This window comes from Aeromonas sp. (genome assembly GCF_051657805.1).
GTDB lineage: Bacteria > Pseudomonadota > Gammaproteobacteria > Enterobacterales > Aeromonadaceae > Aeromonas.
Window position 1 is genome coordinate 113,405 of record NZ_JBOFLJ010000003.1, and the last position, 57,671, is coordinate 171,075.

The 57,671-nt window shown below is 63.3% G+C and carries 37 protein-coding genes, 1 tRNA gene and 1 pseudogene (2 of these 39 running past the window's edge); 26 read left to right on the top strand and 13 right to left on the bottom strand.

What is annotated here, in order from left to right; translation table 11 throughout:
* A protein-coding gene (gene dsbB / locus ACRCYW_RS00910) for a disulfide bond formation protein DsbB (protein WP_438548311.1) crosses the window boundary here: on the top strand, positions 1–466 show its 3' portion. 56 nt of this gene lie to the left of the window's left edge; the window shows 466 of its 522 coding nt (coding positions 57–522); its start codon lies beyond the left edge, outside the window; it ends in the stop codon at positions 464–466.
* Between the two features lie 257 nt (positions 467–723).
* Here dsbB and ACRCYW_RS00915 read toward each other — a convergent pair whose 3' ends face one another.
* From ACRCYW_RS00915 to uvrB, 3 genes are all read right to left on the bottom strand, one after another.
* On the bottom strand, positions 724–1,377 hold the full coding sequence (locus tag ACRCYW_RS00915; protein ID WP_438548312.1) for a DedA family protein: 654 nt from the start codon (positions 1,375–1,377) through the stop codon (positions 724–726).
* Between the two features lie 134 nt (positions 1,378–1,511).
* A complete protein-coding gene (locus ACRCYW_RS00920; RefSeq protein WP_438548313.1) occupies positions 1,512–1,769 on the bottom strand; it encodes a YkvA family protein in 258 nt (85 codons plus the stop codon).
* Entirely contained in the window at positions 1,766–3,778 is a 2,013-nt protein-coding gene (gene uvrB / locus ACRCYW_RS00925; protein ID WP_438548314.1) for an excinuclease ABC subunit UvrB, read from the bottom strand. The genes ACRCYW_RS00920 and uvrB overlap by 4 nt, the downstream gene beginning before the upstream one ends.
* Positions 3,779–3,910: 132 nt before the next feature.
* On the opposite strand from uvrB, the gene ACRCYW_RS00930 reads away from it, so the two are divergent.
* The 6 genes from ACRCYW_RS00930 to ACRCYW_RS00955 all read left to right on the top strand — a co-directional run bounded on the left by ACRCYW_RS00930 (position 3,911) and on the right by ACRCYW_RS00955 (position 11,410).
* Positions 3,911–3,986: transfer RNA gene (locus ACRCYW_RS00930), tRNA-Asn, on the top strand.
* A 774-nt stretch (positions 3,987–4,760) separates the two neighbouring features.
* Positions 4,761–6,446 (top strand): aspartate:alanine antiporter, encoded by a 1,686-nt coding sequence (locus tag ACRCYW_RS00935; protein ID WP_438548315.1) that lies wholly within the window; start codon positions 4,761–4,763, stop codon positions 6,444–6,446.
* A 180-nt stretch (positions 6,447–6,626) separates the two neighbouring features.
* Positions 6,627–8,168, top strand: coding sequence for a transglycosylase SLT domain-containing protein (locus ACRCYW_RS00940; RefSeq protein WP_438548316.1), 1,542 nt, complete (start codon positions 6,627–6,629; stop codon positions 8,166–8,168).
* A gap of 232 nt (positions 8,169–8,400) precedes the next feature.
* Positions 8,401–9,366 (top strand): tripartite tricarboxylate transporter substrate binding protein, encoded by a 966-nt coding sequence (locus tag ACRCYW_RS00945; protein WP_438548317.1) that lies wholly within the window; start codon positions 8,401–8,403, stop codon positions 9,364–9,366.
* 43 nt (positions 9,367–9,409) lie between these two features.
* Positions 9,410–9,871, top strand: a complete 462-nt coding sequence (locus tag ACRCYW_RS00950) for a tripartite tricarboxylate transporter TctB family protein (protein ID WP_438548318.1) — start codon at positions 9,410–9,412, stop codon at positions 9,869–9,871.
* A 9-nt stretch (positions 9,872–9,880) separates the two neighbouring features.
* Positions 9,881–11,410, top strand: a complete 1,530-nt coding sequence (locus ACRCYW_RS00955) for a tripartite tricarboxylate transporter permease (protein ID WP_438548319.1) — start codon at positions 9,881–9,883, stop codon at positions 11,408–11,410.
* Positions 11,411–11,539: 129 nt separating this feature from the next.
* Here the strand turns inward: ACRCYW_RS00955 and ACRCYW_RS00960 are convergent, their stop codons facing one another.
* From ACRCYW_RS00960 to ACRCYW_RS00975, 4 genes are all read right to left on the bottom strand, one after another.
* Entirely contained in the window at positions 11,540–12,205 is a 666-nt protein-coding gene (locus ACRCYW_RS00960; protein ID WP_438548320.1) for a response regulator, read from the bottom strand.
* On the bottom strand, positions 12,206–13,789 hold the full coding sequence (locus ACRCYW_RS00965) for an ATP-binding protein (protein WP_438548321.1): 1,584 nt from the start codon (positions 13,787–13,789) through the stop codon (positions 12,206–12,208).
* Positions 13,786–14,997, bottom strand: coding sequence for an ROK family protein (locus ACRCYW_RS00970; RefSeq protein WP_438548322.1), 1,212 nt, complete (start codon positions 14,995–14,997; stop codon positions 13,786–13,788). Before ACRCYW_RS00970 ends, ACRCYW_RS00965 begins: the two co-directional genes overlap by 4 nt.
* A gap of 104 nt (positions 14,998–15,101) precedes the next feature.
* Positions 15,102–16,769 (bottom strand): methyl-accepting chemotaxis protein, encoded by a 1,668-nt coding sequence (locus ACRCYW_RS00975; protein ID WP_438548323.1) that lies wholly within the window; start codon positions 16,767–16,769, stop codon positions 15,102–15,104.
* A 124-nt stretch (positions 16,770–16,893) separates the two neighbouring features.
* Between ACRCYW_RS00975 and ACRCYW_RS00980 the strand changes: the two genes are divergently transcribed.
* The 5 genes and pseudogenes from ACRCYW_RS00980 to glpC all read left to right on the top strand — a co-directional run bounded on the left by ACRCYW_RS00980 (position 16,894) and on the right by glpC (position 21,948).
* Positions 16,894–17,349 (top strand): YchJ family protein, encoded by a 456-nt coding sequence (locus ACRCYW_RS00980; RefSeq protein ID WP_438548324.1) that lies wholly within the window; start codon positions 16,894–16,896, stop codon positions 17,347–17,349.
* A gap of 276 nt (positions 17,350–17,625) precedes the next feature.
* A pseudogene (gene glpA / locus ACRCYW_RS00985) lies at positions 17,626–19,297 on the top strand (anaerobic glycerol-3-phosphate dehydrogenase subunit A); the annotation flags it as partial.
* Positions 19,290–20,555 carry a glycerol-3-phosphate dehydrogenase subunit GlpB gene (gene glpB / locus ACRCYW_RS00990; RefSeq protein ID WP_438548325.1) on the top strand — a complete coding sequence of 422 codons (1,266 nt, stop codon included), beginning with the start codon at positions 19,290–19,292 and terminating at the stop codon, positions 20,553–20,555. The pseudogene glpA and the gene glpB, both read left to right, overlap by 8 nt.
* Position 20,556: 1 nt before the next feature.
* Entirely contained in the window at positions 20,557–20,694 is a 138-nt protein-coding gene (locus tag ACRCYW_RS00995; RefSeq protein WP_438548326.1) for a hypothetical protein, read from the top strand.
* Positions 20,695–20,745: 51 nt separating this feature from the next.
* Positions 20,746–21,948, top strand: coding sequence for an anaerobic glycerol-3-phosphate dehydrogenase subunit GlpC (gene glpC, locus ACRCYW_RS01000; protein WP_438548327.1), 1,203 nt, complete (start codon positions 20,746–20,748; stop codon positions 21,946–21,948).
* Between the two features lie 236 nt (positions 21,949–22,184).
* Here the strand turns inward: glpC and ACRCYW_RS01005 are convergent, their stop codons facing one another.
* Positions 22,185–31,964 carry a retention module-containing protein gene (locus ACRCYW_RS01005; RefSeq protein ID WP_438548328.1) on the bottom strand — a complete coding sequence of 3,260 codons (9,780 nt, stop codon included), beginning with the start codon at positions 31,962–31,964 and terminating at the stop codon, positions 22,185–22,187.
* Positions 31,965–32,685: 721 nt separating this feature from the next.
* Here ACRCYW_RS01005 and nrfA point away from each other — a divergent pair.
* The 10 genes from nrfA to ACRCYW_RS01055 all read left to right on the top strand — a co-directional run bounded on the left by nrfA (position 32,686) and on the right by ACRCYW_RS01055 (position 43,690).
* Positions 32,686–34,128 carry an ammonia-forming nitrite reductase cytochrome c552 subunit gene (nrfA, locus tag ACRCYW_RS01010; RefSeq protein WP_438548329.1) on the top strand — a complete coding sequence of 481 codons (1,443 nt, stop codon included), beginning with the start codon at positions 32,686–32,688 and terminating at the stop codon, positions 34,126–34,128.
* 47 nt (positions 34,129–34,175) lie between these two features.
* The gene (nrfB, locus tag ACRCYW_RS01015; RefSeq protein WP_438548330.1) at positions 34,176–34,772 is read left to right on the top strand and encodes a cytochrome c nitrite reductase pentaheme subunit; all 597 of its coding nucleotides are present in this window, start codon (positions 34,176–34,178) and stop codon (positions 34,770–34,772) included.
* The gene (locus ACRCYW_RS01020; protein ID WP_438548331.1) at positions 34,769–35,443 is read left to right on the top strand and encodes a 4Fe-4S dicluster domain-containing protein; all 675 of its coding nucleotides are present in this window, start codon (positions 34,769–34,771) and stop codon (positions 35,441–35,443) included. The genes nrfB and ACRCYW_RS01020 overlap by 4 nt, the downstream gene beginning before the upstream one ends.
* On the top strand, positions 35,443–36,399 hold the full coding sequence (nrfD, locus tag ACRCYW_RS01025; protein ID WP_438548332.1) for a cytochrome c nitrite reductase subunit NrfD: 957 nt from the start codon (positions 35,443–35,445) through the stop codon (positions 36,397–36,399). The genes ACRCYW_RS01020 and nrfD overlap by 1 nt, the downstream gene beginning before the upstream one ends.
* 142 nt (positions 36,400–36,541) lie before the next feature.
* Entirely contained in the window at positions 36,542–38,497 is a 1,956-nt protein-coding gene (nrfE, locus tag ACRCYW_RS01030; RefSeq protein ID WP_438548333.1) for a heme lyase NrfEFG subunit NrfE, read from the top strand.
* Positions 38,494–39,042, top strand: a complete 549-nt coding sequence (locus ACRCYW_RS01035; protein ID WP_438548334.1) for a DsbE family thiol:disulfide interchange protein — start codon at positions 38,494–38,496, stop codon at positions 39,040–39,042. The genes nrfE and ACRCYW_RS01035 overlap by 4 nt, the downstream gene beginning before the upstream one ends.
* The gene (nrfF, locus tag ACRCYW_RS01040) at positions 39,039–40,232 is read left to right on the top strand and encodes a heme lyase NrfEFG subunit NrfF (RefSeq protein WP_438548335.1); all 1,194 of its coding nucleotides are present in this window, start codon (positions 39,039–39,041) and stop codon (positions 40,230–40,232) included. The genes ACRCYW_RS01035 and nrfF overlap by 4 nt, the downstream gene beginning before the upstream one ends.
* 121 nt (positions 40,233–40,353) lie before the next feature.
* The gene (locus tag ACRCYW_RS01045; RefSeq protein ID WP_438548336.1) at positions 40,354–40,815 is read left to right on the top strand and encodes an NUDIX hydrolase; all 462 of its coding nucleotides are present in this window, start codon (positions 40,354–40,356) and stop codon (positions 40,813–40,815) included.
* A 432-nt stretch (positions 40,816–41,247) separates the two neighbouring features.
* The gene (locus tag ACRCYW_RS01050) at positions 41,248–42,147 is read left to right on the top strand and encodes a serine hydrolase (RefSeq protein ID WP_438548337.1); all 900 of its coding nucleotides are present in this window, start codon (positions 41,248–41,250) and stop codon (positions 42,145–42,147) included.
* Between the two features lie 289 nt (positions 42,148–42,436).
* Positions 42,437–43,690, top strand: coding sequence for a D-amino acid dehydrogenase (locus ACRCYW_RS01055; RefSeq protein ID WP_438548338.1), 1,254 nt, complete (start codon positions 42,437–42,439; stop codon positions 43,688–43,690).
* A 116-nt stretch (positions 43,691–43,806) separates the two neighbouring features.
* Here the strand turns inward: ACRCYW_RS01055 and ACRCYW_RS01060 are convergent, their stop codons facing one another.
* On the bottom strand, positions 43,807–44,445 hold the full coding sequence (locus ACRCYW_RS01060; RefSeq protein WP_438548584.1) for a TetR/AcrR family transcriptional regulator: 639 nt from the start codon (positions 44,443–44,445) through the stop codon (positions 43,807–43,809).
* A gap of 210 nt (positions 44,446–44,655) precedes the next feature.
* Between ACRCYW_RS01060 and ACRCYW_RS01065 the strand changes: the two genes are divergently transcribed.
* Entirely contained in the window at positions 44,656–46,614 is a 1,959-nt protein-coding gene (locus ACRCYW_RS01065) for an amidohydrolase (protein ID WP_438548339.1), read from the top strand.
* 42 nt (positions 46,615–46,656) lie between these two features.
* Here the strand turns inward: ACRCYW_RS01065 and ACRCYW_RS01070 are convergent, their stop codons facing one another.
* Positions 46,657–47,781 (bottom strand): HPP family protein, encoded by a 1,125-nt coding sequence (locus ACRCYW_RS01070; RefSeq protein WP_438548340.1) that lies wholly within the window; start codon positions 47,779–47,781, stop codon positions 46,657–46,659.
* A 175-nt stretch (positions 47,782–47,956) separates the two neighbouring features.
* Here ACRCYW_RS01070 and ACRCYW_RS01075 point away from each other — a divergent pair, with 175 nt between their 5' ends.
* Complete coding sequence (locus ACRCYW_RS01075; protein ID WP_438548341.1) at positions 47,957–49,078, top strand: glycosyltransferase family 9 protein; 1,122 nt, start codon at positions 47,957–47,959, stop codon at positions 49,076–49,078.
* Positions 49,079–49,158: 80 nt separating this feature from the next.
* Here the strand turns inward: ACRCYW_RS01075 and metE are convergent, their stop codons facing one another.
* Entirely contained in the window at positions 49,159–51,423 is a 2,265-nt protein-coding gene (gene metE, locus ACRCYW_RS01080) for a 5-methyltetrahydropteroyltriglutamate--homocysteine S-methyltransferase (RefSeq protein ID WP_438548342.1), read from the bottom strand.
* Positions 51,424–51,638: 215 nt separating this feature from the next.
* Between metE and ACRCYW_RS01085 the strand changes: the two genes are divergently transcribed.
* Positions 51,639–52,571: a LysR substrate-binding domain-containing protein gene (locus ACRCYW_RS01085; protein ID WP_438548343.1), complete on the top strand. Its 933-nt coding sequence runs from the start codon at positions 51,639–51,641 to the stop codon at positions 52,569–52,571.
* 184 nt (positions 52,572–52,755) lie between these two features.
* Here the strand turns inward: ACRCYW_RS01085 and ACRCYW_RS01090 are convergent, their stop codons facing one another.
* Positions 52,756–53,544: a siderophore ferric iron reductase gene (locus ACRCYW_RS01090; RefSeq protein ID WP_438548585.1), complete on the bottom strand. Its 789-nt coding sequence runs from the start codon at positions 53,542–53,544 to the stop codon at positions 52,756–52,758.
* Between the two features lie 95 nt (positions 53,545–53,639).
* Positions 53,640–55,781, bottom strand: coding sequence for a TonB-dependent siderophore receptor (locus ACRCYW_RS01095; RefSeq protein WP_438548344.1), 2,142 nt, complete (start codon positions 55,779–55,781; stop codon positions 53,640–53,642).
* Positions 55,782–56,212: 431 nt separating this feature from the next.
* Between ACRCYW_RS01095 and ACRCYW_RS01100 the strand changes: the two genes are divergently transcribed.
* Positions 56,213–57,671: the 5' portion of a sensor domain-containing diguanylate cyclase gene (locus ACRCYW_RS01100; RefSeq protein WP_438548345.1), read on the top strand. 62 nt of this gene lie beyond the right edge of the window; 1,459 of the gene's 1,521 nt are visible here — the first part of the coding sequence; its start codon is at positions 56,213–56,215; its stop codon lies beyond the right edge, outside the window.

Below are 57,671 nucleotides of genomic sequence, written 5' to 3' on the forward strand. Positions count from 1 at the left end.
CGCCTCCGCCCTGTTCCTCGAGTTGTGCGCCCTCTTCTTCCAGCACGGGCTGGGGTTGCATCCCTGCGTCATGTGCATCTATGAGCGGATCGCTATCTTCGGCGTGCTCGCGGCCGGCCTGCTCGGCATGGTCTCCCCCCAGAAATGGTATCTGCGTTGGAGCGCCCTGCTGCTGTGGGGTTACAGCGCCTTCTGGGGCCTGCAACTGGCGCTCAAGCATGTGGACTACCAGCTGAACCCCTCCCCCTTCAACGTATGCGAAGGCTTCGTGGACTTCCCGAGCTGGGCACCGCTGGATCAGTGGATCCCCTGGTTGTTCTTCCCGGACGGGGACTGCAGCGAGATCACCTGGCAATTCCTCAGCTTCTCCATGCCCCAGTGGCTGATCGCCATCTTCGCCGCTTACCTGCTGGTGTTCGTGGTGGTGGCCGTCGGCAACCTGGTCAAGGGCCGTTGCTGCAACTGAGTCAGTCAGGCAATAAAGCACAAAGAGGGAGCCGTAGGCTCCCTCTTTGCATGAAGAGATCATGACCAGCCATGCCGATAACCCGTGAGGCATTCAATGGCGTGGGCCACCCTCTTCCTCGCCGTTCGTGATGGTACCCACCAGAAACCCCATCAAGCGTCACTACGGCCCTGATATGCGGCGATCCACAGCCAAAAGAAGAGGGAGCCAGCGGCTCCCTCTTCTTTTGATTTCACTATGTTGATCGCGCTATGCGTTCACGAGGCGCTCTTGCCCGCACCGCGTTTGGCTTTCACCATGCCGATGACCATGGGCAGCAGGGACACCCCTATGATGCCGAAGATCAGCAGGGTGAAGTTCTGGCGCACCACAGGCAGGTTGCCGAAGAAGTGGCCCGCATAGACGAAGGAGAGCACCCACAAGAGCCCCCCCACCAGGTTGAAGGCCAGGAAGCGCGGATAGGTCATGGCCCCCATCCCCGCCACGAAGGGGGCGAAGGTGCGCACTATGGGCAGGAAGCGGGTGATGATGATGGTCTTGCCCCCATGCTTGGCATAGAAGGCGTGGGTCTTCACCAGATAGTCGCGGCGGAAGATCTTCGAGTCCGGGTTCCGGAACAGCTGCTCCCCGAAGAAGTGGCCTATGGTGTAGTTCACCACGTTGCCGAGCACAGCGGCGACGATGAGCACGGCGGCCAGGGTGTGCACGTCAAGCGCACTGCCCACGGTGAGCGCACCGGCGGCAAACAGCAGGGAATCCCCGGGCAGGAAGGGAGTCACCACCAGGCCGGTTTCACAGAAGATGATGAGAAACAGGATGGCGTATACCCAGACACCATAGTTTTCAAACAGCTCTTTCAGATGCACGTCGACGTGCAGAATAAAGTCAATCGCAAACAGGATCAGATCCATTTTTTCTTACTCATGAAGTGAACGGCGTGGAGTCTACGCCAATGCCTTGAGCGCCACAATCCGCAACTGGGGGCACTCAACCATGGCATGGCGGGCTGATGGCGAGCCATCGCAAGGAGAAGGATACGAGGCGCTTACTCCAGGGCATCCAGCCCCTTCCTGACCTCGGTGGGCAGGCAGGATTCCCAGCCCCAGATCAGCACCAGCAGCAGGCTGATGTCATCGAGCCAGCCCAGCAGCGGCACCACATCCGGGATAAGATCCACCGGGCTGATGCCGTAGAGCAGGATGAGGATCACCAGCCCCTTGGCCCACCAGGGGGTGGCGGGATGGCGAAAGCCGAAGTAGAGGCGGCGCAGACGCCGCCAGATAAGCCAGCGCTTGCCGCTCAACTCTCGATCAACTCGCTGCGCAGCCGCTGGATCTGATCCCGCATGGCGGCCGCCTGCTCGAACTCCAGATCCCGGGCGTGCTGGAACATCTGCTCTTCCATCCGTTTGATCTCCTTGGCGATCTCGCTGGCGGAGCGGGCATGGTACTCCCCTTGCGGCTCGGCGGCCTTGCGAGCGCCCTTGGCCGGTTTGCCCGCCGAGCGGCTGCCCCCCATGTCCATCACATCCCCCACCGACTTGTTGAGGCCCTTGGGCGTAATGCCGTGTTCCAGGTTGTGGGCATGCTGCAGGGCGCGGCGTCGCTCCGTCTCCTCGATGGCCACCTTCATGGAGTTGGTGATGGTGTCTCCATAAAGGATGACCTTGCCATTGAGGTTACGGGCCGCCCGGCCAATGGTCTGGATGAGGGAGCGGGTGGAGCGCAGGAAGCCCTCTTTATCCGCATCCAGGATGGCCACGAGCGACACCTCCGGCATGTCGAGCCCTTCCCGCAGCAGGTTGATACCCACCAGCACGTCGAACTTGCCCAGACGCAGGTCGCGGATGATCTCCACCCGCTCGACGGTGTCGATGTCCGAGTGCAAATAGCGAACCCGCACGTCGTGATCCGCCAGGTATTCGGTCAAGTCCTCCGCCATCCGCTTGGTCAGGGTAGTCACCAGTACCCGCTCCTCCACCGCGACCCGCAGCCGGATCTCGGAGAGCAGGTCGTCCACCTGGGTGGTGACCGGGCGCACCTCGATCTCGGGATCCAGCAGGCCGGTCGGGCGCACCACCTGCTGCACCACATCCTCGCCGGATTTTTCCAGCTCGTAGGGGCCGGGGGTCGCCGAGACGAACACCGTCTGCGGCATCAAGGCCTCGAACTCGTCGAACTTGAGGGGCCGGTTGTCCAGCGCCGAGGGGAGCCGGAAGCCGTACTCCACCAGGGTTTCCTTGCGGGAGCGGTCGCCCTTGAACATGGCACCGATCTGGGGCACGGTCACGTGGGACTCGTCGATGATGAGCAGGCCATCCCCCGGCAGGTAGTCGAACAGGGTGGGCGGCGGCTCACCGGGGGCGCGCCCGGAGAGGTAGCGGCTGTAGTTCTCGATGCCTGAGCAGTAGCCGAGCTCCTGCATCATCTCGATGTCGAACTGGGTACGCTGGCTGATCCGCTGCTCTTCCACCAGCTTGTTCAGGCTCATCAGCTGCTCGCGGCGCCCCTTGAGCTCTTCCTTGATATGGTCGATGGCCCCCAATATGGTTTCACGCGGGGTGGCGTAGTGGGTCTTGGGATAGATGGTATAGCGCACCACAGTCTGCTCGATGGCACCGGTCAGGGGATCGAACTGGGAGAGGCGCTCCACCTCCTCGTCAAACAGCTCCACCCGCAGGGCCAGCTTGTCCGACTCGGCGGGATAGATGTCGATCACCTCCCCCCGCACCCTGAAGGTGCCGCGGCTGAACGCCACGTCGTTGCGGGTGTATTGCAGCTCGGCGAGACGGCGCAGGATGTCCCGCTGGTTGATGACGTCCCCGACTTTGAGGTGCAGCATCATGCTGAGGTAGGCTTGCGGGTCTCCCAGACCATAGATGGCCGAGACGGAGGCGACGATCACCACGTCCCGCCGCTCCAGCAGCGCCTTGGTGGCCGACAGCCGCATCTGCTCGATGTGATCGTTGATGGAGGCATCCTTCTCGATGAAGGTGTCCGTGGTCGGCACATAGGCTTCCGGCTGGTAGTAGTCGTAGTAGGAGACGAAGTACTCCACCGCGTTGTCGGGGAAGAACTCCTTCATCTCCCCGTAGAGCTGGGCGGCCAGGGTCTTGTTCGGCGCCAGTATCATGGTGGGCCGGTTGAGGGTGGCGATCACGTTGGCCATGGTGAAGGTCTTGCCCGAGCCCGTGACCCCGAGCAGGGTCTGGTGGGCGAGGCCGGACTCGATGCCATCGAGCAGGCGGGCGATCGCCGCGGGCTGATCCCCCGCCGGTTGAAACTGGCTGGCCAACTGAAATAACTTGCTCATCACGACTCCCGGCAAAAACAGCAAGAAAGAAGTGTACCCCGAGTTGGCGCATCTGGGTATCCACTCCGCCAGACCAGACGACTATTGACCCGGGCAAGCGAGCTCTGTATAGTGCGTCTCCTTGCCTGATGTTCCCCCGTAGTTCAGTCGGTAGAACGGCGGACTGTTAATCCGTATGTCACTGGTTCAAGTCCAGTCGGGGGAGCCACTCTCCTCACCATCTCGGTGCAAGTTATCCACTTTAGTGCTTTCCTCTGCCAATTTTAATGCACAAGCCGATCCCTTCGGCGATTCTTCCTTTCGAACCCCCTCTCCTCGTCGACAGCGTTTTCTCCTGTCGAGCATAACTATATGATTTTTATAGTAAGATTTTTCTGAAGGTATTTTTTGAACAGCCCTTGCACCCCAGCATTGGCGCGGCCTGCAGCCTGATCGCCAAGTTTCATGAACAGGGTTATCCACAGATTCTGTGGGTAAGTGACGCAAAGCCAATCAGCGCCTAGGTTGGCAGCAATTGTCTCCGGTCTGACGGATGGAAACGCCTCGCCCCCCATTTTCTCCTGTTTTTTCCCTCCCCCCTAAATGGGTTCCTGGGGATCAGAGCAACAGGCAGGTGCCCCATTTGTGTCGCCACGCCAGAGGCCATGGGTCACCCCTGCCCGTTGGGGTGCGGATGCACCGGGTACATGGTTTTCCCCAACCAGTCAAAAATGCTGAAAAGCGCCCCCAATCCTTCGCTTCACAGCAGGTAATAAATTGTCCACAGGAGGGAAACCTCCATGCCCCCTGACAGCACGAATCACCCATTGACAGCGAGATAGGCAGTGGGAAATATCACCATTGCCCCCCTTGTTCCCGGTCATCCCCCCTCCCGGGTCGGTCAGCCACCACTTAACTGGCTGCCAGACCGCTTTGACGCTTCTCTCTTGCCAAGGGATACGGCACAATATCGGCCCCACTTTTTTCCTCGGTTCTTCCGGGCATGACCATAGATTTCGTGACACTGCTGCATCAAAGCGACTCCCTGCTGCTGTTCGTGGTGCTGGCCTTCGGCCTGCTGCTGGGCAAGGTACGCATCGGTAATTTCCAGATTGGCAACACCATAGGCGTGCTGTTCACCGCCCTGTTGTTTGGCCAGATGGGCTTCCAGTTCTCCACCTCCACCGAAAATGTCGGCTTCATGCTGTTCATCTTCTGCGTAGGCATAGAGGCAGGCCCCCACTTCTTCAGCATCTTCCTGCGCGATGGCATCCACTACATCACCCTGACCCTGGTGATCCTGCTGAGCGCCCTGCTGCTCACCGTGGGGCTCGCCAAGTTCTTCAACCTGGGGCCCGGCATGGCGGCCGGGATCCTCGCTGGCTCCCTCACCTCGACCCCGGCGCTGGTGGGGGCACAGGACGCCCTGCGCAGCGGACTGCTCAATCTGCCCCATCAGACCGACATGCAGGCGGTGCTCGACAACATGGGCATCGGCTATGCCCTGACCTATCTGGTAGGCCTGGTGGGCCTGATGCTGGTGGTACGCTACCTGCCTGCCCTGGCCCGGCTCGACCTCAATACCGAAGCCCAGAAGATCGCCCGCGAGCGGGGGCTCTCCGACAGCGAGAACCGCAAGACCTATCTGCCCATCATCCGCGCCTACCGGGTCGGCCCCGAGCTCGCCGCCTGGATCGGCGGCCGCACCCTGCGGGAGACCGGTATCTACCCCCACACCGGTTGCTACGTCGAGCGCATTCGTCGCAACGGCATACTGGCGAGCCCGGATGGGGATGCAGTCATCCAGGAAGGGGACGAGATCGCCCTGGTGGGCTACCCGGAGAGCCACGAGAAACTCGACGTCAACTATCGCAACGGCAAGGAGGTGTTCGACCGCAACCTGCTGGACCTGCAGATCGTCACCGAAGAGATAGTGGTGAAGAACGATGCCGTGGTGGGCCGCCATCTGGTGGAGCTCAACCTCACCGAGAAGGGCTGCTTCCTGAACCGGGTGGTGCGCTCCCAGATAGAGATGCCGTTCGATCGCAACATCATGCTGCAAAAGGGCGACGTGCTGCAGATCAGCGGCGAGAAGCAGAGGGTCAAGCTGCTGGCCAACAAGATCGGTTTCATCAGTATCCACAGCCAGACCACGGATCTGGTGGCCTTCACCACCTTCTTCGTGCTGGGGCTGCTCATCGGCTCCGTCTCCCTGGTGTTCGGCCAGATAGAGTTCGGCCTCGGCAACGCCGTCGGTCTGCTGCTGGCGGGGATCCTGATGGGGTATCTCAGAGCCAACCACCCCACTGTGGGCTATGTGCCGCCCGGTGCCCTACGCCTTGCCAAGGATCTCGGTCTCGCCGTCTTCATGGTAAGCACGGGCCTCAAGGCCGGTGGCGGCATCCTGGATCACCTGAGCGAGGTGGGTATGGTGGTGCTCTTCTCCGGCATGCTGGTGACCACCTTGCCGGTGCTGGTGGGCTACCTGTTCGGGGTCTGGGTATTGAAGATGAACCCGGCCCTGCTGCTAGGTGCCATCACCGGCGCCCGCACCTGCGCCCCGGCCATGGACGTGGTCAACGAAGCGGCCAACAGCTCCATCCCGGCGCTCGGCTACGCCGGCACCTATGCGGTAGCCAACGTCATGCTGACCCTGGCGGGCTCCTTCATCATCGGCTTCTGGTTCTAGCCTGGCGGCCACACCTCATGCAAAAGGAGCCTCAGGGCTCCTTTTTGCTGCCCGCAATCGCCTCACTCACGGGATTTTGAATAGTGGAAACCGTGCTATGGCGCACTTCCAATCAAACCCAATGAGCTAAATCCCCCCCGAGGCGCCGCTTACACTCTATAAAACGAGTGAGGTGTACGTATGAAACGCTTATGGATTGTCATGATCTGGCTGTTCTGCTCCCTGAACCCCGTCTGGAGTGCCGAGGCAGACAAACAGGCAACCACAGATGAGGAAACGGATAAAAGCGCCCTGAGTTTTGACAGTGACGAGCTATCCAAACCCATGCTGGGGGATCTCGATGCCATGCTGGAGCGGCGAGCCATCCGGGTGCTGACCACCTACAACAAGACCGGCTACTTCATCTACAAGGGCGTGCAGCGAGGGGCAACCTACGACGCCTTCATACAGGTGGAAAAACGCCTCAACGAACAGCTTCGCAAGAACAAGACCGCCAAGCGCAATCTCAAGGTCCACTTCGTCTTCATCCCGGTCGCCCGGGAGGCCCTGATCCCCGCCCTGCTCGCAGGCAAGGGGGATATCGCCGCCGCCAACCTCACCATCACCGACAAACGCAAGCAGCAGGGCGTGGAGTTCTCCGCCCCCCTGATCGAGAACGTGCGCGAGCTGCTCATCTCGGGGCCCCACTCTCCCAAGGTGGCGAGCGCCGCCGATCTCGGGGGGCAGAGCGTCTATGTGAGACCCTCCTCCAGCTATTACGACAGCCTCTTGGCCTATAACGCGGCGCGCAAGGAGGCAGGGGAACCCCTCATCGACATCAAGCCCGCCTCCGAGGTGCTGGAGGACGAGGATCTGGTGGAGATGGTGAACGCGGGCCTCTTGCCCTTCATCGTCATGGATGAACACAAGGCCCGCTTCTGGCAGAAGATCTTCCCCAAGATCACCATCCATGAAGAGCCTGTTTTCCGCGACGGCGGCATCATCGCCTGGGCGGTACGCAAGGAGAGTACCCAGCTGCTCGCCATGCTCAACGAGCAGATTGGCGCCTTGCGGGGCAAGGCCACCGGCGAAGCCATACTGGCGCGTTATCTCAAGCAGAACAAGTTCGTCAAGAGCGCCGCCGCCGAGGCCGAGCGCAAGAAGTTCCTGCAGGTGGTCGAGCTGTTTCGTGAATACGGCGAGAAATACGACGTGGACTGGCTGCTGGTGGCCGCCCAGGGCTATCAGGAGTCGGCCCTCAACCAGAAGGCCCGCAGCCATGTGGGGGCCATCGGCATCATGCAGATCATGCCCGCCACCGGCAAGGGGTTGAAGGTGGGTGACATCCGCCAGATTGAGCCCAACATCCACGGCGGCGTCAAATACATGCGCTGGATGATAGATCACTACTATGCGGACGAGCCCATGACGGCTCTCGACAAGGCGCTCTTCTCGTTCGCCTCCTACAACGCGGGCCCCGCCCGGGTGGCCAGGCTGCGCACCGAGGCCAAGAAGCGGGGGCTGGATCCCAACGTCTGGTTCCACAACGTGGAGTATGTGGCGGCGGAGAAGATAGGGCCGGAGACGGTCACCTATGTGGGCAACATCTACAAGTACTACATCGCCTACAAGCTGGTGATGGAGCAACTGACCCTCAGGCAGAAGGCCACCGAAGCCCTTCAGAAGACGGAGCCAGACCAGGAGAAAGCGGTGGAACCTGTCTCAGGGGCCGGCAAGAGCTGAGACACGCTGGCCATCCCATCACATCAGGTCATCGGGCGGGGCTCTCCATCACAAGGGAGCCCCGCCCTTCTTTGCCCTCGCCAATACGACATCCAGCAGTGATAGCGTCGAAAGAGGCCGTGGCCAGAATGAACAAAATGGCCAGAACAGCCTTAATAACCATTACGGCCAGATTGTTTTCCAAGCAGACATGATTAATTAACCTCCTCGCAACAATCACAAGGAGAACACCATGTTGCAAGGAACCTTCAAGCGCACCCTGCTCTGCTGCCTGTTGGGCGCCAGCCTCGGCGTCCAGGCCAAGATAGACGAGATCCACTTCCTGATACCCGGTGGTGCCGGCGGCGGCTGGGACAACACGGCCCGGGGCACCGGCGAGGCGCTGACCAAGTCCGGCCTCATCACCACCGCCTCCTTCCAGAACATCTCCGCCGGAGGGGGCGCCAAGGCCATCGCTCACCTGATCGAGACCTCGGCGCAATCTGACAAGACGCTCATGGTCAACTCCACCCCCATCATCGTCAAATCCCTCTCCAAGGAACTGCCGCAATCGTTCCGGGATCTCACCCCGGTCGCCGCCATCATCGCCGACTACCAGGCGCTGGCCGTACCGCTCGACTCCCCCTATCAGACCTGGCCCCAGTTGCTGGCGGCCTATGAGGCGAACCCCGCCAAGGTGAAGATCGCCGGCGGCTCCGCCCGCGGCAGCCTGGACCACCTGGTGGCGGCCATGACCTTCAAGAATGCGGGGGCCGATGCCAGCAAGCTGCGCTACGTGGCCTATGATGCTGGCGGCAGTGCCATGGCCGCGGTGCTGGCGGGGGAGACCCAGGTGCTCTCCACCGGTTTTGGCGAGGCGATGGAGGCGGTCAAGTCCGGCCAGATGCGGATCCTCGGCATGACGGCCGCCGAGCGCATGCCGGATGCGAAAGAGGTACCCACCTTCAGCGAGCAGGGCAATCCCACCGTCTTTGCCAACTGGCGCGGTTACTTCGCCTCCCCCAGCGTGAGCGCCGAGAAATCCGCCGAGTTCGCCGCCCTGCTCAAGCAGATGTATGACAAGCCGGAGTGGGAAGTGGTCCGGGCGCGCAACAACTGGACCAACAGCTATCAGGCCGGCCCCGAGTTCACCGCCTTCCTCAACAGCCAGGAGCAGGAGATCGGCGGACTGATGCGCGAGCTCGGCTTCATCAAGTAATCCCAACACCCCGTGGCGGGCTCGCCCGCCCATTGGAGTCATTATGCAACTGACCAAGGAAAGGTTCGGGGGGCTGCTGTTTCTGCTGCTCTCCCTCGCCTATGGCTATCACGCCACCCAGATCCCGGGCTACCCGGGGGACGAATATGAACCCTTTACCGCCAGCACCCTGCCCTATGCCCTGGCCGGCGTCGGCGTCGTGCTCTCCCTGCTGTTGATGGCCTCCCCGGGCGGCGAGCGGCTGCAGAAAGAGTCCGGCAACTGGCGACTGGTGTTCGCCTTTCTCCTCCTGATGATCGTCTATGGCGTGGCCCTGACCTGGCTCGGCTTCCTCGTCGCCACCACCCTGTTCCTCATCGCCGGGATCCGGCTGATGGGTGAACCCAGCCTCGCCTTCGCCTGCAAGGTGAGCGTGCCCTTCACCCTCATCTTCTGGGCCCTGCTGACCAAGGGGCTCAATGTCTATCTCGAGCCCGGTCGGCTGTTCACCCAGTTGCTGGGATAAGGAGAACCCATGTTAGACGGAATCTTGCAAGGGCTTGGCACCGCGATGATGCCCATCAATCTCTTCATGGTGGTGGTCGGTTGCTTCGTCGGCACCTTCATCGGCATGTTGCCGGGTCTCGGACCCGTCACCGCCATCGCCCTGATGATCCCCATCACCTACGGGCTGGATCCGGCCTCCGGCATCATTCTGATGGCCGGTGTCTATTACGGCTCCATGTTTGGCGGCTCCACCGCCTCCATCCTGATCAACACCCCGGGCTGCTCCGCCAGCATGATCACCGCCATCGACGGCTATCCCATGGCGCGCAAGGGCTATGCGGGCAAGGCACTGGCCATCGCCGCCTACGCCTCCTTCGTCGGCGGCACCCTGTCGGCCATCTTCCTGATGGTGGCGGCGCCCCTGCTCGCCAAGGTCTCCCTCTCCTTCCAGTCGGCGGACTACTTCGCCCTCATGGTGCTGGGGCTGTCAGCGGTGGCGGCCTTTGCCGGCAAGGGGCAGGTGCTCAAGGCGCTGATCATGGCCCTGTTCGGCATCATGATCTCCACAGTCGGCATCGATCGCAGCGTCGGGGTCGACAGGTTCACCTTCGGCCTGCCGGACTTGCGGGACGGCTTCTCCTTCCTGCTGCTGGCCATGGCCACCTTCGCCCTGGCGGAGATCCTGATGACGGTGCTGCGCCCCGGCAAGGATTCCCGCGCCGAAGAGGCGGAGCAGATCCAGAAGCTCGGCTCTCTCAAGCTGAGCAAGGATGAGGTCAAGGAGATAGCGACCCCGATCGCCCGCTCCTCGGTACTCGGCTTCTTCATCGGCGTCCTGCCGGGGGCCGGTGCCACCATCGCCTCCTTCATGGCCTATGGCGCCGAGCGCAACCTGGCCCGCAAGGAGAAGAAGGATGAGTTTGGCAAGGGCAGCCTCACCGGTGTCGCCGCCCCGGAAGCCGCCAACAACGCCGCCTCCAGCGGTGCCTTCGTGCCGTTGCTGACCCTGGGTATCCCGGGGTCCGGCACCACGGCCCTGATGCTGGGGGCCCTCATCGCCTACGGCATCCAGCCGGGCCCGCGCCTCTTCATGGAGCACCCGGATGTATTCTGGTCCGTGATCATCTCCATGTATCTGGGCAACGTGGTGCTGCTGATCCTGAACCTGCCGCTCATCCCCTATCTCGCCAAGATCCTGCAGGTGCCGCGCCCCGTGCTCATCCCCATGGTGCTGCTGTTCTCCCTGATCGGGGTCTATCTGGTCTCCTTCAACACCATGGACATCTATGTGATGGCACTGGTGGCCCTCATCGCCATCGGCCTGCGCCTGCTGGACTTCCCCATGGCCCCCATGCTGCTCGGCTTCATCCTGGGCGGCATGCTGGAGGACAACCTGCGCCGGGCACTGGTCATCAACGACGGCTCCCTGAGCTTCCTGTGGGAGCGGCCCATCACCCTGGGCTTCACCCTGGTGACCCTGGTGATGTTGCTGCTGCCGGCCTGGCAGTGGTGGCAGGCCCGCAAGGCCCCCAAGGGGGAACCGGCCACCAGCCACTGAATCGATGAGACTCTGCCGCCTCTGAACCCTACCCATAATGAGCAGAGCCCCTGATGGTGGAAGCAAACGGAAACAAAAAGAGCGCCAAAAGGCGCTCTTTTCTTCTTTGGAGCAGTGACACCTCTTGGGTCACTGCTTGCGGTAGCGCCGCTCCGGCCGCCCGACGGTGCCGTATTCGAGCTCAGGGCTCGCCAGTTGCTGGCCTACCAGAAACTCCAGATAACGGCGCGCCGTGGTGCGGCTCACCCCGACCCTGGCGCCTATATCCTCGGCGCTGGCCCCCTCGGCGGCCAAGGCGGCCAGCACCCGCTGCAGTGTGAGCCCGTCTATGCCCTTTGGCAGGCCGGCGGCCGCCACCTGCTGCAAGGGGGTACCCAGCAGGGCATCCACCGTCTGCTGATCGATGTCCGCCAATGCCGCCAGGGCCGCTATGCTCTGACGATACTTCTCCAATGTGTCTCGCAGCCGCTCGAACACCACGGGTTTTAGAATGAAATCCACCACCCCGAGGCGCATCGCCTCCTGCAGGGCGCCCGCCTCCCGGGCGGCGGTGAGCAAGATGACGTCGAGGCCGGCACCGGCCTGACGCAATTCGCGCAGCAGGCTGAAGCCCTCCCCGTCCGGCAGCCACACATCCAGCAGCACCAGATCGGGCTTGAGGATGGCGATCTGCTCCCTCGCATCGAACAGGGTGAGCGCCACCCCCAGCACGTCAAATCCGGGCAGCCGCTGTACGAAGCGGCGGTGGATTTCGGCGATGGCCGGATCGTCCTCGACGATCAGGATCTTGATCACTCACACCTCCTTGGGAATGTAACAGACGACGCAACTTCCCTGCGCCGTGGCTTCTATGGTGATCTGCCCCTGCAGGGCATCCAGGGTCTTGCGCACCAGGGCGAGGCCGATGCCGTGGCCGGGCTCGGCCTTGCTGCTCACCCCGTGCTCGAACAAGGTGTCCGCCAGGGCGGGATCCACCCCGCCGGCCCCGTCTTCCACCTCGAGGATGAGATCCTGCCCCAGATCGCTCAGGGCCACCCGGATGGGGCTATAGGGGGCACCGTGGCGACGGGTCGCCTCGAACGCATTGTCGATGAGGTTGCCAAGCAGGGTCACCAGCTGGGAGCCGCTCACCCTGGCGGGGATGTCCTGCAGGCAGGCATCGGGGTCGACGATGAGCACCAGCCCCAGTTCATGGGCCCTGTGATACTTGCCAAGCAGCAACCCCGCCACCTTGGGCTTTCCGATGGCCCCCATCAGGAAGCTGAGCAGAGTCTGCTCGGTGGCGGCCTCCCGCCCGATGAAGGCGAGCGCCTCCTGGGTGGCACCCAGCTCTATCATGCCCGCTATGGTGCCGAGCTGATTGTTGTGTTCATGGGTCTGCACCCGCAGCAGATCGCTGTAGGCCTGCACCTGGGAGAGCTGGGCGCTGAGCTCGGCGAGCTCGTCCTTGCGCCGAAAACTCGACACGGCGCCGATGAGGCGTCCGTCCTGCACTAGGGGCAGGCGGTTGACGATGAGGGGCTGGCCGTTCAGGACTATCTCCTCGTCAAACTGGGGGCTCTGCTCCTGCAAGATGGAGAGCATGCGGCTGCCCGGCAGCAGCTGGCCGATGGGTTGACCGATGGCGGCCCTGGCAACGGTTTCATCCAGGCGCAGCAATCGGATGCCATTGGGGTTGATGGAGGTGAGCCTGCCCTGCTCGTCGATGGTGAGGATCCCCTCGCGCACCGTGCGCAGGGTGCAGTCGAGCTCCGCATAGAGGCGCCCTATCTGCTCGGGTTCGAAGCCGAAGATGGCCTTCTTGTAGCGCCGGGCCAGCCAGGCGGCGGCGGCACTGTTGAGGATCACGATGAGCAGGGTACAGAGCAGGCCAAAGCGCAGGAAGCCGCGTAGATCGGCGTCTATGTCTCGCACCAGATAGCCGACCGACACCACGCCGATGATCTTGCCCATCTCGTCGCGGATGGGCCCCTTGCCCCGCACCGCGCTGCCAAGGGATCCCTGTGCCCGCGAGATGTAGAACTCCCCGGCCAGGGCCCGGCCGGGATCATCCCCCACCATGGGTTTGCCGAGCCGGTCCGCATTGGGGTGCACCAGACGCCTGGCATCGACGTCGCCGATGACGATGTAGCTGGCACCGACCTCCCCCCGCATCCGCTCCACCAGCACGTTGAGGCGGGCGGTGTCGGCGCGCTTCACCCCGGCGATGACGCCGGGCTCGCGCGCCACCAGCCGCGCCACGTCGAGGGCCTGATCCCCCACGTCCTGATAGCGCTGTTCGGCCACATAGTAGTAGCTGGCCCCGCTCAGCAGCACCAGTTGCAAGAGGCTGACCAGACAGAGCATGAAGAGGATGCGTCCTTGCAACCCGAGCTTCATGCTTCCTTGTCGCCTCGCAGCAGCTCGAGCAACAGGCTGCCGTCCCGCAGGGCCTTGTGCACCTGCACCGAGGTGGGCTTGGTGGGGTCTTCGTAGAAATGGGTGGACTCTATCTGCAGGCGCGTCAGGTAGTCGGGGGGCAGCTGGCTCGCCAGGGACTGATGCAGCATGGGGAACAGCAGGCGATCGGCGCGGGTGATCTCCCCCCCCAGCAGCAGCTTGCCCGGGTTGAGCAGGCAGATGAGGTTGGCCAGCACCCGGGAGAGGCGCCCCGCCGCCTGGTGCAGGATGTCCTGACAGAGGCTGTTGCCCGCCAGCGCCAGCTCGCACAGCTCGCGAATGTTGACGCTCGCCGGCAGATCGTGTTCCTGCATGCGCTCGCGCAGGTCCCGGTACTGGGCCTCCAGCGCCTGATTGGTCACGAGCGTGCAGGCACAGCCGAAGCCGCCGCAGTAGCAGCGCTGGCCATAGGGCTCGAGCTGCAGGTGGCTGAGATCCCCGAGCAGGGCCGACTCGCTCTCGATGAGCTGGCCGTTGACCACCATGCCGACCCCGATGTCGTTGTGCACGAACACCAGCACCGCATCGGCGCAATTCTTGGCCGCGCCCCACTCCCGCTCGGCCTGGATCCAGGTGCGCACGTCGCCGCTCACCAGCACGGGCACCTCGAACGCCTCCTGCAGAGTGGGTCCCAGCGGCCAGTTGCGCAGATCGTAATAGGGGAAGTGCTTGACCATGCCGGAGTGACGCTCCACCTGCCCCGGCAGGCAGAGAGCGATGCAGGCCAGACGCAGCGCCTTCTTCGGCAGGAAGCCCTCGATGGCCCGCATCAGGCTGGCTAGCAGATCCGCACGCTCCGCCTCACTGAACAGGTGGCGATGGCGCGCGAGGGAGCGTCCGGCCAGATCGAACAGGGCCATGTCTACATAGCCACGGCCGAGGCGCATGGAGAGAAACTGGAAGCGACGCTCGTTGATGCGCAGCAAGGTCTGACGACGGCCACGGCCCACCGAGCTCTCGCCACAGGTGACGATGAGGCCCCCATCGAGCAGTTCGCGGGTGATCTTGGTGATGCTGGCGGGCGACAGGCCAGTCAAACGGGACAGATCGGTCCGGGACAGCTCCTTGTGCTCCTCCAGGCTGGCATAGACCAGGCCGTAGTTGAGCTGACGGATCAAATCGATACTGCCTTTCACGATCTCATTCATGGGTTGGGGACTGACGCAAAGAACGAATGTTGCGATTTTCACACATTCTGCGTCGATCCCCAAATTTGCCATCTGGACATGGCGTCCAGATGGCAAAAATGTGATCAGTAACGGAAGCGAGCGACCAATTGGCGCAATTTATCGCCCGTGTCCGCCAGGGCCCTCGTGGTGGTGCTGGATTCCCCCGCCGCCTCGGTCAGTTCGCTGACGATCTGCTGGATGGCCACCAGGTTCTTGTTGATCTCCTCGGAGACAGCGTGCTGCTCCTCGGCGGCGGTCGCTATCTGGATGTTCATGTCGTTGATGGTGCCCACCGCCGCCACCATGCTGTCCAGGGAGCTGGCGATGTGGCCCGCCTCCTGCACCGTCTCCTGGCTGCGGGACTCGCTCGCCTGCATCACCTCCACCGCCTGTTTCACACCCCCTTGCAGGCGCTGCAGCATCTCGTTGATCTCCTTGGTGCTCTGCTGGGTGCGCCCGGCCAGGGATCGCACCTCGTCCGCCACCACCGCGAAGCCGCGCCCCTGCTCACCGGCCCGGGCCGCCTCGATGGCGGCGTTGAGGGCCAGCAGGTTGGTCTGCTCGGCGATGCCGCGAATGACCTCCACCACAGAGCCAATCTTGCCGGTCTCCTGGGCCAGCTGCTCGATGACGCCGGCGGCGACGTGCACCTCGTCCACCAGCCGGTTGATGCTGCCGATGGCGCTGCCCACCACCTCCCGGGCGGCGTCGGATTCCCGGGCCGCGTCACTGGTGGCGCTGGCCGCGTTGGAGGCACTCGCCGCCACCTCCTGGGCGGTGGAGCTCATCTCGGTCACGGCGGTGACCACCTGATCCGTCTCACGCCCATGGCCGCGCATCTGCCTGTCCGAATGCTCGCTCAGGCGATGGAGCTTCTCCACGGCGCCGAGCAGCTGATGGCTGGTCTCCCCCACCTGGCTCACCACAGACTGGATGCGCTCGACGAAGCGGTTGAAGGCACTGGCCAGCTGGCCCACCTCGTCCTTGCTCTGCACCTTGAGGCGCTGGGTGAGATCCCCGTCCCCGTCGGCGATGTCGTTGAGGGCCGATACCGCCTCCGCTAGCGGCCGGGTGACTCTGTTGCCGATGGCCACAGTCGCCGCCAGGGTGATCCCCAGGATCAACAGGATCAACACCACCCCGGTCTGCAGGGAGGCGTGCATGTTCTGTTCCCGTTCGGCTCGCAGGGTCGCCAGCTCGCTGTCGATGTCATCGATGTAGAAGCCGGTGCCCACCACCCACTGATACTTGTCGAGCAGCAGGTTGTAGGAGAGCTTGGGGGCATCGCGGCCGAGGGAGGGCTTGTTGGTCCAGTATTCCGTATAGCCATCCCCCTCCCGGGCGGCCTTGATGATCCCCTGAATGAGGGGCGTGCCCTTGGCATCCTTGTCTTCCCAGCGGTTCTTGCCCTCGGCGTCGGGGCGAGTGGGCAGCAGCTGGGTATTGCCCTGGAAGTCGTAGATGAAGAAGTAGCCGTCGCTGCCGTAGCGCAGGGGACGCAGTATCTCTTTGACCCGCTCGCGCGCCTGTGGGCTGTCCGGCGCGGCGTACTCCTTCTCGATGGCGGTCTTGGCCAGCATCAGGTAGCTGCTCAGCAGCGCCTTGCGCTCCGACAACGCCTTCTCCCTGGCCACTACCAGTTCGGATTCCAAATCACTCTTGGAGATCAAATAGTTGCTGAGATTGACCACCAGGGCCATCAGCAGCACGGGAAGCGCGCCCAATAACAGGATCTTCTGCTTCAGTGTCATCTTGTACTTCCTTTAGCCATTTTTATGTGGGTGTTCCGTTCCTACCAGTTCGACCTGCTGGCCGAGGGGGGGTCGCTTTCGCTACAATCCCGCCACCTGATTTATCGACCCGATTGACTGACCCATGAGCCCATGTCCCTGCGGTAGCGCACTTTCCCTCCCCCAATGTTGCGGCCTCCTTCACCACGGCCAGGCGGCCCTCAGCGCCGAGCAGCTGATGCGTTCGCGCTACAGCGCCTTCGTGCTGGGGCTTGGCGACTACCTGGTGCACAGTTGGCACCCGGATTTTCTGGGGGACCTGACAGTGGAACAGCTCTCCCAGACCGATACCCGGTGGGATGGGCTGGAGATCCTGGCCGCTCAGGGGGGTCCATCCGACGAGATCGGCATGGTGGAGTTCAAGGCCTGGTTCAAGGAAGGGGACGAGCGCCACTGCCTGCACGAGCGCTCCCGCTTCGTGCGATATCAAGGGCGCTGGGTCTACACCGACGGGGAGCAGGATCCGGCGCCCCTCAAGATGGGCCGCAACGATCCCTGCCCCTGTGGCAGCGGCAAGAAGTTCAAGAAGTGCTGTGGCTAGGCAGTTCAATGCGCTGAAAAACCAACCTTCATCAGCCAAAGCCATGAGCAAAACAGAATAGAGACAGCATAAACCACAACCAGACTGGCCGATTTTGAAGCCAACACCCAGGGGCCCCAGGCCCCTTTGTCGTTTCCTGGGTGTGATAACAATCACAAATTGCTCATACACCCGATCTTCGTGAGCGTTTGCGAACATTAACTTGGCCCATATCAAACATTTTTGCCCTCAAAGGCGCCACACTGGCCCCATCTGGAAGAGATGAGACGGGCAAGAATGAAAAGAATAACCACGGAAGTCGTCATCATAGGCGGTGGCGCCACCGGCGCCGGCATCATGCGCGACTGCGCGTTGCGGGGCATCGACTGCATCTTGCTGGAGCGGGACGACATCGCCGCCGGCACCACGGGCCGCAACCACGGCCTGCTCCACTCCGGCGCCCGCTATGCGGTGACGGATCAGGAGTCCGCCCGCGAATGCATTCAGGAGAACCGCATCCTCAAGCGGATCGCGAGCCACTGCGTCGAGGACACAGGCGGCCTCTTCGTCACCCTGCCGGAGGATGACATCGGCTTTCAGGCCACCTTCATGGCCGCCTGTGCCCAGGCGGGCATAGAAACGGAGCAGCTGGATCCCCGCGACGCCCTGCGCCTCGAACCCAATGTGAATCCGGCGCTGATCGGTGCCATCCGCGTGCCGGACGGCACAGTCGATCCCTTCCGCCTCGCCGCCGCCAACGTCCTGGATGCGAAAGAACACGGCGCCCGCATCTTCACCCACAGCAAGGTGCTGGGGCTGCTCCGCACCCAGGACAGGGTGCACGGGGTCAGGGCCATCAACACCCGCACCGGCGAGGCATTCGAGGTGGAGTGCTTGGAGGTGATCAACGCCGCCGGCATCTGGGGCCAGCAGATCTGCGAGTACGCCGATCTCGGCATCCGCATGTTCCCGGCCAAGGGCTCCCTGCTCATCATGGATTACCGCATCAACCAGCTGGTGCTCAACCGGGCGCGCAAACCGGCGGACGCGGACATCCTGGTACCGGGAGATACCATCTCCCTCATCGGCACCACCTCCAGTCGCATCGACTACCACAAGATCGATCAGCTGAGCGTGGATCCCAGCGAGGTGGAGGTGCTGCTGCGCGAAGGGATAAAACTCGCCCCCGTGATGGCCCGCACCCGGCTGTTGCGCGCCTACGCAGGCGTCCGTCCGCTGGTGGCGGTGGATGGGGATGACACGGGCCGCAACATCAGTCGCGGCATAGTGCTGCTGGATCACGCCGAACGTGATGGCCTCAAGGGCTTCAACACCATCACCGGCGGCAAGCTGATGACCTACCGGCTGATGGCCGAATGGGCCACGGATCTCGTCGCCGGGAAACTTGGCAACGGCCAACCCTGCCGCACCGCCGAGCTCTCATTGCCGGGCTCGCGGGAGCCGGAGAAGGTCTCCGCCCCCGGACTCAGCGCCCCGGTCGAGGGCTCGGCCCAGTATCGTCACGGCGAGCGGGTCATCGCATTTTTCCGGGACAACCCCAAGGCCAATGCCCTCATCTGCGAGTGCGAGATGGTGACCGCCGGCGAGATCGAATACGCCCTGCGGGAGCTGGACGTGGACAACCTGGTGGATCTGCGCCGCCGCACCCGGCTCGGCATGGGCCCCTGCCAGGGGGAGCTGTGCGCCTACCGCGCCGCCGGCCTGATGCAGGAGTACGGCAAGGTCGATGGCCGCGAGGCGTGCGTCATGCTGCGCCAGTTCCTGGAGGAGCGCCACAAGGGGACCCGCCCCGTGCTCTGGGGAGATGCCCTGCGGGAGACCGAGTTTACCTACTGGATCTACGAGGGGCTCTTTGGCCTCGGCGAATGGACCGCGCCCCAGCTGGTTCCCTCCCCTGACCTGTCTGGACAGACTATTCCTTCCACTCAAGGAGAGCCATCATGAGATTCGATACCATAGTCATAGGTGGCGGCATGGCGGGCCTCTCGGCGGCCCTGCGTCTGGCCGAAGCGGGCCAGAAGACCCTGCTGATGGCCTCGGGCCAGAGCGCCCTGCACTTCTCCTCCGGCTCAGTCGACTTGCTCGACACCCAGGGAGATCCTCGCGCCGCCCTGCCCGCCTTTATGGCCGAACACCCTGATCACCCCTACGCCAAGGTGGGGCTCGCCAACATAGAAGCGAGCCTCACGGATCTGCAGCGCCACTGCGCCGAAGAAGGGCTGCCCCTCTATCGCGAGGAGCACAACCATCAGCGGATCACCCCCATTGGCACCCTCAAGGCCACCTGGCTCTCCCCCGCGACCTGCGCCTGTGTCACCGAGGCCCCGGTCCCGGACAGCCTGCTGCTGGCCACCCTGAGTGGATTTCGCGACTTTCACCCGGCGCTGGCGGCGGCCAATCTCGGCACCCAGCCCCGCTTCGCCCACTGCCGCATCCTGACTGGCGAGCTGGATCTGCCCCAGCTCGGCGAATTCAGCCGCAACCCCCACGAGTTTCGCTCCGCCGACATTGCCCGCCTGTTTGATCGCCAACCGGGCCTGCTGGCGGATCTCGCCCGCGAACTAACCCGCATGGTGCGAGAGAGTGGCGAGCCCGGTTGCCGTCATCTGGTGCTGCCCGCCTGCCTCTCCCTGGGGCTGGTCGGCCCGCGTCTGGCGGAGCTCGAGACACTCACCGGCTGCACCATCCGCGAAGTCGCCACCATGCCGCCATCCCTCATCGGCATGCGGATGCAGGAGGCGCTCAAACGCCGCTTCCAGCGCCTCGGCGGTACCTTCCTCACCAGTGAGCGGGTGCTGGGCGCCCGCTACGAGGGGGATAGGGTGATAGGTGTCCATAGTCAAAATGGGGACGATCAGCTGTTCGAGGCGGCGCACTTCGTGCTCGCCTCCGGCAGCTTCTTCAGCCGGGGGCTGGAGTCGCGTCTCGGCGGTATTCGCGAGCCCATCTTCGATGCCGACGTGCTGAGCCTGCCGGAGCGCGACGCCTGGGCCGGTCGTCGCCTGTTCGACCACCACCCCTTTATGGGCTTCGGGGTCAAGACAGACGACAAGCTGCGGGTGCTGCGCGGCGGCAAGCCGCTCGCCAACCTCTATGGGGCGGGCAGCGTGCTGGCGCACTATGACCCGGTCAAGGAAAGCTCAGGTTCAGGGGTCGCCGTCGCCACCGGCTGGCAGGTTGCCGGCCATATCCTGGCTGGAGCCTGAGATGAGCCACACGCCTCTATTCACTCAAGGCTGCGTGCTGGCCCACTACGATGCCCAATGCAAAGAAGGCTCGGGCTCCGGCGTCGCGGTCGCCACCGGCTGGCAAGTCGCCGGCCATATCCTGGATACGGCCCAATGATTTATTCGTCCCATATCCCGTGCCTTCATCGCCGACGGGAGGAGAACTGACATGCTACTGGATCACGCCAACCAAACCTTCGATCAGTGCATCAAATGCACCGTCTGCACCGCCTACTGCCCGGTGGCCAAAGCCAATCCCGCCTATCCGGGCCCGAAACAGGCCGGCCCGGACGGCGAGCGGCTGCGCATCAAGAGCCCCGAGCTGTTCGACAGCGCTCTCAAGTACTGCACCAACTGCAAGCGCTGCGAGGTGGCCTGCCCGAGCGGGGTGCGCATCGGCGACATCATCGCCAAGGCCAAACACCAGTACGGCGGCCTCAAGCCCGGGATCCGCGAGTTCGTGCTCTCCCACACGGACCTGATGGGCAGCATGTCTACCCTGATGGCCCCCGTGGTCAACTTCACCACGGGCCTCAAACCCGTGAAGCAGGTGCTGGACAAGGCGCTCGGGGTCTCCTCCCACCGGGACCTGCCCAAATACTCCCAAGGCACCTTCCGTAGCTGGTACAAGAAGCAGAAAGACGTCCAGGCCAGCTATGAGCGTCAGATCGCCTACTTCCACGGCTGCTATGTGAACTACAACCACCCCCAGCTCGGCAAGGAGCTGGTGCAGGTGCTCAACGCCATGAATATCGGCGTGCAACTCTTGGAGCGGGAGAAGTGCTGCGGCGTGCCCCTGATCGCCAACGGCTTCATGGACAAGGCCAAACAGCAGGCGGCGTTCAATATCCAGCAGATGGAGAACAGCCTGCTCGGCAACGAGATGCCGCTGCTGGCCACCTCCTCCACCTGCGGCTTCACCCTGAGAGACGAATACCCCCACCTGCTGGAGCAGGACAATCGCAAGGTGCGGGACAGGATCTCCCTGGTGACCCGTTTTATCTGGAACGAGTTCTATCGGGGCAACAAGCCCGCCATGAAGGAGCTCAATCTGCACATCGCCTACCACACCCCCTGCCACATGGAGAAGATGGGGGGCGTCATCTACACCCTCGAGCTGCTGCGCGCCATCCCCGGGGTCAAGGTGACGGTATTGGACTCCCAGTGCTGCGGCATCGCCGGCACCTATGGCTTCAAGTCGGAGAACTACCAGACCAGCCAGGCCATCGGCGAAGGGCTGTTTGATCAGATAAATCGCCTCAAGCCCGATCTCGTCATCACCGACTGCGAAACCTGCAAGTGGCAGATAGAGATGAGCACGGCGTTTCGCTGCGAGCACCCGATCCATCTGCTGGCCCAGGCGCTGGCCTGACGTGGATGAGGATGGGAGCTGGCCCATGGGGGCGAAATGAGCACATCCCTCTCCCGCTGCGAGCACCCCATCCATCTGCTGGCACAGGCGCTGGAATAAGAAATAAACACTGCCCATGCGCCATCTGGATGCGCCAACCATCCACTAGATCCATCAATAACGAATAACCTAAAAACAATCCCGCAGAAAAGCAAAGAGCCGGCAATTGCCGGCTCTTTTCGTTTATCTCCCGTCCATCAAGGGTGTTCGATGATCAGGCTGTGCTGATCCAGCATGGACTGCAGGATGTCGTGGGAGGAGGAGCCGCTCAGGTTCCAGCCGCTCAAATCCACGTCCTTCAGGGTGATCTGCTGGGTCACCTGACCATCCCCCGCCGGAGAGACCGACAGATTCACGTCGCTGAGGCCACCGCTGCCGGTGGTGACGGAGGCTGACAGGTGATTGAGCAAGCCATCCACGCTGTTGTCCGTCACCCCCTTGAGCAGGTCCGCCAGATCGAGCTTGTCCCCCTGAGTCGGATTGAAGTCGGTGATGGTATCGATGGCCGGTTGCCCCGCCGTCCCCGCATCGCCGTTCCCCCACACGAAGAGATCGCTGCCCATCCCACCCGTCAAGATGTCGTTGCCCTGGCCACCGCGCAGCACGTCGTCCCCCAGACCGCCCAGGATCCTGTCATCACCGCTTGAGCCAAACAGCCAGTCCGCGCTGTCCGTGCCCGTCAAGGTGTTGCCGCTTTGACTATGGATGTTGAGGGTCTCCGGGGTAGAACCGACTGTGATGCCCCCCGCACTCGACTCCGCGCTCAGGGTGAGGGCGTGATCCCCCACCGTCAGACCACTCAGGTACAGAGGCACAGATTGATCCATGGGCAGCAGCCAGTCGCCATTGCTGTCCGCGTGACCCACGCTCTGGCCGTGCTCGTCCACCACCTGGGCGCTGCCCAGATTCTGGATCCGCACCGAGAGCTCGCCCGGCGCCGGGTTGACCACGCTGGCGCTGAGGTTGAGCGGTATCCAGGCCCCCTGCAGGGCATGGATATCGTGGGTTCCCAGATTGAGCAGTGGATCATCGGCCTCGGCCGTGATGGTAATACCCACGGTGGAGGTATCGGTGAGTGCGCCGCCGGCGCCCGTGTTGCCCTGATCCGAGGTGGTGATGGTCAGGTTGTCCTGACCCCAGAAGTCCTTGGCCGGCTCATAGTGCAGTTGGCCATTGATCAGCGCGTTGAGATCCGCGAGGGAGCCCACCAAGGTGATCGCACTGGTTCCCGCCCCCTGCACCGAGACGGCGCCTGCCGCCCCCAGCAGGGTCAGCACCCCGTGCTCGACCCTCAGAGTCATGGACATGGGGGCGCTGCCAGCGTCCACGTCCTTGACGCTGATGCCGGAGAGGGACAGGGAACCGTCTTCCTTCACCTGCATGGTGTCAGGCACCTGGTTGACCGGGGTATCGTTGACCGCTTCCACCTCGATGGGCAGCACGTCGGTATCGCTCTGTGCGCCGCCGCTACCCGTATTGCCGTTGTCGTTGGTCACCATGGTCAGGGCATCCTGACCATTGAAGTCCTGCTCGCCCTGATAGGTGACGCCGCCGCTCAGCAGCGCATTGATGGCATCCTGCGAGCCAGTCAGCACCAGGGAGCCGGAGCCGCTGCCTACGACAGTCACCCCGCTGCTCGCCGCCAGCTCCAGAGTGCCGTGCAGGACAGACAGGATGACTGTGAGGGAGCCACCGTCCGCATCCACATCGCTCACCTGCAAGCCGTGAATGACGAAGGGTTGATCCTCCTGCGCCACCTGGGGATCGCTTGGCAGGACGTTGACGGGGGCATCGTTGACCGGTTGCACCTCGATGGGCAAGACATCGGTGTCGCTCAGGGGGCCGCCGCTGCCGGTGTTGCCATTGTCATTGGTGACCATGGTCAGGTTGTCGCTACCGTGATAATCCGGGTTGCCCTGATAGGTAACGCCGCCGTTTAACAGGGCGTTGATGGCATCGAGGGGGCCGCTCAGCACCAGGGAGCCGGTGCCGTTCCCCACCACTGTCACCCCGCTGCCTGCCGGGATGTTGAGGGTCCCGTGTTCGACGGAGAGGGTCACCTTCATGTCGCCGCTACCCGCATCCACGTCTTTGACCTGCAGGCCCTGGATGACGAAGGGTTGATCTTCCTGCGCCACCTGGGGATCCGTCGGCAAGACGTTGATGGGTGCATCGTTGACCGGGCTGATGTCCACGTGAATGGTACCGTTGACCTCTGGGCCGAGGGCGCCGTTGTCCAGGCTCTGGGCCGTGACTTTCAGATCCAGGGCACCGTTGGCGTCGTTGGTCACCAGTTCAATGGCACCCAGCTTGGTGCCATCCGTGGTGACCTGCCAGCGACCGTTGCCAAGATCCACCACAGTGCCATTGACCCCGTTGGGCAGACGTATTTCGGCACCGTCGGGAACCCCTTCGATGGTGACGCGCACCTGCTCTGGGCCATTCTCATGCACGTTGCCGGCGCTGCCGCCGGTGGCTTGGGTATCCCGGGTCTCCAGCCCCAGGTTCAGGGTGATCACATCCCCCTCGGTGCCGCTCGCCTTGGTCTCGATGTCGGCAATGATCACATCCCCCACCGGGTTGACGATGACGGTGAAGTTGCCGCTGGTACCGAGCGGTACGCTCAGACCATTGTCCAGGGTGTAGGCGGTCAGGGTGAGATCCACGCTGCCGCTGAAATCTGACGGCGGGATCAGGGTCAGTTTGGAGAAGTCGGTCCCCACGGGGATCTGCCAGACGCCGTTGCCGTTGTTGACCGCAGGAGCCGACAGGGTGAAGCCATCCGGTACCCCGGTGATCTGCAGCCCCACTATCTGCTCTGAGCCGTCGTTATCGACAAGCTCGGCGCCGAAGCCCCCAAGGTTGACGCTGCCATCCTCTTCACCCTGCACGTTGTGCACGATGATCTTGGCCGGATCGTTGACCGGCTTGACCTCGAAGCCCACCTGGCCGCTCCAGCTGCCGGTATCCGTACCCGTGGTGGCGGTGTCAACGATATCCACGATCACATCGAGCGGCACCTGACCGCTGAAGTGTTCCTTGGGCACAAACACCAGATCCTTGAGGCCATCAGCATCCACCACCAGGGACTGGACGGGGTTGCCATTGGCGTCGAGGAAATGCCCGTACTTGGCATCGACGGTCACGGTGACCTTGTCTACCGTCTCGAGACCACCATCGGCCACCGAGGGGCTGATGTCCGCCAGCTTGACCGAGAGATCGAGGTGGATCTCGGTGTCTTCCAGGTTGTCCGGCTGGCCGTCACCGTTCATGTCCTTCACGTTCAACTGCAGCTCAGGCATGCCGTCGGCACCGCCGTTGACATCCACCTCGGGGGTGATGGAGAGGCGGATGTCCTGATCCGCCGTCTTGGTGTCGCCGCTGACGGTATCCGTGTTCACCAGTCGCACATGCAGGCTCAGACTGTCACCGGCATAGTCTTCCGGCAGGGTCAGGGTCAGGTTGTCGAGATCGCTTAGGCCGTTTGGCAGCTTGATCAAATACTCGCCGTTGACGAAGTCGAAGGTAAGCCCCTGCACGTTGACGCCCGGGGGCAGGCCGGTGAGGACGATACTGAGCTCGTCGTCGCCGATATCCGCCGTGCCCAGGGTCACCATGTTCTTCAGCTGGCTGCCGAAGTCGACCCTGTGATCTTCCACCCCAGTGATGGGCTGGACATTGTCGAAGGTAACATCCGCCGCAATCTGACCCGAGTGGGTCGCGGCATGGAAGTCGGCGCTGGCATTAAGCTCCTTGCGCACGCTGGCACTCACATCCCCGTCATCGCTCAGGTCGACGACCAGGGCACTCACCTTGAAGGTCACAGTGCCGGTGAAGCCGTCGGGAGAGCGCAGGGCATAGCTGCCCAGCACATTGTTGGGCACTGTCCAGTTGCCGTAACCATCGTTGATCCCCCCGATCACCACGAAGCCCGGCGGCAGATCGCTGATGACCAGATAGTCGATGGTCTCGACACTGCTGGGATCCAGGTCCTCGAACACGAAGACATCCTGAAGCGGAATATCGTGCCCGTCCGGGCTCTCCAGCGCTCCGCCTGTCTGTACCAAGTTGCCATCGGGTTCCACAACGGCCTGAATATCCACGTGCAGATTGCCGTCGATCACCTTCTGGGCCGTGGCGCTGGAATCCACATCCACCTGGGTCACAGTCACATGACTCTGGATAGTGGTGTCCCTGTCGCTGTCTTCCGGTGCCCGCACCAGCAGTTGGCCACCGCTGAGCAGGCTCTGCAGATCCGCATCGCTCAAGTCCACGACACCACCGTTCACGCTGAGCTGGGTTTCGACCCCACCCACGCGTATCCAGATCTCGTAGCCGGGCTCTATGCCGGAGAGACTGAGGTGGGTCACCTGCTCGGCGCTGTCGCTCAAGTCGGGATGCCAGTCGAGCACCACATACTGATCTTCGAGGCCCTGGCTGGTCTTGTCATAGTTGCCGGCGTCGATCTCGGGCTCCACCTTGATGGTGAGCGGCACGTCGAAGCTCTTGTGATCCCCGTCGTTCTCGGTCACCACCACGTGGCCGATAAGGTGAATATCGGCGGTGCTGTTGGGCGGCGGCTGGATCTGCAGGTTGCCGAGATCCGACACATTGACCTGATAGATGGGCTTGCCGTTGGCATCCAGACCGGCGAAGGTCAGGGTCAGCTCGTTGCCATTGCCATCGAATACCTTGGCCCCTTCCGGCAAGCCTTCCAGCACCAGGTTGAGGGTTTCGGAATTATCGAGCGGGGTGTCGACCTTCTCCCCCGACTCCAGCCTGAAATCCAGCGGCGCTCGGCCATCTTCCGCGATGGTGATGGTGTAGCCGTTGCCTTCCGGGGTCCAGCCCGTGCTGTCCAGGTTGAAGTGCGGCTCATCCACCACCCCGACCATGTCCACGTGCAGATTCTGGGAGCCCGTCTCCTTCTCGTTCACCACGGTATGGGTCTGGCCATTGGCATCGGTCAGGGTGGCCGTGTCCTTCACCACCCCCTTGATGGTGAGATCGAAGTCCACGTTGCTGTTCTTGGGCGGCTGCATCTGCAGCTCATTGATGCGATCGTAGGGCACCTCGTAATAGCCGTTCGCATCCATGGCAACCGCCACACCGCCGAGCAGCAGGGTGGCGCCGGCGGGCAGGCCGCTGATGCGCACAAACATCTGCTCCGAGCCGTCCGCAGTGTCCCCCAGATGGGCCAGCACTATCTTGCTGCCCAGGTCGAGCAGGGTGTCTTCCTTGCCCTGGATCTCGCGCACAGTGAGTTTGGCATCATCCGCCTGCGGGTTGACGTTGATCACCAGCTCTATGCTGTCGCCCAGCGCCTTCTCCTGACCGCTCACTACTGGGGTCTTCTCGGTACTGACCGGGGTGATGGAGAGCTTGATGTCGCCGCTGTAGTCCTTGCCAGGCACAACTGTGATCTTGTTGATGTCGCCGGCAGAGACGGTATAGACGCCGTTGGCATCCGGCTTGAGCTCCTTGCCGTTCAGGGTCAGACTGCCCTGGCCGGACTCCCACTTGATCTGGTAGCTCAGGGTCTCGGAGCCGTCGGTATCCGTGAGGTTCGCCTGCACATTGAGGGCAACACCGCTGCCATCCTCGTTGATGCTGTAGTGCTTGGCGGTGCTGGAATCCCATTCCGGCTTGTCGGCGATGCCTTGCACCGTGATGGCGAGATCCCCGGTCAGCGGCGGCGGCGGTGTCCCCTCGGTCACCCCGACTTCTACCTGCACCTGGAAATGTAGGGGCTGGCCTTTATTGCTCCAGCTCGACCAATCATCCGCCGGTACGAAGGTGAGACCCGAGGTGTTGTAGTGCACGTTGTCGCTGGTCACCATGGCCTCAGGCGGCACGATGAACCACTTGCCATCGGCCGTGGTGGTGAGCGCCATCCCGTTGTAGTAGAAGGTGCCATGAGCATTGGCGGGGGCCTGGATCAGCAGTTGATCCACATGCTCGCCCCGGTCGAAGTCACCGATGTCGAGCTGCATGTTGATGGGAATGCCCTGGCTCGGATCCTGCGCCCCCTGATCCTCCTGCCCGGTCGCGGCGTTCACGGTGAAGCGCACCGCCTCGTCTTCCATATTGAGGGTCAGGGTGCTCTCGGCGGTGTCGCCATCACCATCCACAATCTGGGCTGTGATGACCTGGCTCAGGCTGGCGTCATCGTGATCGAAGCCGGGTCTCGGGGTAAAGCTGTAGTTGCCGTCCTCACCTATGGTCAGGGAGCCCATCACCTGTTTGCCATCCGGGCTCATCACGTCCAGGGTCAGGCTGCCGCTGAAGGCATGCACCTGACCGTTGACGGTGACCGAGACGACCCTGGCGCCATCGGCCCCCTCGTTGGCGGGGGGCAGCAGATCGCCGTTCACGGCGCTGCCGGTCTCGTTCAGGGTATGGGCCAGGCTGGTGCCAATCGGCATGTCATCTTGCACAGTCACTTCGACCGTCACGTTGGGGCTGCGATCCCCGTCGTGGTCTGTCACGTACAGGGGGATCTCGATGCCGAGCTCATCCTTGCCCTGGGCACCGTGATCGAGCTGACCCACCAGATGGAAGCTGTAGCTGCCGTTGACGTCGAGGTGGATCCAGAACACCGGCTTGCCATCCGCCGTGCTCGCCAGATACCAGCCCGGATTACTGTGGGCAGCCAGGATCACCTCCTTGCCACCCGAGGTGAGGTGGTTCGCCTGATTGAAGGCCGCCACATCGAGTTCAAGAGAAGCTACCCGGTCGGAGCCGGCGCTGATGGTCACCTTGCCACCTGCCGCCTCCCCGCTTTCGGTCGGGGTGGTGCCGGGGTGCTGGGTGTTGCTTGCATCCAGATCCGCCTCTTCGACTCGCACGGATTCGATGTTCGAGATCAGCGGATCGGCGGCATCCTTGATCACCACATCAGCATTGCCGTTGATCACGGAGCCGTCGCTGTCGGTTACCTGCACCGGCAGGGTCAGGTTGAGATCGTCGCTCGCCCCGTGATCCAGGTTGGTGTGCACCGTCACCTGATAATCCAGAGTCGCCTCGGTGTGGGCATCGATGCGGCCCGGCACGCTCGGCAGGGTGACCGTCAGCACCAGGGTGCCGTTCGCAGTCACGGCCTGGAAGCTGTGGCCGTTGCTGCCCGGCACCTCTTTCCAGGTGAGCGTCTCACCGTTGTGGGTGATGGGGTTGCCGCTTGCATCCAATACCTGGCCTGCGAGGGTCAGCCGCACATCCACCACGGGATCGGAATCCGCCTTGATGGTCAGGGTGCCGGCTGCCTGCTGATCATCGGCGGTCTGGTTGCTGCCGGCGCCATCGAAGCGCCCCTCGTTCAAGGTCACGCCAGTCAGGGAGATGGTCGGGTTGTTCCCCTCGCCGATGCTGACGTTGAGGGTGCCAGTGGTGCTGTCGTTGTTGCCAGCCCCCTTGTCGCTGTCGATCACATTGATTTGGAACGGCAGATCCGTGCTGCTGCCGTTCTCCTGATGCACCCCTTCATACAGGGTCACCTTGTAATCGAACTCGCTGCTGGCGGCGTTATCCAGGCTGCCGCTGATCTCGACTTCCAGCACCTCGACGCGCTGGCCGTCGACCATCACGTAACCCTTGAGCACCTGGTTGCCCGGGATGCTGGGATCCCCGTCGACCAGTTCATAGAGGACTGTCTGGCCCAAGGCGGTCAACTTGGGCTGCTGAGTCACATCAGCAAACGACACTTCGCTCACCCGATCCGAGCCGACGTTGACCTCGAAATGACCGGTGCCGGTCAGGGGGTTGCTGCCGCTGAGATCCCCCTCATCCAGGCTTACCCCGCTGCCCGCCACGAAGCCGGGCGCGTTGCCATCCTTGATGGCCAGCGGCAGGTCGGTGGAGACGCTGTCCCCGTCCTTGTCGGTCAGGGTCACGGTGAGCGGCAGATCCAGCGACTCGTTGCCCTGATGATCCAGCTCGCCGCTCAGGGTCACCTTGCTGGTGACGCTCCAGTTGCCGTTGTTGTCGACCAGTTCCAGCTCGGCGCGCAGCACCTCACGACCGTCGGCCATGCCCACCAGATCGCCGTTGGCATCCAGGGTGAAGGTCACCGGGCTGCCGTGACTGCTGTATTTGCCGTTCAGGCTCTGCTGGATGGCTGTGATATCGAACCTCAGGCTGCTCTGCTCGAGGGCATCTGAGCCGTGGCTCACGGTGAAACTCATATTGCCCACCACGGCGGCATCGCCCTGGTTGGCTTCGGTCATCTCGGTGCCGGTCACGGCGCTGATCACCGGGTTGGCCCCATCGCCGATGGCGACACTCAGGGTGGAGGAGACTTTGTCCCCATCGGAATCAGTGAGCGTGAAGCCCGCCTTGAGCAGGCTATCGGCACTGCCCTGATCCAGCGGCTGGTTGAGGGTGAAGACATAGTGGCCCTGCTGATCCAGGGTCAGGGTGAAGACGTTCTGACCGTTGACGCTGCCGCTGATGCTGTTGCCGCTGATGCTGATAACCACCGGCTGGCCGCCGCTGGTGAGCCCCTGCAGGCCGGGCTGGCTGGCATCGAAGCTGATGTTGACCAGAGGATCCGTGCCTGCGGTAATGTTGAGATCACCGGATAGGACCTGTCCCGCGCTCCAGTCACTGTCTTCAGTGAGTGAAAGGGTGACCGCATCCACGCTAGGCAGGGCGCCATCCGTGATGGCGATATTGAGGGTGCCGAGGTTGCTCTGATCCCCGTCATAATCTGTGCCTTGCACCTGCAGCCCCAGGTTGACGCTGTTGCTGGTGAGCGGCTGATCCAGCACGCCGTCCAGTTGCAGGTGGTATTTACCGTCGAGATCCAGAGTGACGGTCAAAATGACCTTGCCACTGGCATCGAGCAGTGTGATCTGGTTGCCATTGACCTGATAAGTCGTCGGTTTGCCGCCACTGGTCAGGCCATCGAGGCCGGGTTGGCTCGCCTCGAAATTGAGGGACACCAGGCGATCGCTGCCCACATTGACCGGCAGCTGGCCATCCAGGCTCTGGCTGGCGCCCCCTTCCTGCAGGCTGATGCCAGCATCGATACCGAGGTTGGGATCCACACCGTCGTTGATGCGAACAGAGAGATCGGCTTCTATCTCATTGCCATCGCTCTCCTTGGCAATGACAGAGAGCCCCAACGAGAGTTGATCACTGCCCTGATGATCTAGCGGCCCATGCAGGGTAACCGTCACCGCCCCCTGTACGTCACCATTGACCTGATTTGCTATCAGCTGGGCTTGCAAAACATCGACACGTTGACCGTTTTCATCAATGTAATAGCCGGTCAGTAACCGGTCGCTGCCAAATTCGAAGGTGAGCGTATGACCATCGCTGCTGATACCGCTGCCATTGAGCCTGGCCAAGGTTTCAGTTTGATCTGTGAATGTCAGGGAGTCAGCGACCAGAGGATCAAAGCGCTGGCGGATAACAAAATCGCTCCTTCCTACCACATTGTCCTGATTGGTGAAGGCGTCTTCCGTCAGAGTAATGGGGCTCAGGGAGAAGTCTGGGGGCCTGTTGTCAATCTGATCCTCAGCTAGCAGCTCATCCCCCTGAAGGCTAGCCTGGTGGTCGGTATCAAACCCCGCCTCCACCACGGTGAAGTCGTTGTTGAGATCCACCACCACGAAGCCGCCGGCGCTGGAGCCAACCACGCCCCCTGCGGTGCCCGCGCCGTCATTACCGGCGGCGGTCTCTTCAAACACGGCGGTCGGGTCGGCGCCCTCTCGGATGGCTTCCTGCAGTTTGGCCAGTTCAGGATCCACGGACTGGGGAGTCGGCTGTGTCATGGCCAACTCGAGTTGGTCGGGATCGCGCCCATCGACGGGATCGGCCAACTCGAAACGGCCATCGGCCTCGGTCAGCAGCCGCTCACCGGGCTGGAGCTGCATGCCCACTGCGGCAGGGCGCAGGTTGCCGTCGCCATCCATCACGAAGACCCTCCCTTCCAGGTGATTGATAAGGGTCGGTTTTTCGATTCGCAGCTCAGCCATACTTCATCTCCAACTCATGGGCACGGACTCCTAAGAATACAGGTCCGTGGTGAATAGGCGCCTATTTTACCCCCGTCCAGGATGGAGAACCCTTCGACATTTTCGAAAATATCGAAAGGAAATGGCGTCATGAGTCCTATTTAATGCAATGGAACCGTTACCAATCCGCTTCGCATACGGAAACAAGACTCGCAAGGTGACTTTCTGTACGATGGACAACACTATTGATGTCATTGTTACGACAGTTTGTGTCAGATGGACAGCCTATTAAATAATCGGCCACTTATTTAAACATCTCGCCGCACCCGCTTTCCCAAAAGCCACTAAGTGCATATAAATTCATTTACCATTCAATCGAGACAGAGCTAATACCGCCCAAACCTCCCCGGATAAGGCGATGCCCTTCTCATTTCTCCCTCTCCCTCCCAGGCAGACCATCATGCCACCCCTTGACCACAAGTTTCCGCCATCCCTAAGGAATACAATCTGGATCTCATTTCTTCTCTTTGCCCTCCCCGCCAATTGATCTAGCGCAAGGGGGCCGGGGATAAATCATTATCCATTTTACCCATTTGGTATTATCCCAAGGCAACAAACGCATAAAAACCATCTCTTATGCATCAATAACAATTAAACGGCCTGCCATACCCATTCGGGTAGTGATGTCCACGCAACAAGATGGACCGGTCGGGCCCGGCAAGGACGTTTTTATCTGGGAGTGATGACCGTGGGTTCACATAACAACGTATTGAGGCAGGGCCTTGGGGCCTTGCTACTGACCGCCCTGCTCGGCACCGGCGGCTGGGCACAGGCTGAAGACGCCGCCCCCAAGGGCAAGATAGAGGCTCGCAACGAGCTGTTCGCCAAGGATCACGTCGATCAGTTCGACAGCTGGACATCGACCAGCGAGAGCACGGAGCGCACCGACGCCCTGGCCGAGGATCCCCAGATGGTGGTGCTCTGGGCCGGCTACCCCTTCTCCAAGGATTACAACAAGCCGCGCGGTCACTTCTACGCCCTGACCGATGTGCGGGAGACCCTGCGCACCGGCGCCCCCAAGAGTGCCGAAGACGGCCCCCTGCCCATGGCATGCTGGAGCTGCAAGGGCCCGGATGTGGCCCGTGTCATCGACGAGAAGGGGGAAGATGGCTACTTCAAGGGGATGTGGGCCAAGGGCGGGCCGGAAATCGTTAACACCATAGGCTGCGCCGACTGCCATGACACAGCGTCGAAAGAGTTCAAGGAGGGCAAGCCCGCCCTGCACCTTTCCCGCCCCTATGCGGACCGCGCCATGACCGCCATCGACAAGCCGTTCAAGGAGCAGGGCCGCTTCGATCAGCAGTCCCAGGTGTGCGGCCAGTGCCACGTGGAGTATTACTTCAGCGGCCCCACCAAGGCGGTGAAATTCCCCTGGGACAAGGGCACAGGGGTCGAGCAGATGGAGGCCTACTACGACGAGATTGGCTTCGCCGACTGGACCCATGCCCTCTCCAAGACCCCCATGCTCAAGGCCCAGCACCCGGAATACGAGACCTGGCGCGCCGGCATTCACGGCCAGAACAACGTCGCCTGCGTCGACTGCCACATGCCCAAGGTGCAGAACGAGCAGGGTAAGATCTACACGGATCACAAGGTCGGTAATCCCTTCGATCGCTTCGAGCAGACCTGCCGCAACTGCCACACCCAGAGCAAGGAGATGCTGCAGGACATCGTCCATCAGCGTAAGGAAGCCGTGGTCGAGACCAAGCTGAAGGTCGAGAAGCAACTGGTACACGCCCACTTCGAGGCCAAGGCGGCCTGGGATGCCGGCGCCACCGAGACCGAGATGAAGGATATCCAGCAAGACATCCGCCACGCCCAGTGGCGCTGGGACTTCGCCATCGCCTCCCACGGGGTACAGGCCCACGCCCCGGAAGTGGCCCTGAAGATGCTGGGCAGCGCCCTGGACAAGGCGGCCGATGCGCGCACCAAGCTGGCACGCCTGCTGGCCGCCAAGGGCATCAGTCACGAGATCGCCATCCCCGACATATCCAGCAAGGAGAAGGCCCAGGCCGCCCTTGGCATGGACATGAAGCAGATGAACGCGGACAAGGCCCAGTTCCTCAAGACCACAGTGCCCGCCTGGGAAGCCGAGGCCAAAGCGGCCGGACGAGTGGCGCAGTAATGGAGCGGGCGGGCACCGCGCGTGCCCGCCACGGATGGAGGCTTCCTATGGGTGATTTAACGATGGATTTCTTACGACTGATGCTGATGGCAGCCATGCTGCTGACCAGCCTGCAGGGCCAGGCCGCCGAGTCGACAACGACCCCCGCCGCCGCGCCGGCCATGCACGATGTTGAGTTCTTGCGCAGCGCCGACAGGGCCTGCACCGACTGCCACAAGGAGCAGACGGAGGGCATGCACGGCAAGCATGCCAAGGCGACCAACCCCAACAACCTGGCCCCGGTGACCTGTACCAACTGCCACGGCCTCCCCTCTCACCAGCACCGGGAAGGGGTCAAGGACGTGATGCGCTTTGGCGACAGCTTCAAAGACAAGCAGAGCACCGAAGCCTACCCCATTAGCGATCAGAACGGCGTCTGCATGAGCTGCCATGAGCCCAAACCCCTGCGCGAGGCGCTCTGGGCCCACGACGTGCACATGACCAAGCTCACTTGTACCAGTTGCCACCAGTTGCACCCGGTCAAGGAGCCCGTGGTGGGCATAGCGGAGAAATCCCGGATCAAGCTCTGCGTCGACTGCCACAGCAAGCAGCACGCCGACAAGGCGGCCAATCGGCAGGCCAGCGTGAGCAAGGAGGCGCCATGAGCTGCTCTCGCCGTCAATTCATGGCGGGGATGAGCGCGGGCACCCTCATCATGATGACGGGTACCCGTTCCCTTGCCAGCCCCCTCGCCCACAGCCAGACCATAGATGGCGTGCGCTACGGCATGCTGCACGACGAGACCGCCTGCATCGGCTGTACCGCCTGCATGGATGCCTGCCGCGAGACCAACAAGGTGCCTGACGGGGTCGCCCGGCTCCAGATCCTGCGCTCCGGTCCCGAGGGTGAGTACCCCAACCAGTCGTACCAGTTCTTTCGCAAGTCTTGCCAGCACTGCGACAACGCGCCCTGCGTGCACGTCTGCCCGACCGGCGCCTCCCACATCCGCGCGGAGGATGGCATCGTCGATGTGAACCCGGATCTGTGCGTCGGTTGCATGTACTGCCTCGCCGCCTGCCCCTACCGCGTGCGCTTCATCAACCCGGTCACCAGGGTGGCGGACAAGTGCGACTTCTGCCGCCAGACCAACCTGGCTGCCGGCAAGCAGCCCGCCTGTGTGGAGGCCTGCCCCACCAAGGCGCTGGTGTTCGGCAATCTGGATGATCCCGACAGTGCCCTCAGCCAGCGGCTCGCGAAGGAGGAGACCTATCGCTTCAAGGAGGCGCTCGGCACCTCGCCCAAGATGTACCGTATCGCCAAAGGGGAGAAATCATAATGTGGCATGATGCTTTCCACTTCGAGTCCCTGGTCTGGGATGGCCCCATCGCCATCTACCTGTTCCTGCTCGGCATCTCCGCCGGCTCCTGCACCCTGTCGGTGCTGCTGCGCCTGCGCAAGGGGGCCGGCAGCGAGAGCGGCATCATCAAGGCGACCGCCATCCTGGCGCCGCTTAGCGTGGTCATCGGCCTGCTGTTGCTCATCTTCCATCTGGCCCGTCCCTGGACCTTCTGGAAGCTGATGTTCAACTACCAGTTCGACTCCGTGATGTCGATGGGGGTCATGCTGTTCCAGGTCTATATGGCGGCGCTGTTCGCCTGGCTGGCGGTGGTGTTCAGAGCAGAGATCGAGGCCCTGCGTCGCAAGCTGCTGGGTGACAAGCTGGCGTTCGTCGATGGCCTCATCGCCCTGATTGGCCGTTTCGAGCGGCTGATCGCCCCGGCGTTGCTGCTGCTGGCGGCGCTGCTTGGCGCCTACACAGGCTTCCTACTGTCGGCCCTGATCAGCTACCCCATGCTGCACAACCCGGTGCTGCCGGTGCTGTTCCTGGTCTCGGGGGTGAGCTCGGGGGTCGCCTCCACCATATTGCTGGCGGTCACCCTGTTCAAGGAGGATGGCCACAGCCAGGGGGTGCACTTCGTGCATCGCTTCGAGCGGCCCATGGTGGTGCTGGAGCTGTTGCTGCTGGCCAGCTTCTTCGGCGTGCTCTATGCCGCAGGCGGCCAGAGCGAGGTGGCGATGCAGGCAGCCATCGGCGGTGGCTTCTGGTCCAACGTCTTCTGGTTCGGGGTGATCGGGGTCGGCATCCTGCTGCCCCAGTTGCTGAGTCTCATCACCGGCAAGGAGAAGGCCCATCGTCCCTCCCACCTGGTGCTGCTGTGCAGCCTGAGCCTGCTGGGGATCCTGATGCTGCGTTATTTCATCCTCTACGCCGGTCAGATGACGGTGGTATAGAAAACGGCTCACAAGCGCCAGCCGCCCCGGCGACTGGCGCTTGTCTGTTGCTGGATGTTTGCATGTTCTGGTGATGCCCCAACGCCCACCCGAGGTGGACGCTGCGGCATCACATGAACGATATAGTGAAACTGGAGGTTGTGTGCTGGCAGAGCTCGGCTATCTCTCACTGCTGCTGGCGACCGCGCTCGCCCTGGTGCAGGGCACCCTGCCCTGGCTGGGGCTGCGTCTCGCCTCGCCTTCTCTGCTCGGCTGTGCCAAGCCGCTGGCGCTGCTAAATGCCGCCCTGCTTGGCGTCGCCCTGATACTGCTCGGCCTCTGCTTCGCGCAAAACGATTTCACCCTGATTTATGTGGCCCAGCATGCCAACAGCGCCCTGCCCCTTGGCTTCAAGCTCGCAGCGGTCTGGGGCGGCCACGAGGGTTCCATGCTGTTCTTCGTGTTTGCCCTGGCGCTCTGGGGCGCCCTGGTGGCGCTCTGTTCCAATCGGGTTGACGGGCTTATCCGGGTGCGGGTGCTCGCCATCATGGGGCTGATCGTCGGGCTGTTCGGCCTCTACACCCTCGCCTTTTCCAGCCCCTTCGATCGTGCCTTCCCGGGACCCATGGAGGGACGCGATCTCAATCCCATGCTGCAGGACATCGGCCTCATCGTGCATCCCCCCCTGCTCTACCTCGGCTACGTGGGTTTTGCGGTCAACTTCGCCTTCGCCATGGCGGCGCTGCACTCCGGTCGCCTGGATGGCGCCGTCGCCCACTGGAGCCGCCCCTGGGCACTCGGCTCCTGGGTGTTTCTCACCGCCGGCATAGTCCTCGGCTCCTGGTGGGCCTATTACGAGCTCGGCTGGGGGGGTTGGTGGTTCTGGGATCCGGTGGAAAATGCCTCCCTGCTACCCTGGCTGCTGGGCACCGCCCTGCTGCACGCCCTGATCGTCTGCGAGCAGCGCGGTGCCTACGGCCACGGCGTTCTGCTGCTCTCCATCTTCACCTTCTCCTTAAGCCTGCTCGGCACCTTCGTGGTGCGCTCCGGGGTGCTCACCTCGGTCCATGCCTTCGCGGTGGATCCGAATCGCGGCCTGACCCTGCTGCTGCTGCTCGGCCTGCTGTTGACCACAGCGTTGACCCTGTTCGCCCTGCGGGCCGATACCCGCGCCCCCTACGCCCGCTTCGGTTTCTGGTCGAAGGAGGGGCTGCTCGGCGCCGCCATCCTGCTGCTTGTCGTGGCCTGTGCCAGCGTACTGCTCGGCACCTTCTACCCCATGGTGTTCCAGTCCCTGCATCTGGGATCCCTCTCGGTGGGCGCCCCCTACTTCAACGCCATCTTCGTGCCCCTGGCCCTGATGCTGATGGCGCTGATGACCTGGCTCCCGCGCCTGCACTGGCAAGGCTTGCGGACATGTTCCCGGGTGAGCGCCCTGCTGCCGCCCCTGCTCGGCCTGCTGGGGGGCGGTTTGCTCAGCCTCTGGTACCGCGATCAGGGGGCCCTCGGCTGGAGCGGGATCCTCGCCAACATGGTCGCCCTCTGGTTATTGGCCAGCCTGCTGCTCGGCTTCCCCTTCAAGACCGGCATCACCAACACCAACCGGCTTGGGAGCCTGCTGGCCCACCTCGGCGTCGCGGTCTGCGCCCTCGGCATCGCTCAGGTGAGCCACCACAGCCAGGAGGGAGGTACAGTGCTCGGCGCAGACAAGCCCTACCGACTCGGCGCCTACGCGTTTCGCTATGAGGGGAGCGAGCCCCTGCTCGGCCCCAACTACACCGCCGAGCGCATCACCCTCAGCGTGCACAAGGACGGTAAAGAGGTCGCGCGGCTGACGCCGGAGCGGCGCCACTACAGCGTGCGCACCATGAACATGAACGAACCCGGCATCGAGTGGGGGTTCTTTGGAGATCTCTACGTGGTGCTCGGCGAGAAGATGGGGCCAAACGCCTACGCCATGCGCCTGCATTACAAGCCGCTGGTGCGCTGGATCTGGCTAGGCGGCCTGTTGATGATGGCCGGCGGTGCCCTGCGCCTGCTCGCCCGCCGTCCCCTGCTCGCAGCCCGCAGCGCCTCTGCCACTGCGCCCTGTCCTGCCCTCGAACGGGAGCCCTCATGAGATCCCGCCTGCGCCTCTTTATCCCCTTGGCGCTCGCCCTGGGGCTTGGCGCCCTGCTCTGGCTCGGCCTTGGCAACGACCCCTACCGCCAGGACGAGGCCACCCTGGGCCGCACCCTGCCGGTTTGGCAGAGCCAGGATCTCTTCGGCGGCCCCCCCATCCCCACGGAGCGCCTCAAAGGGAAGCCCTTCTTGCTCAATGTCTGGGCCAGCTGGTGTCCGGCCTGCCGCGCCGAACATGGCCTGCTCAGCGAGCTGGCAGGCTCAGTGCCCCTCTACGGCCTCAACTACAGGGACAAGGGGGGGGCCGCCCGCGCCTGGCTCTCGCAAGCAGGCAACCCCTACCGTGCCGTGCTGGAGGATCCCGACGGCAGGCTGGCGCTGGAGCTCGGGGTCTATGGCACCCCGGAGACCTATCTGTTCGCGGCCGACGGCACCCTGATCGCTCGCCACACGGGGGAACTCACCCGGGAGATCTGGCAACGCCAATTCGTGCCCAAGCTCAGCGAGGCTCGCGCCGCCGTCACTGCGAAGAGTCGGCCATGAATAAACACCTTCTGATCGAAACACTGCGCGCACTGCTGATCACAATTCTGCTCAGTGGGGCCGGCCTCGCCGCCGCCAGCGGCGTCGACACCTACCAATTTCGTCATCCCGAGTTGCAGAGCCGCGCCCAGGAGCTGGCGCGCTCCCTGCGCTGCCCTCAGTGCCAGAACCAGAACCTGGTGGAGTCCAACTCCCCCATCGCCCGGGATCTGCGCCTCGAGGTCTATCGCTGGGTGGACGAGGGGCAGAGCGATGATCAGGTGATCGCCCGCATGACCACCCGCTTTGGCGACTTCGTGCGCTACGATCCCCCCGTCAAGGCCAGCACGGCCCTCCTCTGGGCTGCTCCCCTCCTGTTGCTGCTGCTGGCTGCTTATCGGCTGCACCGTAGCCTGCGGCCCTCTAAGCCGCCCCGTCCTCGGCTGGATGCGGCGGCGGTCTCGTCAGACACTCAGGATCCCAGGGGGGAGCTGAACCGGCTGATCCTGGCCGAGCAGCAAACGGGGCTTGCCCCCCACTCGCGCCTCTATCGGGAACTGGAGCTGGCGCGGCTCACCAATGCCACACCACCGGCCGAGCAGCGCCTGCGGGCACGGCTCGCGGCCAAGAGGTCAACACTAGACCCCCTGCCCTGGCTGCTGCTCGGTGCAGTGCTGTTGGCCGCGGTTGCCGGGTTTTATGCCAGCACCGGCCGCTATCAGGCCTGGCAGACGTATCAGCAGCTCCCCGATCCCCTCGCAGGGCTGAGCCCCCGGGATCTGCAGGACGAGGCGCTCGGCGCCATCCACCAGCGCCTGCAGCGGGATCCGGCGGATCGCGATGGCTGGGCCGAACTCGGCCAGCTCTATCTCTATCGGGACGACTACGACAACGCCTGGCTCGCCTATCAGCGGCTCGCCTTGCTGGAGGGGGGCGCCAGCGCCGCTACCCAGGCCGCCCAGGCGACCGTCCTCTACTACCAGGCGGGTCAGCGCCTCACCCCGGAGGCAGAGCGCCTGCTAGGCAGCGCACTCAAGCAGGACAAGGGAGAGGTGAGCGCCCTGATGCTGCTCGCCTCGGATCACTTCCTGCATGGCCGTTACGGCGACGCCATCGCCCTCTGGCAACGGCTGCTGGATGAGGAGCGCCCCCGCATCAACAGAGCCGCGCTGATCCAGGCCATTCAGACCGCCCGCATCATGGGGGGCTAATCGCCCCCTTTGACGCCGGGCGAACACTGGCGGGGGTGGCGCAATACAGGTGATGACTTGTCATCCTTGCCATACCGGCTAAACAATAGGGTTCCTGTGTCCCAGCTCTGAAGGAGCCAGCATGATCCCCATTCGCTGTCAGGCCGTCTCCGGCATCGCCCTCTCTGCTGTCGATGGCGAGATCAGGATACTGCTGATGAAGCGGGTCAAGGGGGGCTTCTGGTGTCATGTGGCAGGTTCGGTCGAGGCGGGTGAGACAGGCTCGCAAACGATAGTGCGCGAGTTCTTTGAGGAGACCGGCATAGGGGTGAACGAGCTCTACAACGGCCAATATCTGGATCAGTTTTACGAGCATGCCACCAACACTGTCTGTGTCGTACCGGTGTTCGTAGTCTATTGCCCGCCCAATCAAGCCATTACCCTCAACGATGAGCACACCGAATATCGCTGGTGTTCCCTGAGCGAGGCCAAGGCACTGGCCAGTTTTCCTGGTCAGAAGGCCCTCTATGAGCATATCTGGCACTATTTTGTCGAACAGCGCCCTTCAGCGCTGATGCAGGTTGCCCTACCCCATACGGCCTGACCCCGCACAAGGCTGCTGGCTTGAGCCAACGCAGTCTTGGATACCGGACTGCCCCCCGATATCAGCAAGTTACGGTGCTCCCAGACAACGTCTATCCAGCCGCTTGCTGTAACCCGCCAGCATCGTTTGCCATCTTGAAGAGTGCTGGCCAGAGAGTTGCACGAGGCCATACCACGACGAAGTGTGTGAAAAGAGTGGCAAGGGCGGGCAATTACAGGCATAAAGTGCGCCACCTGGGTTCATCTTGACGATGTTGACGGCCACAACACCCCCTGTTCTGCGGCTGACATCGTCATTAGCCGCCCTTGAGGTGATTGCAAGGCCACTCACCTCATAAAATGAAAATTTTGGAACTTTTGACGTTGTTAAGCGTCAGTTCCCGTCATATAACTTAGCCAAATAACCTCGTTTGTCGTACGGTAGAGCCTCATCATGAACATGCGCCCTTTTCTCAAACTGCTGCTCGGTGCCTTCCTCCTTCCCGTCAGCATGCACGGTGCCCACGCCGCTCCCAGCAAGAGTTTCCTCGAACCCCGTAACAATCTCGTTCTCAGTTCCGATGCTTTCGTGGTCGCCAATCCACGCACCGGCGAGATCTTGTCCGAGCGCAACGCCAACCGGGTCATGCCCATCGCCTCCATCACCAAGCTGATGACGGCGCTGGTGGTACTGGACGGCAACCAGCGCCTCAACGATACCCTGACCGTCACCATGGATGATGTGGACAGACTCAAGGGCACGGGGTCACGCCTCGCGGTCGGCTCGCGCCTGAGCCGGGCCGACATGCTGCACATCGCCCTGATGTCGTCGGAGAACCGGGCCGCCTCCGCCCTCGGTCGCCATTACCCCGGCGGTCGCCGCGCCTTTATCGAGGCGATGAACGCCAAGGCCCGCATGCTCGGCATGTGGAGCACCCATTTTGCCGACAGCACCGGGCTCAATCCGCGCAATGTCTCCAGCGCCCACGACCTGGCCAAGCTGGTGGCGGCGGCTTCCACCTATCCCCTCATCCGCCAGTACACCTCCACCGATCAACGCCTGATCCGCAACGGCAAGCGCCAGATGCACTATCGCAACTCCAACAGCCTGGTACGCGAAGGAAGCTGGCCCATCATGGTCTCCAAGACGGGTTATATCCGCGAGGCGGGTCGCTGCCTGGTGATGGAGACCAAGGTCAGCCAGGAGCCGGTGATCATGGTGCTGCTCCATGCCGATACCCCGGGTGCCCGGGTGGCCGACGCCAAGCGCATCAAGAGCTGGCTGGAGAGTTCCGGGCGCATGAGCCTCACCGCCCAGTCCACGCCCCCCGCCAAGCTCTTCTCGGCGCAATGAGCGAAGATCCCCAAAACCGCAGGCCTGCCCTGCGGTTTTTGTTTGTGCCGTGTTTCCTCCTCCCCTGACAAGCCCGCAGCCCCCTCCTTTTCTCGTAGCCTGAAATGTCAATCCAATGTCACTGAACCTCATCAAACACTGGCTTTGGATGTTAATACGGTGATAAATCACATTTTCAAGGCAACGGATTTGCCGATCCCGCTGCCGATGATACCGTGATCTCCATTGCCCCGGCCTCAGGCCGGGAAGGCGTGAATCCCGCGCAAGCGGTCATAACAAGGACGATGTGATGAAGATAGTGGTAATGGGTGGGGGAGTCATCGGGGTGACCAGCGCCTGGTATCTGGCCAAGGCGGGCCATCAGGTGACCCTGCTGGAGCGCCGAAGCGGGGTAGCGCTTGAAACCAGCCACGCCAACGCGGGGCAGATCTCCCCGGGTTACGCCTCCCCCTGGGCGGCCCCCGGCATTCCCCTCAAGGCGGCGAAATGGCTGCTGCAAAAACATGCTCCCTTCACGGTGCGCCCCACCTCGGATCCCTTCCAGCTTCGCTGGATGCTGCAGATGTTTGCCAACTGCACCCCCACCGCCTACGCCACCAACAAGGGGCGCATGGTGCGCCTCGCCGAATACAGCCGCGACTGCATGAAGGCGCTGCGAGATGAGCTGACGCTCGATTATGAGGGGCGCCAACTCGGCACCCTACAGCTGTTTCGAAGCCAGGCTCAGCTGGACGCCAGCAAGCGGGACATCGAGGTGCTGGCTGAATACGGCGTCCCCTACGAGGCGCTGGATGCCGCCGGCTGCGAGCAGGCCGAACCCGCCCTGGCACGGGTACGCGGCAAGATAGCGGGGGGCCTGCGCCTGCCCGGGGACGAGACCGGCGACTGCTACCGCTTCACCCATGGATTGGCGGCAGAGGCCAGACGCCTCGGGGTGGAGTTCGTCTTCGACTGCGCCATCGACGAGATCGAGCTGACCGACGGCCGCGCCGTGGCGGTGCGGGCCGGTGAGCGGCGCTGGCAGGCCGATGCCATCATCTGTGCGCTGGGCAGCTATGGCACCGGCTTCCTGCGCCCCCTCGGCCTCGCCCTGCCCGTCTACCCGGTCAAGGGCTACTCCCTCACCCTGCCGATGGTCAATCCTGACGCAGCCCCACGCAGCACAGTGCTGGACGAAACCTACAAGGTCGCCATCACCCGCTTCGATGAGCGGATCCGGGTCGGCGGCATGGCGGAGCTCAGCGGCTTCAACCTCGCGCTCAACCCCAGGCGCCACGACACCCTGGCCATGGTGGTACGGGATCTCTTCCCCGATGGCGGCGATCTCCCCCGTGCCGAGTTCTGGACCGGGCTGCGCCCCATGACGCCGGACGGTACGCCCCTGGTGGGGCAGAGCCCCATCCCTGGGCTCTGGCTCAACACGGGTCACGGCACCCTGGGCTGGACCATGGCGGCGGGCTCGGGCCAGCTGCTGGCGGATCTCATCAGCGGCAGCGCCCCCGCCATCAGCGACGAGGGGTTGACCCTGGCACGCTACGGCTAGGGGCCGAGCCTAGCCTCAAGACAGAGAGGGAGTGCCTGGCACTCCCTCTCTGTTTTTGGTCAAGCCTTTGTCCTTCATCACAGGTCTTGGCGCTGGATGACCTGACTCGCACGGGATCAGCCCGATGTCAGGCCGGGGAGGACGCACCAGACAAGGGACGGATCCGGCTCCGCGATGGCGGCACCGATCAGTTGCTCACACCAGCGCCTGTGAAGTTGCCACATCAGCACACCCGGCTCCCCCTGCCCCTTGGTGCACTGCTTGGCCACGTCCGTCGTCCGATAGAAGTAGCGCACCAGGGTGATAAGTTCGGGCTCGGGCCAGCGGCAACCGAAGTGGCGCAGCCGCTCCGACCAGAAGGCTATCTGGCCCCGCTCGTGCTCCTGCTCCACCCCGTGCAGGGCGGGGATGAGATCCATCGCCTGCCAGAGCGCCCCGTAGCCGACGAAGCGCTCGTCCAGGGCCGTCAGGGCCTCGTCCAGCATCTGCAGGGTCTGGGGCCAGCTCAGGGCCTGCTCGCGGATCGCCTCCTGCGCCTCGCACACCGCCGCCAACCAGTCCATGGCGAGGCGGCAGATGATCGCCTCCTTGTTGGGATAGAGGTGATAGAGCGACTTGATGCCTACCCCGGCCCGCTCGGCGATGGCATTGGTGTTGAGCGCCGCGAACCCCTGCTCCTGCAGCAGCGCCATGGTGGCCTGCTCGATACGGCTCGCCGCCTCCAGGCTGCGCTGCTGCCTCGGCTGGCGCCGCATGCAGAGCTCGCTCGGCAATAGATGTTCCATCAAGACTTCTCCGCTGTCAGGCCGACTCGCCCTCACTGCTCGCCATAACTACATGATGTGATGAGGTAAACACAAGCCAAAAAAAGTGCAGCAATCACTGGCATTTATCAGAATAGCTGCAATAAACAAGGGTGCTCATATATGCAGTAAATACTGCAATTAACCCAAGGAGAGCACGCTATGGATAGCAAACAACTAAGGCTGGGCCCCCTGCCCCGCCTGATGGGCACCCTGCTGCTGGGCACCCTGCTCGGCGGTTGCCAGCAGGAGAACAGCAGCACACCCCAGACCCCGAACACCCTCTACCTCAACGGCAAGATCCACACCCAGGACGGGCAAGGCAGTCAGGCCGAGGCCATGGTGGTGCAGGGCGGCAAGTTCGTCTACGTGGGCTCCCGTGACGGTGCCGAGGCCTATCAGAACAAGGGCACCCAGGTGGTGGATCTGCGGGGTCGCATGGTGCTGCCGGGCCTGCACGACAACCACATCCATCTGCTCGGCACGGTCGCACTCGACATGTGCGATCTCGACGGCCAGAGCGTCGATCTGGACGAGCTTGCCGCCAGCGTCAGGGAGTGTTTGCCCCGCTACGCCCCCAAGCCCGGGGAGTGGCTGGTGGTCAACCAGTGGTCCCCCTATGATGGCAACACCCCGACCGCCACCCATGCCACCCTGCTGGCGGCGCTCGATGCGGCGGCGCCGGACAACCCGGTAATGCTGGCCGGAGTCGACGGTCACGCCAGCGCCTACAACTCCCGGGCCCTGGCCCTGGCGGCAGACCAGGACGGCAACACGGTCGGCTTCAACGGCGCCAGCCTGGCACCGGGAGGCGTGTTCGAGGCCTTCATCCCCTATGTGGATCTCGCCAGCGGCGTCATCCGCGACGGGGCCCGCAGCGCCATCCCCGTGCCCGACACCGACGTGCTGAGCGCGAGCGACGATCAGGCCGCCGCCCAGTACGACAAGATCCTGCCCGCCATCTCGGAGCTGATGGCGTCGCGCGGCATCACCGGCATTCAGGACGCCTGCGCCACCGATTTCATTCGCCAGCGGCTGCGAAACATGCAGGGGCAGGATCTGCTGCACATGCGGGTCACCGCCGCCACCTGCTTCCATGCCGAGGATTATGCCGGCCCCCTGGATCTGGGGGCTCGCCTCGCCAAGGCTCGCGAAGTCAGGGAGTCTTTCGCAGACAATCCCCTCATCAAGGCCGATGCGGTCAAGATCTTTCTCGACGGCGTGATCGAGGGGGATCCCTTCACCGATCCTGTCTTCCTGCCCAACGCCGGCATGCTGGAGAATTACCACAGACCCCACCTCGCCATGGACACCGGCAGCGGCGCGGTGACCATCACAGCCGACAGCGAGGATGCGGGCAGCAACGGCATCGTCAACTACAGCGATGGGGATCTGAAGCGCTACGTGGGCGCCCTGGACAAGGAGGGATTCAGCATTCACATGCACAGCATCGGCGATCGCAGCACCCGGATGGGACTGGATGCGCTGAGCGCGGCCCGCGCCAGCAACGGTGAGCACGGCATTCCCCACACCCTGGCCCACCTTCAGGTGGTTCACCCGGACGATCAGAAACGCCTCGGGGAGCTCGGACTCTATCTCACCTTCACCTACGCCTGGACCACGCCCCAGCTCGCCTACGACATGCTGGTGACCCCCTTCATCCAGCCCACCAGGGCGGGTCAGCCGTTGAGCGAGGCCCTCTACGATCCCCTCGGCTACCTGCACGAAGCCCTCTACCCGGTGGAGAGTTCGCGCAAGGCGGGCGCCGTGCTGGTGGCAGGCAGCGATGCGCCTGTGGACAGCCGGGATCCCCGCCCGTTCGAGAACATGGCCGCCGGCATCATCAAGGCCGCCGGCAGTGGTGACGAATACCGCGCTAGCCAGCGCATCTCCCTCACCGAGATGCTGGCCGCCTACACCATCAACGGCGCCAGGGCGGTGCGTCAGGGGGAGATCACCGGCTCCATCGAGGTGGGCAAGTCGGCGGACTTCATCGTGCTGGACAGGGACCTCTACGCCCTGATCCATGCCGGCACCCCGGAGAAGATCGCCGAGACCCGGGTCGAACGCACCGTGTTTCAGGGGGAGACCGTCTACACAACCCCAGACGTGACCCCTTGAGTCGACGTTAGCCACAAAAAAGGCCCCGCAAGGGGCCTGTTTTTATCTGTCGATGAGCGGGGGAGCCTCCTCGTCCGCCCATACCGGCCGTAGCGCCAGGTTGAACAGGGCGGCCACCATATCCGACTGGGTCAGGATCCCCACCAGCCGCTCCCCCTCCAGCACCGGCATATGGTGCAGGCCGCCATCGGAGAAGGCCGTCACCAGATCATGGAGCGGCTGATGGCTCTGGGCCGTGCGTACAGCACTGGTCATCAACGCCGCCACCCTCTGGGTCTCCAACGCCTGCAGGCCGCGGGGCTGCTGCTCCTTGTCGATCATGAGGTCATGCAGGGTGAGGATCCCCACCAATCGTTCCCCTTCCACCACGGGCAGCGCCTTGATCCTGTGGTGGGAGAGCAATTGCCAGGCCGCCATGGCCGGCTCGTCCGGCGAGGTCACCACCAGATCTTTCGACATCACGTCCAGGCAGCGCACGGTGCCGACCCGCTCGCGCAGGGCGTGCAACTGCGCCTCTTGCAGCAGCGCCTGCAGATCCTGGCGGCTGATATCGAGCAGCTCCCCGTGCTGCTTGAGGGCGAAATCGATGTCGGTGGCGCTGGCGAGGCGGGCGCTCGGCTGGGGATCCGCGGTCTGGTGGAGGTTGGGGGCGACCTTGGCGCCGTTGGGGTAGCGACGCCCCAACAAGCGGTTGTAGCACAAGCCCAGAACCAGCAGCAGGGATGAGTTGATGAGCACGGGCAGGAGCACATAGCCCAGCCCCAGTTGGCGGATACCTTCCCCCCCGATGACGGCGGTCAGAGCCACGGCGCCGCCGGGGGGATGCAGGCTGCGGGTCAGGAACATGGCGCCTATGGCCAGCGTCACCGCCAAGGCCGAGGCAAGGGCCGGATCCGGCACCAGGGCGGCGCTGGCCACCCCCATCAGGGCAGAGACCCCGTTGCCCACCAGGATGGACCAGGGCTGGGCCAGGGGGCTTGCCGGCGCGGCGAACAACAGGACGGCGGAGGCCCCCATGGGGGCTATCAGCCAATGCGCCTCTATCCCGAGCGCCCATCGACAGAGCAGACCCGTCCCGCACAAGCCGATGAAGGCCCCCAGGGCCCCCACCACACACTCTCTGAGACCGGTATTGGTCGATACCGGCAAAAAATCCCTGAACTTCATCCTGCTCCCGCGGCGATAAGGTTTATTTCAAATGCGCAATATTAACGACTTCCCCCTCCCCATTGCCAGCACGGCTGGTTGCCAGGAAAAACCCTTTCAACGGGCTGCGGCCTTAATTCCCCCTTAATGCTCCCCCGTCACCCTGAGCGCATCCTCACTCACGGAGTCACTCCACATGAGCACCCTCAGAGATGCCCTGCGTCGCTTCGACGGCCGGCGACGTTGCTGGACACAAGGGCTTGAACGCGCCTTCCTCGCCTGGCTTGCCCGCCGGGGCAAGCTGCCCGGCCCCCAGCCGGCGGCACGCCGGATCCTCGTCATCCGCAGCACCAACCGCATCGGCAACAACCTGTTCCTGCTGCCCTTCTTGCACGCCCTGCGCAGTGCCCACCCCAAGGCCGAGATCGAGCTGGTATGCAGCGGCGGTCCCCTGCTCCCCTTCTTCGCCCAGTGCCGGCTCCAGCGTCTTCACTTGCTGCGCCTGCAGGGCAAGCATCTGCTGACGGCCCTGCCGGCGCTCTGGCGCCTGCGCCGTCAGCACTACGACAGGGTCTATGTGCCGTTTGCCTCCAGCACGGATCATCTGATCGCCGCCTGGGTGCGGGGGGCCGAGAAGTTGGGTTTCGACGATGCCAATGGAGATCTGCTCTTTGAACAGCCCCTGGCCCCCGACGACAGCCGTCACTACGCCCACCAACCGCTGCAACTGCTCGGCAGGCAGGCCAGCCTGGCGGACCCCATAGTGCTGGGAGGGGCGCCAGGTCCCAGCGCCCCTCTCACGGCCCTTGCCGAGGCCTATCCGGGCCGCCCCTTCGTGGGCTTTTTCACCGGCGCCCGCAAGGGCAAGGGGCTCTCCCAGTCCCAGTGGCAGCGCCTGCTCTGGGACTTGCGCCGCCACTGTCCGGACGCCCTGCTGATCCAGCTCACCGACCCGGCCGATCCCATGCCCGCACTCGGGGACTGCCAGCTCGCCCTGCCGAACCTCGTCGAGCTGGTGCGCTTCACCCAGGATCTGCGGCTCTTCATCAGCGCCGACACGGGCCCGCTCCATCTGGCGGCCGCCAGCGGCGTGCCCTGCCTCGGCCTCTTCACCCAGACAAACCCCGAGCGCTACGGCTGCCTCGGGCCCCGACACCGCAATCAGGTGATCGGGGATCGCAATGCCATTCCCCTCGACCCGCCCTGGCTAGGCGCCACCCTGGCGCAGGCCCCGGCGCCACGCCCTTGGGTAGCAACTCCCAGTCCATCCCCGCAGATCCCCCCCTTGCTGCACCTGACCGGCGCCCATGGCGGATAAAAAAAGAGGGAAGGCTCGCGCCTTCCCTCCTTCGTTATTTCCGTATTCTCTCCTCACGCTCAGCCCCGTGATGGGCTTGCTCAGGCCAGCTCGGCACGCAGCGCCTTGGTCGCCTCCACCATCACCTTGAGGGCGGCTGTGGTCTCTTCCCAGCCGCGGGTCTTGAGGCCGCAATCCGGGTTGACCCAGAGCCGCTCGGCCGGGATCTGTTTGGCCGCCTTGCGGATCAGCTCCTCGATCCAGACCTGGCTCGGCACGTTCGGCGAGTGGATGTCGTAGACGCCGGGGCCGATCTCGTTCGGGTAGTTGAAGCGCTCGAACGCCTCGAGCAACTGCATCTGGCTGCGGCTGGTCTCTATGGTGATGACGTCCGCATCGAGCGCCGCCACCGCCTCTATGATGAGGTTGAAGTCGCTGTAACACATGTGGGTGTGGATCTGGGTGCTGTCCACCACAGGGCTCGCGCTCAGGCGGAAGGCACGTACCGCCCAATCCAGATACGCCTGATGATCCTGCTTGCGAAGGGGCAGCCCCTCGCGGATGGCCGGTTCGTCGATCTGGATGATCTTGATGCCGGCGGCTTCGAGATCCGCCACCTCGTCGCGAATGGCCAGGCCAATTTGCAGGGCGGACTGCTCGCGGCTCACGTCTTCCCGCGGGAAGGACCAACAGAGGATGGTGACCGGGCCGGTCAGCATGCCCTTGACCGGCTTGTCGGTCAGGCTCTGGGCAAACTTAGTCCATTCGAGTGTCATGGGGGTCGGCCGGTCGATGTCACGGGTGATCACCGGCGGCTTGACGCAGCGGGAGCCATAGCTCTGCACCCAGCCGAAACGGGTGATGGCAAAGCCGTCCAGCAGCTCACCGAAGTACTCCACCATGTCGTTGCGCTCGGCCTCGCCGTGCACCAGCACATCCAGCCCGATGGCTTCCTGACGTTCGATCGCATCCTTGATCTGGGCCTGAATGCCCGCCTCGTAGGCACCATCGCCGATACGGCCGGCACGCCACTCCTGTCGCAGCGCCCGGATCTCGGCGGTCTGCGGGAAGGAGCCTATGGTGGTGGTGGGCAGGAGCGGCAGCTTGAGATCCGTACGCTGCACCTCGGCCCGCACCGGGTAAGCGTTCTGGCGATCGAAGTCGCTGTTGGTGAGGCTGGCGAGCCGTGACTGCACCGCCTTCTTGTGCACCCGGCTGTCGGACTCCCGATCGACGATGGGCTGGCTGTAGGCCGCTATCTTGTCGAGATCCCCACCATTGAGATATTCAGCGAGCAGCCCCAACTCGTAGCACTTCTGCAGGGCGAAGGCGAACCAGCTGCGGGTCTGGGCGTCCAACTCGTGCTCCAGCGTCAAATCTACCGGGCTGTGCAGCAGGGAGCAGGAGGAGCCCACCCAGAGCCGTTCGCCGAGCTTGGCCTTCAGTGCCTTCAGGGTCGGTGCCAGCTTGCCCAGGTTGGCACGCCAGACGTTGCGGCCGTTGATGACGCCGGCGGAGAGTACCCACTGGGCCGGCAGATGGGGCACCAGGGACTCCAGCTGCTCCGGGGCGGCCACCAGATCCAGGTGCAGGCCGTCCACCTTCAGGCTGGTGATGATGTCGCGCTGATGGGCCACGGAGCCGAAATAGGTGGTGAGCAGCAGCTTGCAGGGGCCCACCAGGCGCTCATAGGCCTTGAGATAGGCCAGGCGCCACTCGTCCGGCAGATCCAGGGTCAGGGCCGGCTCATCGATCTGCACCCACTCGACGCCTTTGGACGCCAACTTGGCCAGGATCTCCTGGTAGACGACCAGCAGACGATCCAGCAATTCGAGACGGGAGAAGCCGCTCTCTTTCTCCTTGCCTAGCCACAGATAGGAGACGGGGCCGAGCAGCGCCGCCTTGACCGGGAGCCCCAGGGCCTTGGCCTCTTCCACCTCGTCAAACAGCTGGCTCCAGCCCAGTTTGAAGCGCTGATCCCGGCTGAACTCGGGCACCAGGTAGTGGTAGTTGGTGTTGAACCACTTGGTCATCTCGGCGGCGGCGGCGCTGGGGCCGGTCGGTGCGCGGCCACGGGCCACCCGGAACAGGGTGTCGAGATCGGTGTCGCCATGACGGTGACGCTCAGGCACGGCATCCACCAGCAGGCTGGTGCCGAGCACCTGATCGTACCAGGCGAAATCGCCGACCGGCAGCAGGCTGACCCCGGCGGTGCGCTGGGCCTGCCAGTGGCGCTCACGCAGGCCCTTGCCCACGGCGATGAGTTCTGCCTGGCTGGTCTCCCCACGCCAGTAGGATTCGAGGGCAAATTTCAGCTCGCGCTTGGCGCCGATACGGGGGAAACCGAGAGTGTGTGCGCAGGTCATAGGTCCAATTCCTTATGCTCGTTCATCTGATGGGAAACTGGATGGTTTGGCCATCCAGATGTTTACACATCTAGAATGTCGAGATAAGGTGGCCTTGGCTATTGAATCCTCTTCAACTGGCTCTCAAGAAATCCTCAACTGACGCAAGGCCCGGGGTCGCGTCAGATGAGGGGGACGTCAGCGCCGCTGCAACCCACACGACAAGGAGTTCTGCCATGGGTGTGCCCAATCCCACCAGCAATCTGAACATCGACATCAGGCATCTGAAGACCATCAGTGCGCTGGCCGAACAGGGCTCACTGGCCGGGGCGGCCCTGAGCCTGAGTCTCACCCAGTCCGCCCTCTCCCATCAGCTCAAGGAGTTGGAGACTCGCCTCAACCTCGAGCTTTACCTGCGCAAGAGCCGCCCCCTGGTGCTGACGGCGGCGGGTCAGCAGTTGCTGGCCCTGGCCCGTCAGGTGCTGCCCGCCCTGGCCCAGACCGAGAAGCAGTTGCAGGCCCTGCACAGCGGGGATGCGGGCAGGCTGCATCTGGCCCTGGATTGCCACAGCTGCATCCAGTGGCTGCTGCCGCTGTTGCCGGATTTTCGCCGCCAGTGGCCCGGGGTGGATCTGGAGGTAGAGTCCGTGCCCGGCTTCGATACCATAGGAGCCCTGCTCGGCGGCCAGCTCGATCTGCTGCTCATCTCGGATGTGCATACCCGCGGGGATCTCCACTTCGAGCCGCTCTTCTCCTTCGAACTGACACTGGTGATGGCCCCTGACAGCAGGCTATGCCACAAGACCAAGATAGAGCCGATAGATCTGCTGCAGGAAGTGCTGCTGGTCTACCCGGTGGAGCGGGCCCGCATGGACGTGTTCAGCCGCTTCCTGCAGCCGGCCGGGGTTGAACCCGCCCGCTGCAAGACGGTGGACAACACCTCCGTCATGCTGCAGATGGCCGCCGCCGGGCTCGGGGTCGCCGCCCTGCCCCGCTGGGCCAGCGATGAGTTCGTGCGCCAAGGGTTGCTCGAGGCCAGACCCCTGGGCCAGGGGATCCGCCGCCATATGTATGGCGCCGTGCGCGCCGCCGACAAGGATCAGGCCTGCCTGCAGAGCCTGTTCGAGCGTATCCGCACCAAGATGGGGGCGAGCCAAACCAGCGTATAAACAACCCGGAGGGTCGCGGACCCCCTGGGCCCAGACCCGCGCGCCTCCGCTCGGCCATACGAAGCCAGGCCAGCAGGCCCTATCGACGGCGCCCCTGCCAGAGACGCCGTTCCCCCAATAAAAAAGCCGCCCCTATGGGGCGGCTTTCACATATCGTCATCAACCCCGGGGCGAACCTCGGCCATCAATCCTCATCACAACTCAGGGCGCCCTGCCGGCGCGGGCAGTTGCCACAGAGCTCGCCGTCCCGGCGCTTGTAGTGCAGGCAGCAGCGCTGGCGCACATAGCCGGGGACAACCTCCACCCCTGGTGATGCTTGCAGCGAGTTCCAGCCCGCCAGGTGCTCGCTCGGCAAGCCGCAGGCGGCGAGCCAGAGCGGCGCATGGGCCGCCACCTCCTCCCGGCTGATCTCGCCGAAGAAGTCAGACACCCGCACCAGGGCCGCCAGCAGATCGTCCGCCAACAGCGGGCGGATGAAGCCTGGCCTCAGCCGCTGCACGCCCCCCATCAGCTCGAACAGCTGCTGCCAGTGGGTGCGCAGCCGAGTGCCCGCCGCCGCGATCAAGACCTCCCGCTCCCCGGTGATCATGGGTTCCACCGGCAAGGTGAAACCGGACACCAGCCCGGCCTGATACCCCTGCCCCAGCCTGTCCAGGGCCGGCACGGCGCCGACCCGATAGACGGCGACCATGGCGAGGTAGATGGATTGCCAGCAGAGCATGCCCCAGCTGCGGGTCAGCCAATAGGCCGGGCCCGCCTCCGGGTAGGCCTGGCGCCAATATTCGTGCAGCGCCCGAGCCAGCTCGGGGGCCGGCTGGCGAGTGCCGCTCGCCACCAGCAGCGACGTCTCCCCGGCCACCGGCTCCCCCTTGAGGGAGGCGATGAGGGACGAGGCGGCGGCGCACAGGGCCTGATGATCCGCCAGATGACGGGCCCGGGTCCGGGCCGCCAAGCTGCCAAGGCCCTCGCCCATGGGCATGCCGCCCTGCCCATGGGCTGGCACGGTACCGGGCTCGCGGGAGGGCGAACCCGGGCGGGATAAGCCCGGCCGCGGGCCGGGACGCAGGGTTAGAATGCGTATTTGAGTCTCGCCTCCAGGTTGCGCTCGGCGCCAAACCAGCAGTTGTTCTGGTCGTAGCAGGAGTAGTAGGTCTTGTTAAAGAGGTTGATGGCGCTAAGCGACGCCTGAACCCCTTTCAGGCTCTGGCTCAGCTCGGCCAGATCGTAGGCCGCCGACATGTCCATCAGGAGATAATCCGGCACCGTGTCCGTGTTGGCGGCATCGAGCTGGGCTTCACCCACGTAGCGCAGGCCGGCGCCGATGCGCATGCCCTGCAGGCTGCCGCCACCATGGTAGTTGCTCCACAAGGACGCCATCTGCTTGGGCACCCAGACCGGGGTCTTGCCCTGCAGATCCGTAGTGTCGCGGGTGATCTCCATGTCCTGGCGGGTGTAGCTCAGGGCCAGATCCAGGTTGCTGGTGAGATCCATCCGCCCCTCCAGCTCTATGCCCTTGGAGACGATCTCGCCGGTCTGCAGCTTGGGCCCGTAGATGTTGTCCGGATCCGTCACCAGGGCGTTCTCCTTGGTGATATGGAAGGCGGCAACGGTGAAGGTCTTGCTCATGTCCTCGGAGAGGAACTTGACACCCCCCTCCCACTGTTGGCCGGTGGAGGGGTCGAACGCCTTGCCGTTCTTGTCCGCCCCAGGCACAGGTTCGAAGCTCTCGGCGTAACTCACATAGGGAGAGAAGCCATAGTCCAGCTCGTACAGGGCGCCGAGACGGAAGGAGAGGTTGTCCTGATCGATCTTCGCAAGAGACTCGCTGGCCGCTCCCTGGTAGAGGGTATGGCTGTCGGTGTCCATCCGGTAGCTGTCGTAGCGGGCGCCGCCGATGGCCACCAACCTGTCCAGGCGCACCTGATCCTGCAGATAGACCCCGGTCTGGGACTGACGAATGACCTTGCGATCCTCATAGGAGAAATTCAGGGCACTCGGCACTATCTGGTTGTGGTTCGGGTTGAACATGTCGATGCTGGGGGCGGAGTAGTCGAGGGTGTCCCGATAGAGGATGTGGGCATCCAGATACTGGTAGTCCACCCCGAGCAGCAGGTTGTGCTGGGCGTTGCCAGTCTGCACCTTGCCCGCCAGCTGGTTGTCGATGACGAAACCGCGGGAATCCTCATCCGTCAGGTAGGCGTTGCGCGCCACGGTGCGATTGTCCGCCGCCAGGGGCGCGTTATAGGTGTTGCGCTGATAGGCGGAGGCATCCATGTAGCGGGCATTTTGCAGCACCTGCCAGTTGTCGTTGAATTCGTGGCTCAGCTTGTAGCCCAGCAGGGTCACGTCCCGGTTGTACTCGTTCCAGTTCTCGTCGCCGAGGAAGCTGTCGCTGCCAAGCTGCCCCAAGGGGTTGCTCTTGACCGAGCCGCTGGCCGGTACAGTCGTGTAGATGCCCGCCTCCGGATCCTTCTGGTAATAGAGGTTCAGGTTCAGCAGGGTGCGCTCACCGAGCTGCCAGTCCAGCGAGGGGGCGAACACGTAGCGTTCCTCCTCCGAGGTCACCGCCTGACCGTCCTTCTGGCGGGCCAGCCCCACCACCCGGTAGACGAGCCGCTCGTTGATGGCCCCCGTGCTGTCCAGGGTCATCTCTTTCAAGGCACCCGTGCCCGTGGCCAGGCTCACGCTGTGTTTGGCGTCCCGCTGGGGGCGTTTGGCGATGAGGTTGACCATGCCCCCCGGCGGCATGCTGCCGTAGAGCACGGAAGTCGGCCCCTTGAACACCTCCAGCTGCTCGATGGCCACCGGATCTATCTGGGGTTGCAGGTTCCACTCGTTGTACTGCAGCAGCAGGCCGTCGTAGAAGTTCTGGTAGTTGTCGAAGCCGCGGATATTGAACAGGTCCAGCCGATTGACGGCGCCACCCCGCAGCTCGGTGTTGACCCCGGGCACATAGCGCAGGGCCTCGCTCACCGAGCTGACGCCGCGCTGCTCCAGGGTCTCGCCGTCCACCACAGAGATGGCCTGGGGCGTCTCTATGGGGTCGAGCTGGGTCTTGGTCGCGGTGTTGCGATAGGTCTGGCCCAGCACGGTCAGGGTCTCGTCGGCCACCGGCTCGGTCGAGCTCTGGGGGGCGGCCAGGGCTGAGCCTGCCAAGAGGGCGGAGATGGTCGCGGCGACCACGGTCAATGGGGGGTGAACAAGTTGCATCTGATCCTCGACTGCCAACTGCATGTGAATAGTAACAAATCTCATTTGCATTTTATTGTTCTATTTCGCCCCTGAATTAACAATTTGGGGCATGTTGGCGGGAAAACCGGGGAGTGCCAGGGATGTTGGGCGTCATCTGGCATCGAATGGACGGCGGCGGTCAGGGGCGGAGGGAGAGGGGGATCCTCGGGAGACTCGGTGGCACATATGTGGCCAATCTCGCCAAAACCAGCATAGGCCAATGTAGAAGCTGGAAAATGCAGCATAAAAGAGAGGGGAAGGCCTGATTGTCAGGATCAGGTTTAGAGCAATGACTCTTTTTTCACCAGTTCACTTGATCCGGGTCAAGCCCTGTTGACAGGGATGACGATAGACTCCCTCCCCCCAAAATCAGCCCTATTCGAGACGATACAAGGCCACCAGACAGCGCCATGAACAACATCATCAGCAAAGACCTGAACTGCAATACCCAGCTCAATATCTCCTTTGGCGTGATCATGCTGACCCTGATCGCCAGCATGGCGACCGTCAGCTGCATCATCAAGCGCTCGGCCGAGCAGGAGTACCACGGGATGGCGGCCATGTTCGTCCACAACATGGCGACCCAGTTTATCGAGCAGCAGTTCAAGCCGCTGGAGTACATCCTCAACGAGACCAGCAACTTCATCGACGAGCCAAGGCTGGAGGGGTTCCTGAACGAGGAGCAGTCCTCGCTTCGCACCGTGCTGATACAAACGTTGTCCATCAATCCCAATATCACCAGCATCGTCGCCTCCGATCTCCGCGGCCACTTCAATACCGTCCCCTTCCTGGCGGTCGCCGCCGATTTCGATGCCACCACGCGCCCCTGGTACAGGTCTTCCACCTCCCGCAGCCTGTTCGTCAACTACAGCGATCACTACACCAATGCGCAGACCGGGCAGCAGACCGTCTCCTTCTCCCAGCTCATCGTCAGCAAGGATGGCTACCCCCTCGGCACCCTGGCCATGGATCTCAATCTCGAGCACCTGAGCTATCCGCTGCGCCAGTTGAAGAGCCCCATCAAGGGGGAGTTCTACGTGGTGGACAGGGCCGGCGATATCCTGCTCCATTCGGATGTGAGCAACCTGTTTCGCCACAGCATAGATCCCGCCCTCATCGGCAAGATGACCAACGGGGAAGATCACCTCCATGACCCGCAGACCCGGACCCATCTCTACTACTACTCCTTCTCCAACCCGGACTGGTTCGTCATCTACACCGTCAGCGACGAGGACTTCAAGAGCGCCAGCCGGGCCGATGCCTACCTGCTGCTCATCGTGATCCCGGTCTGTCTGCTGATCTGCCTGCTGTGCTGGGGTTCCCTGCGCAACTCCTACAACAAGATGATCATCCAGATCGTCGCCATGATGCGGGTCGGTCGCATCGATCTGGACAAGCCCGACAACCTGCTGCGCCAGGAGATCCAGCATGGTCACGATCAGATGCAGGAGGCCATCACCGCCTCCACCACGGATGCTCTCACCGGTTTGTTCAATCGCCGCAGCTTCGATCAGGATCTCAGGGCCTGCGTCGACAACGGCCAGCCCTTCTTCCTCGGCATCGTCGATCTGGACAACTTCAAGGCCATCAACGACCAGCGGGGCCACCTGATGGGGGATACTGTGCTACAGACCGTCGCCCAGGAGGGGATGCTGGTGGCGGGCAAGCGGGCAAACCTCTACCGCTATGGGGGCGAGGAGCTGGCCATCCTCATACCGGGGCATAACAAGGAGTCGGCCACCACCCTGCTGGAGCGCTGGCGCCAGCGGGTGGCAACCCGCCAATGGCGTGAGAGCGACATGGTGGTGACCTTCTCCGCCGGGCTAGGCCAGTGGCGACAAGAGTCCATCACCCGGCTCATCGAGAAGG

Coding starts and splice junctions, on each gene's coding strand:
- uvrB (WP_438548314.1), bottom strand. CDS start 3,778: ATGAGCAAGTTATTTCAGTTGGCCAGCCAGTTTCAACCGGCGGGGGAT.
- ACRCYW_RS00940 (WP_438548316.1), top strand. CDS start 6,627: ATGAAACGCTTATGGATTGTCATGATCTGGCTGTTCTGCTCCCTGAAC.
- glpB (WP_438548325.1), top strand. CDS start 19,290: ATGAGATTCGATACCATAGTCATAGGTGGCGGCATGGCGGGCCTCTCG.
- ACRCYW_RS01090 (WP_438548585.1), bottom strand. CDS start 53,544: ATGGGCGAGGGCCTTGGCAGCTTGGCGGCCCGGACCCGGGCCCGTCAT.
- ACRCYW_RS01060 (WP_438548584.1), bottom strand. CDS start 44,445: ATGCGGCGCCAGCCGAGGCAGCAGCGCAGCCTGGAGGCGGCGAGCCGT.
- ACRCYW_RS01035 (WP_438548334.1), top strand. CDS start 38,494: ATGAGATCCCGCCTGCGCCTCTTTATCCCCTTGGCGCTCGCCCTGGGG.
- ACRCYW_RS00945 (WP_438548317.1), top strand. CDS start 8,401: ATGTTGCAAGGAACCTTCAAGCGCACCCTGCTCTGCTGCCTGTTGGGC.
- ACRCYW_RS01050 (WP_438548337.1), top strand. CDS start 41,248: ATGAACATGCGCCCTTTTCTCAAACTGCTGCTCGGTGCCTTCCTCCTT.
- nrfA (WP_438548329.1), top strand. CDS start 32,686: ATGACCGTGGGTTCACATAACAACGTATTGAGGCAGGGCCTTGGGGCC.
- nrfB (WP_438548330.1), top strand. CDS start 34,176: ATGGGTGATTTAACGATGGATTTCTTACGACTGATGCTGATGGCAGCC.
- ACRCYW_RS00935 (WP_438548315.1), top strand. CDS start 4,761: ATGACCATAGATTTCGTGACACTGCTGCATCAAAGCGACTCCCTGCTG.
- ACRCYW_RS00980 (WP_438548324.1), top strand. CDS start 16,894: ATGAGCCCATGTCCCTGCGGTAGCGCACTTTCCCTCCCCCAATGTTGC.
- nrfF (WP_438548335.1), top strand. CDS start 39,039: ATGAATAAACACCTTCTGATCGAAACACTGCGCGCACTGCTGATCACA.
- ACRCYW_RS01045 (WP_438548336.1), top strand. CDS start 40,354: ATGATCCCCATTCGCTGTCAGGCCGTCTCCGGCATCGCCCTCTCTGCT.
- ACRCYW_RS00975 (WP_438548323.1), bottom strand. CDS start 16,769: ATGACACTGAAGCAGAAGATCCTGTTATTGGGCGCGCTTCCCGTGCTG.
- ACRCYW_RS01055 (WP_438548338.1), top strand. CDS start 42,437: ATGAAGATAGTGGTAATGGGTGGGGGAGTCATCGGGGTGACCAGCGCC.
- glpC (WP_438548327.1), top strand. CDS start 20,746: ATGCTACTGGATCACGCCAACCAAACCTTCGATCAGTGCATCAAATGC.
- ACRCYW_RS00970 (WP_438548322.1), bottom strand. CDS start 14,997: ATGAATGAGATCGTGAAAGGCAGTATCGATTTGATCCGTCAGCTCAAC.
- ACRCYW_RS00995 (WP_438548326.1), top strand. CDS start 20,557: ATGAGCCACACGCCTCTATTCACTCAAGGCTGCGTGCTGGCCCACTAC.
- nrfD (WP_438548332.1), top strand. CDS start 35,443: ATGTGGCATGATGCTTTCCACTTCGAGTCCCTGGTCTGGGATGGCCCC.
- ACRCYW_RS01085 (WP_438548343.1), top strand. CDS start 51,639: ATGGGTGTGCCCAATCCCACCAGCAATCTGAACATCGACATCAGGCAT.
- ACRCYW_RS00950 (WP_438548318.1), top strand. CDS start 9,410: ATGCAACTGACCAAGGAAAGGTTCGGGGGGCTGCTGTTTCTGCTGCTC.
- ACRCYW_RS01005 (WP_438548328.1), bottom strand. CDS start 31,964: ATGGCTGAGCTGCGAATCGAAAAACCGACCCTTATCAATCACCTGGAA.
- ACRCYW_RS00915 (WP_438548312.1), bottom strand. CDS start 1,377: ATGGATCTGATCCTGTTTGCGATTGACTTTATTCTGCACGTCGACGTG.
- metE (WP_438548342.1), bottom strand. CDS start 51,423: ATGACCTGCGCACACACTCTCGGTTTCCCCCGTATCGGCGCCAAGCGC.
- ACRCYW_RS01020 (WP_438548331.1), top strand. CDS start 34,769: ATGAGCTGCTCTCGCCGTCAATTCATGGCGGGGATGAGCGCGGGCACC.
- ACRCYW_RS01095 (WP_438548344.1), bottom strand. CDS start 55,781: ATGCAACTTGTTCACCCCCCATTGACCGTGGTCGCCGCGACCATCTCC.
- ACRCYW_RS00955 (WP_438548319.1), top strand. CDS start 9,881: ATGTTAGACGGAATCTTGCAAGGGCTTGGCACCGCGATGATGCCCATC.
- ACRCYW_RS01070 (WP_438548340.1), bottom strand. CDS start 47,781: ATGAAGTTCAGGGATTTTTTGCCGGTATCGACCAATACCGGTCTCAGA.
- ACRCYW_RS01065 (WP_438548339.1), top strand. CDS start 44,656: ATGGATAGCAAACAACTAAGGCTGGGCCCCCTGCCCCGCCTGATGGGC.
- ACRCYW_RS00965 (WP_438548321.1), bottom strand. CDS start 13,789: ATGAAGCTCGGGTTGCAAGGACGCATCCTCTTCATGCTCTGTCTGGTC.
- ACRCYW_RS01075 (WP_438548341.1), top strand. CDS start 47,957: ATGAGCACCCTCAGAGATGCCCTGCGTCGCTTCGACGGCCGGCGACGT.